General features: G+C 36.9%; 54 protein-coding genes and 1 tRNA gene (2 of these 55 only partly in view). 23 read left to right on the forward strand and 32 right to left on the reverse strand.

What is annotated here, in order from left to right; all coding sequences use genetic code 11:
- From APB85_RS05035 to APB85_RS05045, 3 genes are all read left to right on the forward strand, one after another.
- Positions 1–458 carry the final stretch of an OmpA family protein gene (locus APB85_RS05035; RefSeq protein ID WP_057480968.1) on the forward strand. Its footprint begins 961 nt before the window's first position, so only the last 458 of its 1,419 coding nucleotides appear in the window; its start codon lies beyond the left edge, outside the window; the stop codon is at positions 456–458.
- Positions 459–533: 75 nt separating this feature from the next.
- Positions 534–3,269: a PD-(D/E)XK nuclease family protein gene (locus APB85_RS05040; RefSeq protein WP_057480967.1), complete on the forward strand. Its 2,736-nt coding sequence runs from the start codon at positions 534–536 to the stop codon at positions 3,267–3,269.
- A gap of 8 nt (positions 3,270–3,277) precedes the next feature.
- Positions 3,278–4,180 carry an alpha/beta hydrolase family protein gene (locus APB85_RS05045; protein WP_057480966.1) on the forward strand — a complete coding sequence of 301 codons (903 nt, stop codon included), beginning with the start codon at positions 3,278–3,280 and terminating at the stop codon, positions 4,178–4,180.
- Positions 4,181–4,578: 398 nt separating this feature from the next.
- On the opposite strand, the gene APB85_RS05050 is transcribed toward APB85_RS05045, so the two are convergent.
- Positions 4,579–4,652 (reverse strand) — tRNA-Ala (locus APB85_RS05050).
- 73 nt (positions 4,653–4,725) lie between these two features.
- Here APB85_RS05050 and APB85_RS05055 point away from each other — a divergent pair.
- The 4 genes from APB85_RS05055 (at position 4,726) to APB85_RS05080 (ending at position 8,351) form a co-directional block, all read left to right on the forward strand.
- Positions 4,726–5,238 (forward strand): GNAT family N-acetyltransferase, encoded by a 513-nt coding sequence (locus APB85_RS05055; RefSeq protein ID WP_057480965.1) that lies wholly within the window; start codon positions 4,726–4,728, stop codon positions 5,236–5,238.
- Between the two features lie 88 nt (positions 5,239–5,326).
- Positions 5,327–6,655, forward strand: a complete 1,329-nt coding sequence (locus APB85_RS05060) for an MATE family efflux transporter (protein WP_057480964.1) — start codon at positions 5,327–5,329, stop codon at positions 6,653–6,655.
- A gap of 471 nt (positions 6,656–7,126) precedes the next feature.
- Entirely contained in the window at positions 7,127–7,894 is a 768-nt protein-coding gene (locus tag APB85_RS05070; RefSeq protein WP_057480962.1) for an enoyl-CoA hydratase/isomerase family protein, read from the forward strand.
- Between the two features lie 268 nt (positions 7,895–8,162).
- Positions 8,163–8,351: a hypothetical protein gene (locus APB85_RS05080; protein WP_057480960.1), complete on the forward strand. Its 189-nt coding sequence runs from the start codon at positions 8,163–8,165 to the stop codon at positions 8,349–8,351.
- A gap of 188 nt (positions 8,352–8,539) precedes the next feature.
- Here APB85_RS05080 and APB85_RS05085 read toward each other — a convergent pair whose 3' ends face one another.
- Positions 8,540–9,196, reverse strand: coding sequence for a 2OG-Fe(II) oxygenase (locus APB85_RS05085; protein ID WP_057480959.1), 657 nt, complete (start codon positions 9,194–9,196; stop codon positions 8,540–8,542).
- 101 nt (positions 9,197–9,297) lie between these two features.
- Between APB85_RS05085 and APB85_RS05090 the strand changes: the two genes are divergently transcribed.
- Positions 9,298–9,771 (forward strand): 6-pyruvoyl trahydropterin synthase family protein, encoded by a 474-nt coding sequence (locus APB85_RS05090; RefSeq protein ID WP_057480958.1) that lies wholly within the window; start codon positions 9,298–9,300, stop codon positions 9,769–9,771.
- Between the two features lie 142 nt (positions 9,772–9,913).
- Positions 9,914–10,672 (forward strand): UDP-2,3-diacylglucosamine diphosphatase, encoded by a 759-nt coding sequence (locus tag APB85_RS05095; RefSeq protein ID WP_057480957.1) that lies wholly within the window; start codon positions 9,914–9,916, stop codon positions 10,670–10,672.
- Here the strand turns inward: APB85_RS05095 and APB85_RS05100 are convergent.
- Together APB85_RS05100 and recJ are read right to left on the reverse strand one after the other, a co-directional pair.
- Positions 10,669–11,022: a hypothetical protein gene (locus tag APB85_RS05100; RefSeq protein ID WP_057480956.1), complete on the reverse strand. Its 354-nt coding sequence runs from the start codon at positions 11,020–11,022 to the stop codon at positions 10,669–10,671. The two genes, APB85_RS05095 and APB85_RS05100, sit on opposite strands and share 4 nt — an antisense overlap.
- 150 nt (positions 11,023–11,172) lie before the next feature.
- Entirely contained in the window at positions 11,173–12,867 is a 1,695-nt protein-coding gene (gene recJ, locus APB85_RS05105) for a single-stranded-DNA-specific exonuclease RecJ (RefSeq protein ID WP_057480955.1), read from the reverse strand.
- A gap of 134 nt (positions 12,868–13,001) precedes the next feature.
- On the opposite strand from recJ, the gene ade reads away from it, so the two are divergent.
- Positions 13,002–14,627 carry an adenine deaminase gene (gene ade, locus APB85_RS05110; RefSeq protein WP_057480954.1) on the forward strand — a complete coding sequence of 542 codons (1,626 nt, stop codon included), beginning with the start codon at positions 13,002–13,004 and terminating at the stop codon, positions 14,625–14,627.
- 17 nt (positions 14,628–14,644) lie between these two features.
- On the opposite strand, the gene APB85_RS05115 is transcribed toward ade, so the two are convergent.
- Genes APB85_RS05115 through APB85_RS05125 form a run of 3 tightly spaced genes read right to left on the reverse strand, consistent with a single transcriptional unit; the run spans position 14,645 to position 16,687 of the window.
- Complete coding sequence (locus tag APB85_RS05115; protein ID WP_057480953.1) at positions 14,645–15,211, reverse strand: uracil-DNA glycosylase family protein; 567 nt, start codon at positions 15,209–15,211, stop codon at positions 14,645–14,647.
- A complete protein-coding gene (rsmI, locus tag APB85_RS05120; RefSeq protein ID WP_057480952.1) occupies positions 15,211–15,882 on the reverse strand; it encodes a 16S rRNA (cytidine(1402)-2'-O)-methyltransferase in 672 nt (223 codons plus the stop codon). The genes APB85_RS05115 and rsmI overlap by 1 nt, the downstream gene beginning before the upstream one ends.
- Before the next feature lie 10 nt (positions 15,883–15,892).
- A complete protein-coding gene (locus APB85_RS05125; RefSeq protein WP_057480951.1) occupies positions 15,893–16,687 on the reverse strand; it encodes a hypothetical protein in 795 nt (264 codons plus the stop codon).
- Between the two features lie 195 nt (positions 16,688–16,882).
- Here APB85_RS05125 and APB85_RS05130 point away from each other — a divergent pair, with 195 nt between their 5' ends.
- From APB85_RS05130 to APB85_RS05150, 5 genes are all read left to right on the forward strand, one after another.
- Positions 16,883–17,530: a thymidine kinase gene (locus tag APB85_RS05130; protein ID WP_057480950.1), complete on the forward strand. Its 648-nt coding sequence runs from the start codon at positions 16,883–16,885 to the stop codon at positions 17,528–17,530.
- Entirely contained in the window at positions 17,523–18,629 is a 1,107-nt protein-coding gene (gene alr, locus APB85_RS05135; protein WP_057480949.1) for an alanine racemase, read from the forward strand. The genes APB85_RS05130 and alr overlap by 8 nt, the downstream gene beginning before the upstream one ends.
- A 58-nt stretch (positions 18,630–18,687) precedes the next feature.
- Entirely contained in the window at positions 18,688–19,122 is a 435-nt protein-coding gene (gene mscL, locus APB85_RS05140) for a large conductance mechanosensitive channel protein MscL (RefSeq protein ID WP_057480948.1), read from the forward strand.
- Positions 19,123–19,398: 276 nt separating this feature from the next.
- Positions 19,399–20,388, forward strand: a complete 990-nt coding sequence (locus tag APB85_RS05145; protein ID WP_057480947.1) for an aspartate-semialdehyde dehydrogenase — start codon at positions 19,399–19,401, stop codon at positions 20,386–20,388.
- 90 nt (positions 20,389–20,478) lie between these two features.
- A complete protein-coding gene (locus APB85_RS05150; RefSeq protein WP_057480946.1) occupies positions 20,479–22,635 on the forward strand; it encodes a prolyl oligopeptidase family serine peptidase in 2,157 nt (718 codons plus the stop codon).
- A gap of 174 nt (positions 22,636–22,809) precedes the next feature.
- Here the strand turns inward: APB85_RS05150 and APB85_RS05155 are convergent, their stop codons facing one another.
- The 4 genes from APB85_RS05155 to APB85_RS05170 form a co-directional block, all read right to left on the reverse strand.
- Positions 22,810–23,856 carry a glycosyltransferase family 9 protein gene (locus tag APB85_RS05155; protein WP_057481066.1) on the reverse strand — a complete coding sequence of 349 codons (1,047 nt, stop codon included), beginning with the start codon at positions 23,854–23,856 and terminating at the stop codon, positions 22,810–22,812.
- Positions 23,857–23,926: 70 nt separating this feature from the next.
- Positions 23,927–24,532: a DUF4254 domain-containing protein gene (locus APB85_RS05160; protein ID WP_057480945.1), complete on the reverse strand. Its 606-nt coding sequence runs from the start codon at positions 24,530–24,532 to the stop codon at positions 23,927–23,929.
- Between the two features lie 3 nt (positions 24,533–24,535).
- Positions 24,536–25,534, reverse strand: a complete 999-nt coding sequence (locus APB85_RS05165; protein WP_057480944.1) for a DNA adenine methylase — start codon at positions 25,532–25,534, stop codon at positions 24,536–24,538.
- Positions 25,535–25,653: 119 nt separating this feature from the next.
- Positions 25,654–26,577 (reverse strand): DUF6427 family protein, encoded by a 924-nt coding sequence (locus APB85_RS05170; protein ID WP_057480943.1) that lies wholly within the window; start codon positions 26,575–26,577, stop codon positions 25,654–25,656.
- Between the two features lie 108 nt (positions 26,578–26,685).
- Between APB85_RS05170 and APB85_RS05175 the strand changes: the two genes are divergently transcribed.
- Positions 26,686–26,919, forward strand: coding sequence for a DUF6341 family protein (locus APB85_RS05175; protein WP_057480942.1), 234 nt, complete (start codon positions 26,686–26,688; stop codon positions 26,917–26,919).
- On the opposite strand, the gene purD is transcribed toward APB85_RS05175, so the two are convergent.
- The gene (purD, locus tag APB85_RS05180) at positions 26,911–28,185 is read right to left on the reverse strand and encodes a phosphoribosylamine--glycine ligase (RefSeq protein ID WP_057480941.1); all 1,275 of its coding nucleotides are present in this window, start codon (positions 28,183–28,185) and stop codon (positions 26,911–26,913) included. The genes APB85_RS05175 and purD overlap by 9 nt on opposite strands.
- 86 nt (positions 28,186–28,271) lie before the next feature.
- On the opposite strand from purD, the gene APB85_RS05185 reads away from it, so the two are divergent.
- Complete coding sequence (locus APB85_RS05185) at positions 28,272–29,579, forward strand: phenylacetate--CoA ligase family protein (protein ID WP_057480940.1); 1,308 nt, start codon at positions 28,272–28,274, stop codon at positions 29,577–29,579.
- Between the two features lie 129 nt (positions 29,580–29,708).
- On the opposite strand, the gene APB85_RS05190 is transcribed toward APB85_RS05185, so the two are convergent.
- The 7 genes from APB85_RS05190 to APB85_RS05220 form a co-directional block, all read right to left on the reverse strand.
- Entirely contained in the window at positions 29,709–30,482 is a 774-nt protein-coding gene (locus APB85_RS05190) for a glycosyltransferase family 2 protein (protein WP_057480939.1), read from the reverse strand.
- 8 nt (positions 30,483–30,490) lie between these two features.
- A complete protein-coding gene (locus APB85_RS05195; protein ID WP_057480938.1) occupies positions 30,491–31,480 on the reverse strand; it encodes a UDP-glucuronic acid decarboxylase family protein in 990 nt (329 codons plus the stop codon).
- 39 nt (positions 31,481–31,519) lie between these two features.
- Entirely contained in the window at positions 31,520–32,368 is an 849-nt protein-coding gene (rfbD, locus tag APB85_RS05200) for a dTDP-4-dehydrorhamnose reductase (protein WP_057480937.1), read from the reverse strand.
- The gene (gene rfbC / locus APB85_RS05205) at positions 32,365–32,910 is read right to left on the reverse strand and encodes a dTDP-4-dehydrorhamnose 3,5-epimerase (RefSeq protein WP_057480936.1); all 546 of its coding nucleotides are present in this window, start codon (positions 32,908–32,910) and stop codon (positions 32,365–32,367) included. Before rfbC ends, rfbD begins: the two co-directional genes overlap by 4 nt.
- 3 nt (positions 32,911–32,913) lie before the next feature.
- Positions 32,914–34,596 carry a DUF6909 family protein gene (locus tag APB85_RS05210; protein ID WP_057480935.1) on the reverse strand — a complete coding sequence of 561 codons (1,683 nt, stop codon included), beginning with the start codon at positions 34,594–34,596 and terminating at the stop codon, positions 32,914–32,916.
- Between the two features lie 5 nt (positions 34,597–34,601).
- On the reverse strand, positions 34,602–36,101 hold the full coding sequence (locus tag APB85_RS05215) for a GH3 auxin-responsive promoter family protein (protein ID WP_057480934.1): 1,500 nt from the start codon (positions 36,099–36,101) through the stop codon (positions 34,602–34,604).
- A 70-nt stretch (positions 36,102–36,171) separates the two neighbouring features.
- Complete coding sequence (locus APB85_RS05220; protein ID WP_057480933.1) at positions 36,172–37,041, reverse strand: M23 family metallopeptidase; 870 nt, start codon at positions 37,039–37,041, stop codon at positions 36,172–36,174.
- 215 nt (positions 37,042–37,256) lie between these two features.
- On the opposite strand from APB85_RS05220, the gene tatA reads away from it, so the two are divergent.
- Positions 37,257–37,469 (forward strand): twin-arginine translocase TatA/TatE family subunit, encoded by a 213-nt coding sequence (gene tatA, locus APB85_RS05225; RefSeq protein WP_057480932.1) that lies wholly within the window; start codon positions 37,257–37,259, stop codon positions 37,467–37,469.
- 78 nt (positions 37,470–37,547) lie between these two features.
- Here the strand turns inward: tatA and APB85_RS05230 are convergent, their stop codons facing one another.
- Genes APB85_RS05230 through APB85_RS05240 form a run of 3 tightly spaced genes read right to left on the reverse strand, consistent with a single transcriptional unit; the run spans position 37,548 to position 41,369 of the window.
- Positions 37,548–38,528 (reverse strand): DUF4837 family protein, encoded by a 981-nt coding sequence (locus APB85_RS05230; RefSeq protein ID WP_057480931.1) that lies wholly within the window; start codon positions 38,526–38,528, stop codon positions 37,548–37,550.
- A gap of 24 nt (positions 38,529–38,552) precedes the next feature.
- A complete protein-coding gene (locus APB85_RS05235; RefSeq protein ID WP_057480930.1) occupies positions 38,553–40,136 on the reverse strand; it encodes a LysM peptidoglycan-binding domain-containing protein in 1,584 nt (527 codons plus the stop codon).
- A 48-nt stretch (positions 40,137–40,184) separates the two neighbouring features.
- Complete coding sequence (locus APB85_RS05240) at positions 40,185–41,369, reverse strand: phosphoglycerate kinase (protein WP_057481065.1); 1,185 nt, start codon at positions 41,367–41,369, stop codon at positions 40,185–40,187.
- 140 nt (positions 41,370–41,509) lie between these two features.
- Here APB85_RS05240 and APB85_RS05245 point away from each other — a divergent pair, with 140 nt between their 5' ends.
- Entirely contained in the window at positions 41,510–42,664 is a 1,155-nt protein-coding gene (locus APB85_RS05245; RefSeq protein ID WP_057480929.1) for a DNA polymerase III subunit, read from the forward strand.
- A 4-nt stretch (positions 42,665–42,668) separates the two neighbouring features.
- A complete protein-coding gene (locus APB85_RS05250; protein ID WP_057480928.1) occupies positions 42,669–43,064 on the forward strand; it encodes a hypothetical protein in 396 nt (131 codons plus the stop codon).
- Between the two features lie 148 nt (positions 43,065–43,212).
- On the opposite strand, the gene APB85_RS05255 is transcribed toward APB85_RS05250, so the two are convergent.
- The 6 genes from APB85_RS05255 to APB85_RS05280 all read right to left on the reverse strand — a co-directional run bounded on the left by APB85_RS05255 (position 43,213) and on the right by APB85_RS05280 (position 50,986).
- Positions 43,213–43,728: an OmpH family outer membrane protein gene (locus APB85_RS05255; protein ID WP_308430028.1), complete on the reverse strand. Its 516-nt coding sequence runs from the start codon at positions 43,726–43,728 to the stop codon at positions 43,213–43,215.
- Between the two features lie 227 nt (positions 43,729–43,955).
- Positions 43,956–44,789 carry a class I SAM-dependent methyltransferase gene (locus tag APB85_RS05260; protein ID WP_057480927.1) on the reverse strand — a complete coding sequence of 278 codons (834 nt, stop codon included), beginning with the start codon at positions 44,787–44,789 and terminating at the stop codon, positions 43,956–43,958.
- On the reverse strand, positions 44,789–45,265 hold the full coding sequence (locus APB85_RS05265) for a hypothetical protein (protein WP_057480926.1): 477 nt from the start codon (positions 45,263–45,265) through the stop codon (positions 44,789–44,791). Before APB85_RS05265 ends, APB85_RS05260 begins: the two co-directional genes overlap by 1 nt.
- Positions 45,266–45,421: 156 nt before the next feature.
- On the reverse strand, positions 45,422–47,293 hold the full coding sequence (mnmG, locus tag APB85_RS05270; protein WP_057480925.1) for a tRNA uridine-5-carboxymethylaminomethyl(34) synthesis enzyme MnmG: 1,872 nt from the start codon (positions 47,291–47,293) through the stop codon (positions 45,422–45,424).
- 20 nt (positions 47,294–47,313) lie between these two features.
- On the reverse strand, positions 47,314–47,733 hold the full coding sequence (ybeY, locus tag APB85_RS05275; protein WP_057481063.1) for an rRNA maturation RNase YbeY: 420 nt from the start codon (positions 47,731–47,733) through the stop codon (positions 47,314–47,316).
- Positions 47,726–50,986, reverse strand: a complete 3,261-nt coding sequence (locus tag APB85_RS05280; protein ID WP_057480924.1) for a DUF4175 family protein — start codon at positions 50,984–50,986, stop codon at positions 47,726–47,728. The genes ybeY and APB85_RS05280 overlap by 8 nt, the downstream gene beginning before the upstream one ends.
- A gap of 116 nt (positions 50,987–51,102) precedes the next feature.
- Here APB85_RS05280 and gltX point away from each other — a divergent pair, with 116 nt between their 5' ends.
- Entirely contained in the window at positions 51,103–52,620 is a 1,518-nt protein-coding gene (gene gltX, locus APB85_RS05285; protein ID WP_057480923.1) for a glutamate--tRNA ligase, read from the forward strand.
- A 323-nt stretch (positions 52,621–52,943) separates the two neighbouring features.
- The gene (locus APB85_RS05290) at positions 52,944–53,906 is read left to right on the forward strand and encodes an SPFH domain-containing protein (protein WP_057480922.1); all 963 of its coding nucleotides are present in this window, start codon (positions 52,944–52,946) and stop codon (positions 53,904–53,906) included.
- Between the two features lie 169 nt (positions 53,907–54,075).
- On the opposite strand, the gene APB85_RS05295 is transcribed toward APB85_RS05290, so the two are convergent.
- The 4 genes from APB85_RS05295 to APB85_RS05310 all read right to left on the reverse strand — a co-directional run bounded on the left by APB85_RS05295 (position 54,076) and on the right by APB85_RS05310 (position 56,863).
- Entirely contained in the window at positions 54,076–54,309 is a 234-nt protein-coding gene (locus tag APB85_RS05295) for a DUF6327 family protein (RefSeq protein ID WP_057480921.1), read from the reverse strand.
- 5 nt (positions 54,310–54,314) lie between these two features.
- Complete coding sequence (locus APB85_RS05300; RefSeq protein WP_057480920.1) at positions 54,315–54,665, reverse strand: phage holin family protein; 351 nt, start codon at positions 54,663–54,665, stop codon at positions 54,315–54,317.
- A 10-nt stretch (positions 54,666–54,675) separates the two neighbouring features.
- The gene (locus APB85_RS05305) at positions 54,676–55,047 is read right to left on the reverse strand and encodes a YtxH domain-containing protein (RefSeq protein ID WP_057480919.1); all 372 of its coding nucleotides are present in this window, start codon (positions 55,045–55,047) and stop codon (positions 54,676–54,678) included.
- Between the two features lie 139 nt (positions 55,048–55,186).
- On the reverse strand, positions 55,187–56,863 hold the full coding sequence (locus APB85_RS05310) for a glutamine--tRNA ligase/YqeY domain fusion protein (protein ID WP_057480918.1): 1,677 nt from the start codon (positions 56,861–56,863) through the stop codon (positions 55,187–55,189).
- A 196-nt stretch (positions 56,864–57,059) separates the two neighbouring features.
- On the opposite strand from APB85_RS05310, the gene APB85_RS05315 reads away from it, so the two are divergent.
- A protein-coding gene (locus APB85_RS05315; protein ID WP_057480917.1) for a ZIP family metal transporter crosses the window boundary here: on the forward strand, positions 57,060–57,671 show its 5' portion. Its footprint extends 105 nt past the window's final position; 612 of the gene's 717 nt are visible here — the first part of the coding sequence; its start codon is at positions 57,060–57,062; the stop codon falls past the right edge of the window.

Below are 57,671 nucleotides of genomic sequence, written 5' to 3' on the forward strand. Positions count from 1 at the left end.
ACAAGGATGATGATTGTCCTGAAGTAGCTGGAACTGCAGCCAACAATGGTTGTCCAGAGCCAGACGTAGAAGTTATCTCTGAATTGAATGAATATTCTCAAACTGTGTTGTTCGACTTGAACAAAGCTACAATTAGACAAGAATCTGAAGAGGCTTTAAAGTCTATCGCAGAGATTATGAACGAATATCCTAACACTATCTTCCATATTGAAGGTCACACAGATAGTACTGGTAGCGCTGAGTATAACGAGAAACTTTCTCGTGAGCGTGCTGCTTCTGTAGAAGCGTGGTTAGAAGAAAATGGTGTACCAAGCAGCAGATTAACTTCTGAAGGTTATGGTGAAGAAAGACCAATTGCTACTAACAACACTGCAGCTGGAAGACAAGATAACCGTAGAGTAGAAATTTCTTTAGATAAGAATAAAGAAGTAAAAGATTCTGATTCTTCTATGGAGTAATTTAATCTTGTAATTAGTTAGATAATTATTATATAAAAACGCCTCGGTTCCCGGGGCGTTTTTTATTTTTATGCTATGGTATCTTTTATTTCAGGAGTTCTTAAGGAACTTATTTCTTCCAAAGAAAATATTTCAGAAACAATCTTTATTCTTCCCAGCAAAAGGGCCGGAAGCTTTTTATTAAAAGAGCTCTCAGCACTGGGAACACATCATATTTTCGCGCCAAAAGTTTACAGTATCGAAGAATTTACTGAAGTTATTTCTGAGGCCAAAACTGTAGATAATACCATCACTTTATTTGAATTTTATAAGGTTTATAAAGCAATTACCCCTAAAGAGGCACAGGAAGATTTTGAAACTTTTACGGCCTGGGCGCAAAGCCTAATTCACGATTTTAATGAAATTGATCGATACTTAATAGACTACAAAAAGTTCTTTAACTACCTGGCCGATATTCAGGACTTAAAACACTGGTCCATTCAGGAGCCCAAAACAGAGCTCATTAATAATTATTTAGCCTTTTGGAAAAGTCTGCCGGCATATTACGAAGGTTTAAAAAAGGAGTTACTTACCAACAATACCGGTTACCAGGGTTTAATTTATCGCCTGGCCTCAGAAAATATTCAAGCTTATGCAAAAAATCATAGCGCTAAACACGTTTTCATTGGTTTTAACGCATTAAATGCCGCAGAACAACAAATTGTTCAGCATTTGCTTGAAAATGATATAGCCGAGATCTATTGGGATCTGGATGAGGTTTTTGTAAAAGATCGTCAACACGATGCGTCCCTCTTTATAAATCAGTATTTAAAAGATTGGCCGGTATATGAAAAAAAGAAAGCAAAACTTAGCGTAAACGATTATCATAAATCTAAAAACATTCATATTACCGGAATTCCCAAAAACGTTGGCCAGGCCAAATATTTAGGCGAATTACTGGCTAATTTAGATGAGGAAACCTTGCAAGAAACCGCAGTGGTACTGGGGGAAGAAGATCTTCTTTTACCCGTTTTAAATAGTTTGCCGCCCAATGTAAAAGATTTGAACATTACCATGGGATTTCCGCTCAAAAACGCGCCCATAGCTTCTCTTTTTGATAGGTTATTCCAAATTCATCAAAATACCGGTTCTGCGTATTATTACAAAGATGTGATTTCGGTAATAAATCACCCCGCTTTAAGCGAAATTCTAAAGCAGGAAACCGAAGTTTTTATTGAAAAAATTCAGTCAGAAAACACGGTAAACTTATCTTCCGAAGAAATTATAAGTTCATTTTCTAATGAAGCAAAACCTTTAATAGAAGCTTGCTTTAGAAATTGGGATAACTCGCCTAAAAAAGCCTTAGAGGCTTTTCAGGAAATTATAAACCAGATCAAAATTCATTTAAAAAGCAGTGAAAATAAGCTTGGGCTGGAGTTTTTATATCATTTTCATGTGTTATTTAATAAGCTCGAAAACCTCAATGATGCTTATCCGCATTTAAAAAGTATTAAATCGCTGTACCAGTTTTATAAAGAAATAATGAGCACCCAAAGCCTGGATTTCCAAGGAAGACCTTTTAAAGGTTTACAGCTTATGGGTATGCTGGAATCGCGTGCCTTGGATTTTAAAAATATCATTATTTGTTCGGTTAACGAAGGGGTTCTACCTTCGGGGAAATCGGGTAGTTCCTTTATTCCTTTCGACCTAAAACAAAACTACAAACTCCCCACCTACAAAGAAAAAGACGCAGTTTATACCTATCACTTTTACCGGCTTTTACAACGTGCTAAAAATGTGCACTTGCTTTACAACACAGAAACCGACGGACTAAATTCCGGAGAAAAAAGCAGGTTTCTTACTCAACTGGAAATTGAAAAACAACCGGCGCATCAGCTCACGCATGCTATGGTAAGTCCAAAAGTTCCGGCGATTAAAAATGAGCTCCGGGAAGTTAGAAAAACTCCTGAAATCATGGAGAAACTCAAGTCGCTTGCTGCTTACGGTTTTTCCCCTTCGGCATTGACTTCATACATAAGAAATCCGCTAGATTTTTACAGGCAGTACGTTCTTGGGGTGCGTGATAGCGAAGAAGTGGAAGAAACAGTAGCTTATAACACGCTGGGGACGGTAGTACACGATAGCCTCGAAAATTTCTACAAACCGCTGGAGAATAAGCTGCTCACTTCAGTAGATATTAAAGCTTTTAAAGCAAAGATCGAAGAAGAGATCACGCTTCAGTTTAAAAAATCTTATATGAACGGGCCCGTAAACCAGGGCAAAAACCTGTTGATTTATGAAGTTGCCAAGCGTTATCTCCGTAACTTTTTAAACCTGGAACTAGACCGACTCAAAACCGAAGAAGTTAAAATCTTGAAAATTGAGGAAAATTTAAAATCTGAAATTAAGATAGAGAAGCTTGATTTTCCGATATTTATGCGTGGAAAAGTAGACCGGGTAGAAAATACTAACGGTATCACCAGAATTATTGACTATAAAACGGGAAAGGTAACCCAGGATAAAATTGAAATTGTAGATTGGGCAGATCTCGCTTCAGATTACGATAAATACAGTAAAAGTTTCCAGGTATTAGCGTATACGAAAATGATGCAAGATCAAAATTCACTGGATTTTCCAGTGGAAGCAGGAATAATTTCATTCAAAAATTTAAAAAGCGGGTTCCTGAAATTCGGAAAAAAAGATAAACCAAAAACAAAAAATAAAGAAACAGCTATAAATAGGGAAATTCTTGAAGCATTCGAAGTAGAGTTAAAAAAATTAATTATCGAAATTTGCGAACCTGAAATTCCTTTTAAAGAAAAAGAAATATAAAAAAACCTATGGAAATTACTAAAAGAACCAATCTCCAGATTGATGGAAAGCATAATAAGCCAATTTTAATTGATTTAATATTTAAGGACGATAAAAAGCCAAAACCAATCATAATCTTTTGCCACGGCTATAAAGGTTTTAAAGACTGGGGCGCCTGGGATAAAATGGGTGAATTTTATGCAGAAAAAGGTTATTTCTTTGTGAAATTTAATTTTTCTCACAACGGGACCTCTCCAGAAAATCCAACAGAATTTTTAAATATTGAAGCCTTTGGCGACAATAACTATATAAAAGAGCTAGACGATCTACAAACAGTGATAGACTGGGTGCTAACACCAGATTTTGACCAGGCTCAACAAATAGATGCGAAAAGTATAAACCTAATTGGACATTCCCGTGGTGGTGGTATTGCAATTATAAAAGCGGCTGAAGAAGAAAGGATCGATAAACTTATCACCCTTGCCGCGGTTAGTGACTTTGCTTCGCGTTTTCCAAAAGAAAAAGAACTGGAAGCCTGGGAGAAAAAAGGTGTACGATACATAAAAAATACGCGTACCGGTCAGCAATTACCTCATCATTACCAGTTCTATAAAAATTTTAGAGAAAACAGGGAGCGTTTAAATATTCAAAAATCAACCAAAAAACTAGACATCCCTCATTTTATTGCTCACGGAAGTAACGACACTACGGTTTCTATTGCTGATGCCGGGAATTTATTTGAATGGAGTGCGATCTCGAAATTACTTTTAGTTGAAAATGCAGATCACGTTTTTGGTATTTCGCACCCCTGGAATAAAGATGAATTAACTAAAGAATTTCAGCACGTTTTAAATAGAACCTCAGAGTTTCTTGCAGCCAGCGTTCAGGATCTAAAAGACGAATATATAGATAACGACGAAGCTGAATCTTAAGTTTTTTAAAAATATATTTTCACCAAAAGCGGTCTTGAATTAATTTTTAAGACCGTTTTTTTATTTTAAATAAATCGTCATTCTGAATTTAGTTCAGAATCTAATATTTTGATAATCTAAATACGTTAGAATCCCGAAGCAAAATCTCGAGATAAAGTCTGAAACAAGTTCAGCTTAACGAAAACTTTTTAGCCAGCTCCTAATATTTTGAAAATAAAAAAGTCCGGAAACAAAAAAACCACCGCGAAAGACGGTGGTTTTGTGGAGAATATGGCCCCGAAGCTTCGGGAGAACCGATGCCTTCCCGATCTAGCATCGGGACGCATTGGCCAGCTTTCAATATTTTGAAAATGAAAAAGTTCGGAAATAAAAAACCACCGCGAAAAACGGTGGTTTTGTGGAGAATATCGGAGTCGAACCGATGACCTTTTGGCTGCCAGCCAAACGCTCTAGCCAGCTGAGCTAATCCCCCAATTGGAAGGCAAATGTAATAATTTTCTGTAAATTCCAACAGATAACTTTTATTTATTATTGTTGATTAAAAAATGATTAGAAAAGCTAAGCTTAACGATCTCAGGAAGATCAAGAAACTAACCGAAGCCTGTGCTAAAGCGCTTCAGCAGCAAAATATTTTTCAATGGAATGAACATTATCCTTCCCTGGAAAAACTTCAAAACGATATTGAGAAGCAAGAATTATATATTTTTGAGGAAGAGAATATTATTACCGCCATTATAGTCCTTACTCCTAATATGGATGAAGTTTACCGAAATATAGACTGGCTAAGCAAAACCGACAATAATCTGTATGTTCACAGGCTGGCCACGCACCCTGAATTCTGGGGAAAAGGCTATGCCAGGAAAATGATGGATTTTGCTGAAGAATTTGCTAGAAACAAGCATTTTACTTCCGTAAGGTTAGATACTTTCAGTAAAAACACACGCAATCAGAAGTTCTATGAAGCCCGTAGTTATACAAAACTTGGCGATGTCTATTTTCCGCATAAAAATGAATATCCTTTTCATTGCTACGAAAAACTTTTAGCAACTTGCTTATAGGAAAATTGAGAAAAACCCTTAAGAAATTAGTATTGCGATAAGGCTTTACAATAAAGCATTCTATATTTGCTGCTGAAAATAACCGCTGTTGGAATCTTCTGTTAGTTTTAAAAATATAAACCGAATTGCCATTCCCGCAATTATTGCCGGAATTGCCGAGCCGTTGATCTCCCTTACTGATATCGCGGTAATTGGAAATGTAGAAAAAAACTCGGTTGAAGCACTTGCCGCGGCAGGAATCGTAGGATCTTTTCTTTCAGCGATTATTTGGATCGTAGCGCAAACCAAAACCGCTATTTCGGCAATTGTTTCCCAGCATTTGGGCGCAAACCGAATTCACGCGGTAAAAACCCTTATTCCGCAGGCTATATATTTCAATTTTGCTTTTAGCCTTGTGATCTATGCTACTACCGCCTTTTTCGCCGAATCAATCTTTAGCGCATATAACGCCGAAGGTTTGATCTTGCAATATTCAGAAGACTATTATCAAATCCGTGCATTGGGTTATCCGTTAACTTTGGTGACTTTTGCAATATTTGGCGTTTTCCGCGGACTTCAAAATACGCTTTGGGCAATGAAATGCAGCCTTGCCGGTGCTGCGGTGAATGTAGGATTAGATTTTCTGCTGGTATATGGAATTGACGGGCTTATTCCGGCAATGCATCTTAAAGGTGCTGCTTATGCCAGTCTTGCTGCACAAGGGACAATGCTGGTAATGGCCCTTTGGTTTTTCTTTAAAAAAACGCCTTTTCACTTAAAACTAAGTTTGAATATAAATCCGCGTTTAAAAGGGCTTTTACTTATGGCCGCCAACCTTTTTGTAAGAACGGCTGCCTTAAATTTCGCCATTTACCTGGCCAATGCCTACGCTACAGATTATGGAAAAAACTATATCGCGGCTCAAAGTATTTTGATGAACATCTGGCTTTTCTTTAGCTTCTTTATAGATGGATATGCGAATGCAGGGAACGCCATTGGCGGGAAACTACTGGGCGCCAGAGATTACAAAAATTTATGGGAACTCAGTAAAAAAATAAGCAAATACGCGGTATTGATCGCTTTTATCCTAATGGCAATTTGCGGACTGTTCTACAACCAAATTGGGTTGGTTTTTAATAAGGATGTTGCTGTTCTGGCTATATTCTCATCGGTTTTTTGGATCGTGCTATTAATGCAACCGGTAAATGCCATTGCCTTTATGTTCGACGGAATCTTTAAAGGTTTGGGAGAGGCAAAGTATCTGCGTAATTTATTGCTGGTGGCCACGTTTCTGGGCTTCACTCCTGCCCTTTTAATTTCAGATTATTTCGGGTTGAAACTTTACGGAATCTGGATCGCGTTTTTTGTCTGGATGCTTATTCGAAGTGCAGGTTTGGTCATTAAATTCAGAAGAAAATATTTACAGAAAGAAGTTTGAGTTTTCAGTTGGCAATCTTTAGTGAGCAGTTTGCAGTCTCAGTGGGATTCAATACAAAAATTTTAAAAAACCGTGGTGTTGACGTTTCAAAGCAGCGCTTTGGAATCTTTTTCCGCATTATAAGTTTTGTTTTTGCGTTAAAAAATCTTGAAACCCTGGAAAGATTTTAGCAAAACAAAACTGGTTTTCAGCTTTGCTGAAAAATACCTTGGAAAAAGCGCCTTTTCTTTTGTTTCGTTTTCTTTTGTATCCGACGAGCAAAGCGAGAGGAATACATAACAAAGAAAATGAAAAATAAGCTGTTCGAAGGTTTTAATTAAATCACTGGTATTCATATTGTAAATAAATTGCATCAATGGTAGAAGAAGATTTATGTTCTAAAATTGAATTTTAAATTATTGAACCAAAAAAATTTATTTCAGCGTTAATCTTTCTAAATTTGGGTACTCAGCTAACTGAAAAATCAAATTTATGTCTACCACACGTGAAAACGGAAGTTTATATACCAATATTGAAAACGGAATCGCCCACTTAGAATTTGGCCATCCTGCCAGTAATTCTTTTCCTTCAGAGTTATTAGATCGGCTTGAGAAAGAGTTTCAGAAATTATCTGAAGACGACAGTGTAAAAGTAATTTTATTGAAATCTGAAGGAGAAAAAGCCTTTTGTGCCGGAGCATCTTTTGACGAACTGGTAGCGATAGAAACCTTGCAGGCCGGAAAATTATTCTTTTCAGGCTTTGCAAAAGTTCTAAATGCAATGCGCAACTGTAAAAAGCTCATCGTTGGCCGCATCCAGGGAAAAACTGTTGGTGGCGGTGTGGGGCTGGTCGCTGCTTGCGATTATGCCATGGCTACTGATGCTGCTGCGGTTAAACTTTCAGAAATCAGTATAGGTATTGGCCCGTTTGTAATTGCCCCCGCCGTAGAGCGCAAAATTGGCGTTGGAGCACTTGGAGAGTTGAGTCTTGCTGCCCACGAATGGAAAAACGCTTACTGGGCAAAGGATAAAGGCTTATATGCCCGTGTATTTGAAAGTTTAAAAGAACTTGATAAAGAGGTAACGATTTTTACCGAAAAACTGGCTTCTTATAATCCCGAGGCACTTTATGAAATGAAAAAAATGCTGTGGAAAAATACAGATCACTGGGATGAATTACTGGCTGAAAGAGCTGCAATTTCGGGAGAATTAGTACTTTCAGATTTTACTAAAAATGCTTTAGCTAAATATAAAAAATAAAAATATGCGCTTACTTTACTTGAACACCAACGGCGGCCAAGTTCAAGATCTGGGGGTTTCTATCGGTTCGGCTTTGGCCGATAATTTCTTGGTACTACTTTTTGGTTTCCTTTTAATTTTAGGACCGTTAATGTTTTTTCATCGCAGAAGGATCAGAAATAAAAAACTTCATGCTCAAAATGGCTAAAAACCACAGCGCAGGAAATTAGCATCATTATAACATATTCCTTAGGGAGAAAAGTGTAATTTCCACCCTAGAAATAAGCCTATGAGTTTACCACAGGAACATTTACCAAAAGACCGCGACGCAACCAGCGAACAGGAATGGGGTTTTACCATCTGGGAATTTATCGCCGACAACTGGCTTTACCTGATGGGTATTTTACTTATTCTTGCCATTTTTCTTTATGCTCGCTATAACTGGAGAAGAAGGCAGCAAAAAAGCCGCATGAACTAATGGGAGAAGATACCTGGGAATTTCTAAGTTTTCTAAGCGGAATGGGATTCTGGCTTATTTTAGCGCTGGTTTTAATTGTTGTGGTACTTTATAAAAAATTCAACAAATAACCCGCGCAGGCTAATTTCTGCCCAGCCAGAAAAAGCCTTTCTTTGTTTCGAGAAAAATTTAGGAGAAGTTAATCTCGGTTACCTTGTTTTTAACCAACCCGTAATACTTAACCTTGCAGTTTTCACCGGCTTTACTTCGTGTTCCAATACCTGACTTTCAAAAATTACAACACGTCCCGGCATTGGATAAATGGCTTTTGAAACCTCAACTCCATTTTCTTCGGAATAAATTACCAATTCCCCTCCATTTTCCGGCTTCCAATCTTCCTCGTTTAAGTAACAAACCATAGAAAGTTTTCTTCTGCCGTCATTCTGAAAAGTGTCCAGGTGTCGCTGGTAAAAAGTACCTTCTGGATATAGCGCGTAATGGAATTCTTTAGTTAAAATTCCCAGAAAGCAGGTTTTGTTCAAATACCCTACTAAAGAATTGATTTTGTTGAAAAACAGGTTTTCGGCCTTTCCTGCTTCAGCTTCGTTAAGCCATAAAATAAAGTCTCCTCTAATAGATTTCGCAACAATTTCATTGGTTTTATTCCCAATGGCTGCCTTTTTGAATTGTGCTTCTTCAAATTTTGATTTTAAAGAATTGCGTAGCATTGCCACTTCTTCAGCATTAAAAAATTCGTCTACAATACAATATTGATTTTCAACTAAATCATTAATAATATTTTCGTAAAAGGGATTTTCTATAAAATCCAGTTGTTCAAAAAGTTCGGGAGTAGTTTCTGTTATCATTTTTCATTAAAAAAACGGGCAAATATACAACAGAAACATAATTGCAAAACCAAAAAAATATAACGCTAAAAAACCCTTAACTTTGCCAAAAATAACGCGAGATGAGCAAGATTAGAATTACCAAACAGTTCTCTTTTGAAACCGGCCACGCTCTTTATGGCTACGACGGAAAATGCCGAAACGTCCACGGCCACAGCTATAAACTTAGTGTTTGTGTAATTGGGGAACCTATTACCGATAAGGATAATGTGAAGTTTGGGATGGTAATAGATTTTGGAGATTTAAAAAAGATCGTAAAATCTGAAATTGTAGACAAGTTTGACCACGCCACGGTTTTTAATAAAAACACGCCACATGTAGAGCTTGCTGAAGAACTAAAAAATCGAGGTCACCACGTTATCCTTGTCGAATACCAACCCACCAGCGAAAATATGGTGGTAGATTTTGCTGAAAAGATTCAAAAACATTTACCCGATCATATAAAACTACACTCGCTAAAACTCCAGGAAACCGAATCCAGTTTTGCGGAATGGTTTGCAAGCGATCAGGCCCCCCAGCCCCCAAAGGGGGAGTAACCAAAGAAACTCCTTCCCTTTTGAGGGAAGGTGGATTAATCTTCGAGAGAAGATTAAGACGGAAGGGTTAAAATCTCAGGTTTTCCAAACCTATAAACTCTTTTCCTAAAATATTTATATTTACAGCTTAGATTTATCATAAATGACTATCCCCGAAGGCAAAAAAGTTTATTTCTCCAGTGATAATCACCTTGGTGCACCTACTCAAGAAGAAAGCAGGCCAAGGGAAATTAGGTTTGTAAAATGGCTGGATGAAATTAAAGACGATGCCGCTGCTATTTTTCTCCTCGGTGATCTTTTTGACTTCTGGTTTGAGTATAAACACGCCGTTCCTAAAGGTTTTGTAAGGGTTCTAGGGAAACTTGCAGAAATTAAAGACAGCGGAATCCCGATTTATTTTTTTGTTGGTAATCACGATTTGTGGATGGAAAATTATTTTGAAGACGAACTTAATATCCCCGTATTTCGTAAGCCTAAAGAATTTGAATTCAATAATAAAACCTTCCTTGTTGCCCATGGGGACGGCCTAGGACCTGGGGACCACGGTTATAAACGAATGAAAAAGGTATTTACCAATCCGTTTTCTAAATGGCTTTATCGCTGGTTACATCCAGATTTAGGTATTCCGCTAGCGCAGTATTTTTCAGTAAAAAATAAAGCGATCTCGGGAGACCAGGAACAAAAATTTTTAGGAGAAGAAAAGGAATGGCTTATTCAATATTGCCGCCGAAAATTAGAAGAAAAGCATTACGATTATTTCCTTTTTGGCCACCGGCATTTACCCCTGGAAATCGACCTAAACGGAAAATCGACCTATATCAACACTGGCGACTGGATAGACTTTTACACCTACGCAGTTTTTGATGGTGAGAAGACGGTTTTAAAGAAATTAGAATTTTAATTCCTCCCACATCCATTTAAATAATTTTCCAGGTTTAATTTAAATAAAGTTCCCTCTATTAAATCTGAAATTTGCTCTAGTTCTACTGCACTTACCGCGAAATCCATTTTTTCAAGTGGAGATCTTAATAGAATGTTCCTGCAGGATTTTTCACTACTACAATTACCACAATTATAATATTTAGCTGCCTGTATATTGCCGGAGAAACGCTTAATTTCTTCAGGTAACAGATAAAAGCCCATATCCTTAAAAACCATTTGTATCCTGGCAGGATCAGCATTTGGTAAATTATTTTTCCATCGAAAAGCAATACCTAGCTTATTGTGATAAATTATTGCGACTTCATCCATTTTAAAAATAATTTGCTCAATAATCGAGATTGAAACTTCGAAGCTTGCCTTGAAATTTAAAAATCATTTTCATTTTATGACTCGTTCCTTTGCTTCGATATAAGTTACCCAAATATAAAATTATTTAAAACGAATCTAAATAGAAGTAATTTATTCGCTGATATCTTTTAATTTTAACTGAATAGAAACATTCCCGTTCCACTCATTTTCATCTAAAGAATACACTGCTTTAAAAGTTTTCTTTTCTGAAATTGTTTCGAATTTTTCTCCCAGTCCGAAGCCAATCATATCGAACATACCAGATTTTCCTTGCTGTACAACTTTGCATTTAAGATGGGCTTCATCTGCCCCTACACATTTTCCATAACCGGTATCGGTAAGATTTTGGGTCATAAAAACCGGACTCATATTTCCCGGGCCAAAAGGAGCAAATTGTTTTAGAATTCTAAAGAATTTCGGAGTAATTTCATCCAGATCAATTTCGGCATCTACAGCAATTTCAGGAGTTAGCAGCCGCCTATCTATAGTTTCAGAAACCACCGACTCAAATTTCGCTTTAAAATTTTCATATTCCGAAGCTTCTAAAGTCAAGCCTGCCGCATATTTATGTCCGCCAAACTGCTCAATATGTTCTTTACAGGCCTCCAAAGCATTGTAAACATCAAAACCTTTTACCGAGCGAGCCGAAGCCGCCAGCTTATCACCGCTTTTTGTAAAAACCAGCGTAGGGCGATAATAAGTTTCGGTTAAACGGGAAGCCACGATGCCTATCACACCCTTATGCCAGTCTTCGTGATAAACCACGGTACTATAGCGTTCCTGCTCCTTCAATTCTTCAATTTGATCTAATGCTTCAACCGTAATCGCTTTATCGGTAGTTTTTCTTTCGGCATTAAAATCCTCAATTTCACCAGCAAACTGCATAGCGGTAGCTTCGTCTTCTTCGGTAAGTAAATTTACCGCGTGCAAGCCGTGCTTCATTCTTCCGGCTGCATTTATACGCGGGGCAATAATAAAAACCACATCAGTTATCGTGAGTTTATCTTTTTTAACCTGTGCCAGAATTGCTTTAAAACCCATTCTAGGGGCAACATTGATCACGTTTAAACCGTGATAGGCCAAAATTCGATTTTCACCGGTAATGGGTACGATATCGGCTCCAATGGCAGTCGCAACCAAATCCAGATAAGGCAATAAAACTTCGGGTGTCCCTCCTCTTTTAGTGTTTATAGCCTGGATCAATTTAAAACCAACGCCGCAACCACAAAGTTCTTTATATGGATATTCACAATCCTCTCGCTTGGGATCCAGCACCGCAACAGCTTTAGGAATGTTTTCTCCCGGCCGGTGGTGATCACAGATAATAAAATCGATTCCCTTTTCGGCGGCATAAGCTACCTTATCAATTGCTTTAATTCCGCAATCCAGGGCAATAATCAATGAAATCTCGTTATCTGCCGCAAAATCAATTCCCTGGTAAGAAATGCCGTAACCTTCAGCATACCTATCGGGAATATAGGTCGCGATATTTGGGGTAAGGGTTTTTAAGTAAGAAGACATCAAAGCCACACTGGTGGTCCCGTCTACATCATAATCGCCATAAACCATAATATTTTCTTCGGAAGCGATTGCCTGCTGAATTCGGTTTACAGCCACATCCATATCTTTCATCAGGTAAGGATCGTGCAGCTCTTCTAAGCTTGGCCTGAAAAACTTTTTTGCAGCTTCAAAAGTCATTATTCCACGCTGCGCCAAGAGTGTTGCCACAGGCGTTTCCACCCCTAATTCTTCGGCAAGTTTACTAACAACTAAAGAATCGGGTTTTGGTTTTAAAGTCCAGCGCATCGTAAGTTTTTTTCAAAAATACATATAGTATTTCAATACCAATAAGGGGGGAATTCACTAAAACAGAATAATAGAAATTTTTCAGCAATTAATAATAATCCCTAATTTCACGCTTTAGGATTTACAGAAAAAATATGATCAAAATTATACAGGGCCAGCTCGTAGATATTAAAAACAAGAAGATTTTTCCTGCGGAAATCAGCATCGAGAATGGAAAGATTACAAAGATTGAAGAAAAACAGCACAAGGTAAAAAGCTTTTTACTTCCCGGCTTTATAGATGCGCATATACATATAGAAAGTTCTATGTTGGTTCCAACAGAATTTGCAAGACTGGCTGCAATTCACGGTACGGTAGCCACGGTTTCTGATCCTCACGAGATTGCCAATGTGTTAGGGAAAGAAGGCGTTAAATTTATGATTGAAAACGGACAGAAAAGTCCGTTGAAATTTAATTTCGGTGCACCTTCCTGTGTGCCGGCTACCAATTTTGAAACTTCGGGAGCCGTTATTAATGCTGAAGATATTAAAGACTTACTGGCACTTCCTGAAATAAAATATCTCGCCGAGATGATGAATTATCCCGCCGTGATCTTCAAAGATGAAGAAGTGATGAAGAAAATTGCCTGGGCTAAACATTTTAACAAACCTACCGATGGACACGCGCCCGGATTGCGCGGAGAAGACGCTAAAAAATATGCTGAAGCCGGTATTTCTACAGACCACGAATGTTATACTGCTGAAGAAGCAGAAGAAAAGCTCGGTTTGGGTATGAAAATACTTATTCGCGAAGGTAGCGCCGCCAAGAATTTTGAAGCGCTCATAGATCTGCTACCTGAACACTATAAAAGTATGATGTTTTGCTCTGATGATAAACATCCAGACGACTTGGTTTTAGGGCATATTAACCAGCTTTGTGCCAGGGCGGTTGCAAAAGGTATAGATGTTTTTAAGGTGCTGGAAGTTGCATGTTTAAATCCTATAGCACATTATAATTTAGAGATTGGACAGTTAAAAGTAGGCGACTCCGCTGATTTTATTTCGGTAAAAGACCTGACTAACTTTGAAGTTTTACAAACTTATATCGATGGAGAATTAGTTGCTGAAAATGGTAAATCTCATATCAAATCTTCACCATTTGAAAAGCCCAATAATTTTCATACTTCATCCAAAAATCCGGAAGATTTTAAAATAAAAGCAGCTGGAGAAACCATTAAAGTCATCGAAGCGCTGGATGGTGAACTTATTACTAATGAAATTCAGCAGAAAGCTTTAGAAAAGAACGGGGAACTAATTTCAGATATTGAAAATGATATTTTAAAAATCACGGTGGTTAATCGCTATGAGGATAAAGCTCCTGCAGTAGCATTTATAAAGAATTTCGGCTTGAAAAAAGGAGCGATTGCCAGCTCGGTAGCGCACGATTCACATAATATTATCGCTGTTGGAACATCAGACGAAGAGATTTGTAACGCGGTAAACCTCATCATTAAACATAAAGGAGGAATTTGTAGCGTAAACGAGAATGATCAAAAAGTGCTACCACTGCCAATTGCGGGAATTATTAGCGATAAAGATGGTTGGGAAACCGGTAGATTATACGAAGAAATAGATAAAATGGCCAAAGATTTAGGCAGCAGCTTAAAAGCTCCTTTTATGACGCTTTCTTTTATGGCACTCTTAGTGATTCCCGATCTAAAACTTTCAGATAAAGGTTTATTCAGCGGAAAAAAGTTTGATTTTGTGAAGTTAGCAGAGTAATTAACACCGTTAGCCAATCAATCTATAATTTTATGAATCCTGGTTTGTAATTTGGGTACCACCTCTTGCTCAAACCAGGGATTTTTACTTCTCCAAAAACGGTTCACCGGCGAGGGATGTGGTAAACACCAATAATCAGGTAGAAAATCCTGGTATGCACTTACTTTGTCGGTAAGATTTAATTTGCCGGGCAGGTAATAATTTGCTGCGTAGGCTCCAATTAGAATTTTAAGCTGAACATTCTTTAATTCTGAAAGAATAGTATCGTGCCACATTGGTGCACATTCTTTGCGAGGTGGCGCATCGCCGGTTTTAGCTTTCCCCGGATAGCAAAATCCCATAGGAAGAATCGCAAAATTATTATTATCGTAAAAAGTTGTTTCGTTTACCCCAAGCCATTCCCTGAGCTTTTTTCCGCTTTGATCATTCCAGGCAATGCCAGATTCATGAACTATTCTTCCCGGCGCCTGACTTATTAAAACAATTTTAGATTTTTTAGTGGCTTCTACAATAGGTCTTGCACCAAGCGGCAGATGCTTTTCACAAAATTTGCAGGCCCTGGCTTCTTTTAGCAATTCCTGCATTAAGATTTTCCTTTTACCACAATCACAATTTCTCCTTTAGGCGGCTTTTTGGTGTAATGCTGAAGAACCTCAGCTGCTGTACCGCGAATTGTTTCTTCGTGAAGTTTAGTAATTTCCCGCGAAACCGAAACCGGCCTGTCTTCGCCAAAATACTCTGAAAAATGTTTTAAGGTTTTCAGCAATTTATGAGGCGATTCGTAAAAAATCATAGTTCGGGTTTCTTCCGCAAGTAGATTCAAGCGCGTTTGCCGGCCTTTTTTTACCGGTAAAAAACCTTCAAAAATAAATTTATCGTTAGGAAAGCCACTATTTACCAGCGCCGGAACAAAAGCCGTAGCGCCCGGAAGACAATCTACTTCTATGCCTGCTTCAACACAAGCGCGTGTTAATAAAAACCCGGGATCTGAAATTGCGGGAGTTCCCGCATCACTTATTAGTGCTATATTTTCGCCGCTTTTAATCCGTTCAACTATGTGATCTACCGTTTTATGCTCGTTGTGCATATGATGACTTTGCATATGCGTACCAATATCAAAATGCTTTAAAAGTTTCCCGCTATTTCGAGTGTCTTCGGCAAGAATTGTATCTACTTCTTTTAGCACTTTCACCGCCCTAAAAGTCATATCGTCCAAATTTCCTATTGGTGTAGGTACCAGGAATAATTTTCCCATTAAAGCGAATTTAATTACTGAATTTGTTCTCTATTTTGGCCATAAATCGCTCTTCGTAATCCTCTTTTCCCTCCCAGTGATTATAATCTGGCTTCACCACCAACTGGATGAATTTTTGGGCTTCATCTAAAGAACTAAAAGTATTTAACTGGGAAAGTACCCGATTATAATCTGAAGAATTTCCGTCAAATAGATTTTTTATAAATGAAAGTCGTTCGTTAAGCCCAATATTTATTCCTTTTTTCAACCTGTCGTTTACAGACTTTGGTCTTTGGTCCTTTTGCCGATTATTCAAGGGTTCGAAATCGGGAAGATTATCATAATCTACCCCAATATTTCTAAAATCGTTTTTGGGAGCTTCGGTTTTTGGTTTTGGTGGCTCTTCTTCCATTTGAAGAGATTGCTGTTGTGCCGGCTGTGCCTGTGGTTTAGGATTTGCCTGTTCAATAAGCTCATCTACACGCTCGGCTTCCGCAGGCATTTGCGCAACGATATCTTTTATTTTTTCGGTATTGGGTTCGGTAATTGCATCGGCATCTTCCCGGTATTCGGTTCCATCTGGAGCATAATCGTCACGTTCGTGCTGTACCGGTGTTTTAGCCTGAACTTTCTTCTCAATCTTAGGCGTTGGTGTGGCTTCAGGAGCCTCAAATGCCTCAAGATTTTTTTCAGTGAAATTCAATATAGAAAGTTGCTCATATAAGGTTGCCGCTTTTAATTTAAGCGCTTTGGTATCTAAATTTTCTTTTTCAGAAATTATTTCTTCGGCAAGTTTTACTAACTCTTTTTTAAGTCTGTTTTTCATTTTTCAGCAATATTTATGAACCCACTTTTTATTTAAAGTCTATCTCAAGTTTCAATATAACACTTACAAAAAAAGTGCCTTAATATGGTTTAATAACTTTAGTGGTTACCAACCGCTAATGGCTTGTATTTTTAATAAATTTGTTCCACCTTTATCAAAAAGGGCAAGTTCCCATTTCGATTTGAAAATTACAAAATGTTTCTCGAAAATACAGTAAATCACGAAGAGCAATTTGGCTGGATTGAAGTTATTTGCGGCAGTATGTTCTCTGGCAAGACCGAAGAACTAATTCGCCGTTTAAAAAGAGCCCAATTCGCCAAACAAACCGTAGAAATCTTTAAACCCGCCATAGACACGCGCTATGACGAGGAAATGGTGGTGTCTCATGATTCCAATGAAATTAGGTCTACTCCCGTTCCTTCGGCTTCCAATATCAGGATTCTTGCCGATGGTTGTGATGTGGTAGGAATAGACGAAGCCCAGTTTTTTGATGACGAAATTGTAACGGTTTGCAACGATCTCGCCAATAGAGGAATTCGGGTAATTGTGGCCGGATTGGATATGGATTTTAAAGGAAATCCTTTTGGCCCTATGCCCTATCTTATGGCTACTGCAGAGTATGTGACCAAAGTACACGCAGTTTGCACCCGCACCGGAAACCTGGCACAATTTAGCTATAGAAAAGCTGTTAATGATGATCTGGTTTTTCTAGGTGAAAATGAAGAATACGAACCTTTAAGCCGTGGTGCCTATTACAAAGCTATGCTTAGGGAAAGGGTTAAGAAATTAGATGTGAAAGATGCCGAAGAATTGCAACCTAACCTAAAGAAAAAGAATGCCTAAAGCCGAAGAAACCGTTCTGGAAATAGACCTTAACACCTTAGCTCATAATTTTAAAACCATAAAATCGCAGTTAAAACCCGGTGTTAAATTTATGTCGGTAATTAAAGCTTATGCCTATGGAAATGATTCTGTAGCAATGGCGAATAAATTAGAAGAACTGGGCACCGATTATTTTGCGGTTGCTTATACCGAAGAAGGCATTAGACTGCGGGAAGCAGGAATTAGCAAACCTATTTTAATACTGCACCCACAACCCGTAAATTATCCTGAAATAATTGAACATTGCCTGGAGCCAAATTTATACAGTGCAAGAACACTTCAGCTTTTTATAGAGCTCGCTGAAAAGCAAAAACAGAAAAATTATCCGGTGCATCTAAAATTTAATACGGGAATGAACCGTCTTGGATTTACTGAAGCCAATTATCATCATATTCCAGAGAAATTAAAGAAAACTAAATCGGTAAGAATAGCTTCGGCCTTTTCCCATTTAGCAGCCAGCGAAGATTGGAAAGAGCGAGAATTTACCCTTTCTCAAATTTATAAATTTAAAGATCTGGCGGGTAAACTTTTGGAAGATATTGACTACGAACCGCTTTTGCATCTTTGTAATACCTCAGCGGTTTTTAATTATCCTTCTGCCGCTTTTTCTATGGTAAGAAGCGGTTTGGGACTGTACGGTTTCGCCAATGACGATAACCTCAACAAGAAACTTAAACCTGTGGGCACTTTAAAGTCGGTAATTTCTCAAATTCAAAACTTGGAAGAAGGAGATACGGTGGGCTATGGCCGTGCTTTTAAAGCCGAAAAAACGACAAGAATAGCTACCCTTCCTGTTGGCCACGCCGATGGTATAAAACGCATATATGGCCACGGAAAAGCCGGGGTTTTTGTTAATGGAGAATATGCTCCTATTGTTGGTAATGTTTGTATGGATATTATTATGATAAACGTGACCCACATTGACTGTAAAGAAGGTGATGAAGTAATAATCTTTGGCGGTCCCCAACCTGTTCCCGAACTTGCTGCAAAAGGAGGAACCGTTTCTTATGAGCTTATTACCGGTATTTCACAAAGAGTAAAACGGATAATTATTAAATGATTTTTTCTAACCAATTATTGTGTAATTTGGTTAGTTACTAACCTAATTAGAATTTATCATGAGTTTTATCCAGGATTTTAAAAAATTTATGCTCAAGGGTGATATTATAGCCCTTGCTACTGCGGTGGTGATAGGTGCCGCTTTTAACAAAATCATCGCTTCTGTAGTGGCGGATGTGATTATGCCTATTATTGGTTTAATAACAGGTGGAACAGATTTTTCACAAAAATTTATTGCTCTAGACGGAGTTTCTTACGAAACATTAGAAGCTGCAAAAGAAGCTGAAGCCGCTGTAATTACTTATGGAAATTTAATAGATACCATTATCCATTTTGTAATCGTTGCATTTTTTATATTTTTGGTATTGAGGGCTTACGAAAAGACCAAAAAGGAAAAAGAAGCTCCAAAATTGGTGGAGCCAAAAGGCCCAACCCAGGAAGATTTGCTAACCCAAATTAGGGATGAGCTAAAAAAACAGAATAGTTCGACTTAAAAATGTCTAAAAATACGAGCACCGCTATACTGCTCATTTTAAATAAATCGTAATTTAATTAAACCCCACAGGAAACTGTGGGGTCTTTTTTTAACGAAAAACACGAATTAGTTTAAAAACAATAATTCTTTTCAATTTTAAGGGCTGGGACTATGTAAGTTAAGTTGGGGATAATAAATTTGCGGCTGATTAAATTAACAGGTGTCGAAAGCTGTTAATACAATTTGAAAAAAGCGTAATAGATTTCCGTCTTCACGGAATGACAAAAATTAAGTTATGAGAATAGCAGTAGTAGGCGCTACCGGAATGGTAGGCGAGATCATGTTAAAAGTTTTAGCCGAAAGGAATTTTCCGGTTACAGAATTATACCTGGTTGCTTCAGAAAGGTCAGTTGGGAAAAAGATCAATTTTAAAGGAAAAGAATATGAAGTAATTGGTTTGCAAACGGCGGTAGACCTTAAACCAGATATTGCGCTATTTTCTGCCGGTGGAGAAACTTCTTTAGAATGGGCTCCAAAATTTGCCGAAAATGGAACAACGGTGGTAGATAATTCTTCGGCCTGGAGAATGGATAAAACCAAAAAATTGGTAATTCCGGAGATTAATGCTTCAGAATTAACTAAAGAAGACAAGATCATCGCCAACCCAAACTGTTCTACCATCCAGTTGTTGATGGCTTTAAAACCGTTGCACGATGCTTTCAAAATTAAGCGTGTTATCGTTTCTACTTACCAGTCTATTACCGGTACCGGCGTAAAAGCGGTGGAGCAATTGGAAAATGAATACAAAGGTGAAAAAGGCGAAATGGCCTATCCTTACCCTATTCATAAAAATGCACTTCCGCATTGTGATGTGTTCCAGGAAAACGGGTACACCAAAGAAGAAATGAAACTTACCAAAGAGACCAAAAAGATTTTAGGAGATGAGTCGGTATTGGTGAGTGCTACCGCGATTAGAATTCCGGTGGTTGGCGGACATTCAGAATCTGTGAATATCGAATTCGAAAATGAATTTGATGAAGCTGAAGTAAGAAAAATTTTAAGTGAATTTCCAGGGGTAACGGTACAGGATAATCCCGTTACCAACACTTACCCGATGCCTATTTATGCTGAAGGAAAAGATGATGTTTTTGTTGGCAGGATTCGAAGAGATTATTCACAACCTAAAAGCTTAAATATGTGGGTGGTGGCCGATAATCTTAGGAAAGGGGCAGCTACCAATACCATACAAATTGCCGAATACCTGATTAAAAATAAATTAGTGTAAACGGTAGCAAACAAAAAATTAACTAATGCCTGTAAAATTGTAACTTACAGGCATTTTTTAGTACTAACTGTTTGTATCAAAACATAATTTATGAAAAAAACATTACCCGGAATTTTTGCTCTTGCCGTCCTGGCTTCCTGCAATGATTCTAAATCAGAAAAAGAAATCAGTTTGAATTATCCTGAAACCAAAAAAGTAGATACGGTAACCGATTATTTTGGAACCGAAGTAAAAGATCCTTACCGCTGGCTGGAAGACGATCGTAGCGAAGAAACCGAAGAATGGGTAAAAGCCCAGAATGAGGTAACTTTCGATTATCTAAACAGTATTCCTTATAAAAAAGAGCTTGAAGAAAGACTTTCAGAAATATGGAATTACGAAAAAATAAGTGCTCCTTTTGAAGAAGGCGATTACACCTATTTCTATAAAAACGATGGTTTACAAAATCAATACGTGGTTTATAGAAAAAAAGACAAAGATGGGGAAACAGAAGTTTTCCTGGATCCTAATAAATTCAGTGAAGACGGTACTACTTCTCTTGCCGGCTTAAGTTTTTCTAAAGATGGCAGCAAAGCCGCTTACGCTATTTCTGAAGGTGGTAGCGATTGGAGAAAAATAATCATTATAGATGCCGAAAATAAAGAACGTGTAGAAGATACTATTCAGAATGTAAAATTTAGCGGAATTTCCTGGAAAGGAAACGAAGGCTTTTACTATTCAAGCTACGAAAAGCCAGAAGGCAGCGAGCTTTCGGCAAAAACAGATCAGCATAGATTATTTTACCACAAACTGGGAACTCCACAAAGTGATGACAAAATAATTTTTGGAGATACTGAAGAACAAAAACATCGTTACGTAGGCGGTGGCGTTTCAGAAGATGATCGGTTTTTATTTATTTCTGCAAGAAACTCAACTTCCGGCGGGAAACTTTTTATGATGGATCTCTCCAAGAATAACCCTGAATTGGTTACTATTTTAGACCACGAAAACACCGATAGCTACGTAATTACCAATGAAGACAGCAAATTGTTTATCGTTACCAATATGGATGCGCCAAATCGTAAGGTTGTGACCGTAGATGCCGCAAATCCTTCTCCTGAAAACTGGGAAGACTTTATTCCTGAAACCGAAAACGTATTGAGCCCTTCTACCGGCGGCGGCTATTTCTTTGCCGAATATATGGTAGATGCAGTTTCTGAAGTAAAGCAATACGACTATGACGGAAAATTAGTTCGTGAAGTTGAACTTCCGGGAATTGGTTCTGCAGGCGGATTTGGTGCAAAAAAGGAAAAAGAAGAATTGTATTATTCTTTCACAAACTATGTGACTCCAGGTACCATCTATAAATACAATATTGAAGAAGGGACTTCTGAGGTTTATAACAAACCAAATATAAAATTCAATCCAGACGATTACGAAAGCAAGCAGGTTTTTTACACCTCAAAAGACGGGACAAAGGTTCCTATGATCATTACCCACAAAAAAGGTCTTGAGCTTAACGGTAAGAACCCAACGATGCTTTATGGTTATGGAGGATTCAATGTTAGTTTAACGCCTTCTTTTAGCACCGCAAATGCGATTTGGATGGAACAAGGCGGAGTTTACGCCGTGCCAAACCTTAGAGGTGGTGGTGAATATGGAAAAGAATGGCATGATGCGGGTATAAAACTTAAAAAACAAAACGTTTTTGACGATTTTATCGCTGCTGCGGAATACTTAATTGAAGAGAATTATACCTCTAGCGATTACCTGGCCATTCGTGGTGGTTCTAACGGCGGACTTTTAGTTGGCGCAACAATGACCCAGCGTCCAGATCTTATGAAAGTGGCTTTACCGGCCGTTGGCGTAATGGATATGCTGCGTTACCACACTTTCACTGCCGGTGCAGGTTGGGCGTACGATTATGGAACTTCCCAGGATAGCAAAGAGATGTTTGAATATCTTTACAACTATTCTCCTGTTCATAACATTGAAAAAGGAACCGAATATCCTGCTACTTTGGTGACCACAGGAGATCACGACGATCGTGTGGTACCTGCGCATTCGTTTAAATTCGCTGCTGAATTGCAGGAAAAACATGCTGGGAAAGAACCTGTTTTAATCAGGATTGAAACCAAAGCCGGTCACGGTGCAGGGAAACCTACGAAAATGATTATTGAAGAATATGCCGATATTTTTGGGTTTACCCTTTATAATATGGGCTTTGATGTACTTCCAAATAAAACTAAAGAAGAAGTAAAAGGATAAGATACTTTAATCCTAAGTTTAAACCTCACAGGTTTCTAAAACCTGTGAGGTTTTTTTATATAAATTGGAATAACTAAAAAAAGGTTTTTGAACCATACTTAGATCCTGAAATAAATTCAGGATGACGTGATAGGAACTTTTTTATTCCCAGCTTTAAGTAAGATTTGGTTAATTCTAAAACAAAACCTCATCAATTTTTTTTAAAACACTTTCAGGAGAAATACTGCGAATGGCATTCTTATAAGCTTCAGGATATTTATTTCCGTAAACAGAAGTTGGTATTTTTGGATATTGAGTAAGATCAGGGAGTAAACTGTTACTTTCTGGTTGATTAAAAGGCGCAAACCCCGCATAAGGATGCGTAACACCCCAAATGGTAATCACCGGTGTTCCAAACATCGCAGCCATATGGCCATTTCCGCTATCCATAGAAAGCATAGCGTCAAGATTAGCAATAAGCGCAAGTTCTTCGGCTAAAGTCAGTTTTCCGGCAATGCTAATCGTGTTTTTAAATTTTTTAGACCAATGTTCTAATTGTTTAGTTTCCTCTTCCCCACCGCCAAACAATAAAACCTTGATTTTTGGATTTTCGCTTAATCCCTCTAAAACTTCTTCCATTAGATCTGCTGGGTAAGCTTTAGAATTATGCTGTGCAAAAGGCGCAATCCCAAGCCATTTTTTAGGTTCGGTGCCTACCAGTTCTCTTATCTTTTCTGAAAGCTTTTCTTTCTTCGGAAATTGATGCTTGCTAAGATCAAGAGGATAACCTAAAGCTTCAAACACATCGGCATAGCGTTGTATCGTAGGTTTTAATTGCTTAAAGATCTTGTTATTTTCACGGGTGAGCGCTTTCTTTTCATTCCGGCCCTTATCGATTTGCTTTACCGGAATCCCAAACATATAGAACACCGATTTCAGCACATTACTGCGTAACACATTGTGAAGATCTGCTACTATATCAATTCCTGCATCTCTAAGTTCCTTTGCCAATCTGCCAAGCCCAATTACCCCACTATGCACCCCTTTAATATCGGTTTTGTAAACCGAAACCCCAGGAATTCCTTTAAACATTGGTTCAAAAAAACCCCGGGTTAAAACCGTAATTTTTAAGTTTGGATAGCTGGCAGTTAATACCCGCAATACGGGAACGGTCATCGCTACATCACCCATAGCCGATAACCTAATCACGAGAATATGAGAAGCGTCCTCTGCCCGCGGCATCTCCCCCGATGGGGAAGAAATATTTTGCATAACGGGAGATTGCTTCTTCATGTTGAATAGTCTTAAAGCTTTACTTTTTTCTAAGTACTGGATTCAATTCATCGTCATTGTACATTTTCATCTGTCTGTACACTTTCATATATTTTTTTCCGGCAGCAATATCTTCTAACAATTGGTTTATCGCTGTAGAAAGGTCTACACGCTGTTCCAGCAACACATCAAGCTTAGCTTTACACCTCATCTGGTGCTCTTGCGAGGCGTCTTCCCGGTTGGCTTCTTCGTGCATATGATAGATCTTCAAAGCTAAAATAGAAAGCCTGTCTATCGCCCAGGCCGGACTTTCAGAATTAATTGTAGCATCAGCCTTTGGCTCTACATTTTTAAATTTTTCAAGAAAATAGCTGTCAATATATTCTACCGTGTCAGTGCGATCCTGGTTAGAAGCATCTATCTGTCGTTTTAGCGTCAATGCATCAACCGGATCGATATGCTTATCCCTAATTATATCCTCGTAATGCCATTGTACAGTGTCGATCCAGCATTTTCTGTACAACAAATGCTCAATTAGTTCATTTTCGCTGTCGTAAGGATTTTCAAACGGCTGCTCTACCGTATCTTTTTCGTGATATTTTTCTATTACTTCCTGGAAAATCTTATTTGCTTTATCTGAAAACATAAATTATTTTTTTTCTAAAATGTGGAGATATTCTGTAGTGTTATTGGCCGTATGGTTTCGGTTTTCGGTTCTATCTGCTTTAAATCGCTTATAATTTCTAGTGACCAAATCGTAATTTCCAAAACGGCTCATTACTTTTTTTATTTCTTCGGAAGGCATTAGACCTTCGTTATTATAGCTGAAAAATATATACCTGAAACGGGCATTTTCTACCAGATCCCGAAAAGATTTTTCAACCTCTTTCCTTCTGCAATAATTAGAACGATAATAATCCCGAAGCCCGGTTTTACCTCTGGGTGCAAAGGTATCATATTTTGCGATGGTATTTAAAATATGGTAGTTCGCGCCATATTGACGCGCATTGTAAGGCGGATCTAAATACAGAATATCCCCTTCTATTTCCTTAATTAATTGATTTGCATCTTTTTGAAACACCTTATGTGGATGCGCTGTCAATTCAAATTTAGCCGGTTGCAACTTTAATTCTTTTTGAGCCGTAGGTTTTACTTTCTTTAAAAAAGCAGCATAAACCGAAGCGGTGTTCGCTACTTTATCGGCACTCTCCAATAAAGAAGCCAGGAGGAAAAAATACTGGTTTTCCCCTATTTTTTTATTCAATTTCCAATTATCTATTTGCTGCCTAATTGCGTCAATTCTCTTTCCGTTTGCTTCAGAAAAATAGAGCCTGCCAGCCTCACCATTTTCGCTGTATTCCTCGAAAACAAAGCCTGTTTTACCTTGAAGGTTATTTAATTCCACCAATAACGCTTCAGATTCCAGATGCTGGTGATTTTCGATATAATTTTTCAGTAAAATATAGCTATAAAACTCAATATCGTTAGCAATCACCGATTTTACTGAAGTTTTAAATTTTCTCCCCACACTACCGGTTCCCGCAAAGAGATCGCAAAATACCATTTGTGAAAGATCTTCAGAAACCACTTCTGATACGGTAGATTTAATAAAATCTCCAAGCCTATGTTTAGAACCTATATAATTCATTTTATCGCTCAAATCACATCAGCTAATGTGGTTTTACTTTGCTGAAATTGGAATTTTTTTAGTTGTGAAGTTTCAAAAGTAGCAACATATTTTGCAATCACCCCCGGGGTTAAACACTTTTAAAAAATCAATGGAATGCTCAATGGCATTAAGATAAGCAATGCCAGTAAAACTTCCCGGAAAAGCTTATCGCTTTTTTGGTCAAAATAAATAGACGCAATAATACTAAGCGGTACAAAAAAGAAAATAAGCTCGCTACCATCTTTGGTTGGAGCAAAAACAGCGACAGCGACAGCGGTTAATAAACTGAGCAAAACCAGGTTTAAGGAAGGTTTCATAGACACACTTGCTTTGTTCACCACGGCAAAAAACTTAACCAATGTCCAAAATGTGAGCGCCAAAATTATACTTAAGGGAATAAGAATTTTAGGATTTTGATAATTTGAATAATCAAAATAATTCCACTGAAACCACTCTGAAAATGTATAAAACTGATCGTAGGTAATAATGTGAAAATTTTGAGTTAGCGCCGCAACCGCTAAAACGGCAATAGGTGGAATTAACCAGTTTTTAAGTTTTGGCAAATAATATAAAATCCCGGCATAAACGACCACTAAAAACAAAATAGACCAGAAATAAAAAAGCGAAGCGATGCAGATCCAAAAGGTAGCGTCAAAGATTTTCTTTTGAGTAACTTTTTTAGTTTGCAAACTAATAACCCTTCTTAATGCAAAAAGCACACATAAATTCGCGAAAATCGCCTGGTGGTTTCTTAAAAGAGCAAAAAATGAAGCCGAAAAAATAACAAAAAATAAGATCTTATAAGCGCTACGCTGGGTAAGTTCATTCTTTTTAGCAATAAAATTTAGCACAAAAGCACTAAGGATAAGACTTAGTAAAACTACCAGCTTTTCTAAAAAATTAAAGATCTCAAATTCCAAAAACCACGCTTTAAAATTGGCGATTATAAAAAATATGATCAAAAAAATAGTGATCGCTACGCCGTTTACCGGTTTTGATTTGCCAAAAAAGCTTGTTAGCATTGTGGTTTTTTATATTTTTGTATTCTTAAATACAGCAAAGTTAGTTATTGAACGTCTTTAGAGACACTTTAATATAGCTTTGAAAACTTGAACTTAAATTCAAAAATAATGTTAAGAGATATATTTGAAGGTATTGCCTACTTATTTGAAGAAATACTTTTCTATCCTTTAGATTTATTAAGAGATCTGGAATTAGAATCCTGGTGGGCTGCAAATGCCTTAAATTTCATTTTTATCCTTGTTGGGCTAGCTGCATTTGCTTATTGGATGAAGCAACTTAAGCACTACAACGATATTAAAGATGATGATCGTGATCCAACAGCTCACTCTTTTTTAGGATAAATCAAACCCAAGATCTTTTCTATAATACATCTTATCAAAATGTAGTTTCTCTGCATTTTGGTAAGATTTTTTTAGTGCCTCTTTGTAATCTTTCCCGAAAGAAGTCACCGCAATCACCCGGCCACCACTGGTCACAATTTTACCGCCTTCATTTTTAGTCCCGGCGTGAAATACAATTGACCCTTCTACTTTATCAAAACCGGTAATTTCTTTAGATTTCTCATAAGCTTCAGGATAACCTTCAGATACCAACATAACCGTTGCGGAGGTACGCTCATCAAGCTCCAAGCTAGCTTCGTTTAATTTTCCTTCAGAAACTTTTTCAAAAATGTCTACAAGATCAGATTTTATACGCGGCAGCACCACCTCTGTTTCCGGATCTCCCATTCTTACATTATATTCTATCACGTAAGGCTCATTATCCACTTTTATTAGCCCAATAAAGATGAAGCCTTTATAATCTATATTTTCTTCCTGAAGTCCTTTTACCGTAGTTTTTACAATTCGTTCTTCAATTTTCCCCATCAATTCATCATCTACAAAAGGAACTGGAGAGATCGCACCCATTCCGCCGGTATTTAAGCCGGTGTCGCCTTCACCAATTCTTTTATAATCCTTGGCGGTTGGCAAGATTTTGTAGTTTTTCCCATCTGTAAGTACAAAAACGCTTAACTCGATGCCGTCTAAGAATTCTTCGATCACCACTTTCGCGCTTGCTGCACCAAATTTCTTTTCGGCTAGCATATTTTGAAGTTCCTGTTTTGCTTCCTCCAGATCATTTAAGATCAAAACCCCTTTTCCGGCTGCAAGTCCATCGGCTTTTAAAACATAAGGAGGCTTTAAGGTTTCCAGGAATTTTTTCCCCGCTTCCAGGCTTTTTTCGGTAAAACTCTCATAAGCTGCGGTAGGAATTTTATGAATTGCCATAAACTCTTTGGCGCGTTCTTTACTTCCTTCTAAAAGTGCTCCTCTTTTTGACGGGCCAATAACTTTAACTTGCTTTAAAGCCTCATCTTCGGCAAAGAAATCGGTAATGCCTTCAACTAAAGGGTCTTCAGGACCTACCACTAGCATTTCGATTTTCTCTTTCAGCACAAAATCTTTAATAGCCTTAAAATCGGTCACTTTAAGATCAATATTTTCAGCTATTTCAGCGGTTCCAGCATTGCCAGGGGCTACAAAAAGTTGAGAACATTTTGGGCTCTGTGCCAGTTTATAAGCAAATGTATGTTCGCGTCCGCCGGCGCCAAGAATTAAAATTTTCATCCTGAAGTGATTTTAGTTATGGCATCAAAAATAATTGTTTGTAAATTGAAGCACCAATAATTTGTGATAAAAAAGCCTATTTGCCCTTGGACTGGTTTAAACTTTCGCTGCAGCTTAATAAATTCCCTATAAACCGGGCGCAAAAGGCATTGGAGGAAATTCAGGAAATCCCGGAAAAACAATACGAAACTTACCTTCTGGAAAAACGAAAGGAAATTGTTGAATATCATCTAAAGAACAATCGGTTTTATAAGGATTTCTTCGGAAAATCTAATTTCACCACCTGGAGCGAAGTGCCTGTAATGACTAAACCCGATTTACAGCAGAAACTGGAAAACCGACTTAGTAAAGGCTTTACAAAATCTACCGCTTATATTGGGAAAACCTCCGGTAGTAGTGGCACACCGTTTATTTTCGCTAAAGATAAATTTGCACACGCCTTAAGTTGGGCTGGATTCCATGAGAGATACCAATGGTTCGGCATTGACCTCAACAAATCCTTACAGGCCAGGTTTTATGGTATCCCCTTAGATTTATATGGAAATATCCAGGAAAGAATTAAAGACCGAATTAGTTTACGCCGCAGGTTTCCCATTTTTGATCTTAGTGAAGAAAAGATGGAAAAATTTCTGAAGCGTTTTCAAAGATCAGACTTCAGCTATATTAATGGTTACACCAGTGCTGTATTGCTTTTTGCAAAATTTCTGGCCAGTAAAAATCTTATTCTGAAAGAAGTTTGCCCCAATCTAAAACTTTGTATAGTTACTTCAGAACGCTTATTTAAAAAGGACAAAGAACTAATGCAAACCGTGTTTGGTGTGCCTGTAGTCAACGAATATGGTGCCAGTGAAGTGGGACTTATTGCTTTTGAAAACCCTAAAAATGAATGGATAATTAATTCTGAAGATCTCTTTTTAGAGATTCTGGATAAAAATAATCAAGCCGTTCCTTATGGAACCGAAGGACGTATCGTGATTACTTCACTTTACAATAAAGCCCATCCTATGATTCGCTACGATATTGGCGATAGCGGCATACTTTCTAGTAAAAGCACTGCAAAAACACCAATTTTAGAAAAATTGATTGGTCGCACCAATGATATCGCTAAACTCCCTGAAGGAAAAGTTGTACCCGGACTTACGTTCTATTATGTTACCAAAAGCATAATAGAAGACACAGGCAGCATTAAAGAATTTATTGTTAATCAAAATGCACCCGATTCTTTTAAAATTGAATATGTAAGCAAGGAGAATTTTTCTAAAAATCAGGAACAAAAAATTTTACAGGCCATTGAGACCTATGTGGGGAAAAACCTGAAAGTAACTTTTGAAAGAAAAGATACCCTTAAAAGAAGTAAAAGCGGAAAGTTGAAACAATTCACTTCAGATTTGTAATTTTTTCATAGCCACGAATTCACGAATATTTTCTGAAAATTGCTTACTTAAGAAAGTGATGGATAAACCGAAACTTAGAACCCGATCAAAATCGGGGCAGGCTCTGAAATAAATCCAGGCTTACGAAAATCATTTAATCTTCTTTACTTGCTTCTTTTTTACTAAAAAATGTTCCTTTAAAAATACAAGCATATAACCGGTACTTTTGATGAAGTTGAATCCTAAAATTTTATAGTAAATGTTGAAGTTGAATTTCAACATTTCAAGCTTATTCCTGGAGATAGATCCCTTTCTTACCCGATATTTCGCTAAACATTGTTGAATCCCTAACGCCGGTCCACCCTTTTTTACAGCTTCCAGCCATAGCGCCCAATCCTGTCTTTTCCTAATTTCGGGAGCATAGATCTTACCTAGTTTTTTAACGCTGTAAATTCCGGTAAGGTTGCCCAGGTAATTTGATTTGAGCAGTTTTTGATAAGTTAAAGTTGTTAGAGCTTCAATGATTTCATTTCTGGAATTTCCATTTTCGTCTATTTGTAGATAACTGGAAAAGCAAACCGAAGCATCCTGCTCCTGCATTATTTGAAGCTGGATTTGTAGCTTTTTAGGTTTCCATTGGTCATCTGCATCCAAAAAAGCTATAAAATCGCCCTGCGCAGCTTTAATTCCTTTATTTCGACTTATTCCTGTGCCGAAATTGTTTTGATTTTGAAGTATATTAATTCGAAAATCTTGCTTTGCTAGTTTTTCAGCTTTAGAAAAAGTAGTATCTGTAGAAGCATCATCAATAATAAACAATTCCCAATTGGAATATGTTTGAGCAATCACTGATTCCACGGCGGTTTCAATAAAATCTTCCGCATTAAAAGCGGGCATAATTACTGAAACCAAAGGATTATCCATAATTTGATTTAACGTCTTATATGCCCTGAAAAATCTTTGTGCTCACTTTTTTCCAGTTCTTCCGCACTCAGGCTTTTAAAATAATTGTAAGTGATTTTCATTCCTTCACTTCGAGAAACTTTTGGTTTCCAGCCTAAAACCTCTTTTGCTCTACTAATATCGGGTTGTCTTTTAAGCGGATCGTCTGCAGGAAGTTCTTTGTACACGATTACCTGATCGGTACCGGTAAGTTTCAGAATTTCTTCAGCAAAATCTTTAATGGTAATTTCATCTGGATTTCCAATATTCACAGGATCGGAATAATCGCTTAGCAACAACCTATAAATTCCTTCAATTTGATCGTCTACATAACAAAAAGAGCGCGTTTGTAAACCATCACCAAAAATAGTGAGATCTTCCCCACGAAGTGCCTGACCTATAAACGCAGGAATTACACGGCCATCGTTTAAACGCATCCTGGGACCATAAGTATTAAAAATCCTCGCAATCCTGGTTTCCAAACCGTGAAAGCGGTGGTATGCCATAGTAATAGATTCCTGAAAACGCTTAGCTTCATCGTAAACTCCACGCGGACCTATGGTGTTTACATTTCCGTAATATTCTTCATTTTGAGGATGAACTTGTGGGTCTCCATAAACTTCAGAAGTGGAAGCAATAAGAATTCTGGCGTTTTTCTCTTTCGCCAAACCAAGACAATGCAAAGTCCCAACTGATCCAACTTTTAAAGTTTGGATTGGAATTTTTAAATAATCTATAGGACTGGCGGGAGAAGCAAAATGTAAAATGTAATCCAGTTTCCCGGGAACGTGAATAAACTTAGTAATATCGTGATGAAAAAATTCAAAATTATCCAGCTTAAAAAGATGCTCAATATTCTTAAGATCGCCGGTTATAAGGTTGTCCATCCCAATAATATCATAACCTTCTTTAATAAACCTATCGCATAAATGCGAGCCTAAAAACCCGGCAGCACCGGTAATGAGTATTCTTTTTGCCATATTTTAAATTTGGTTGAAATTAATGAAATTCTTTCAGAATTAAGCATTTATCAATTTTTCGAGACTCACTTTCCAGTTAAGAATCGGTTTTGAAAATTGCTGTTCAATTTTGCTTTTATCCAGGACGCTATATTCAGGTCTTGCGGCAATGGTCTTAAAATTATTGCTCTTATTTAAAACTATGTCTTCTGAATTTCCCGTACATTCTAAAATCGTCTTTGCAAAATCGTACCAGGTAGCTTCGCCTAGATTGCTGAAATGATATAAACCAAAATCTTTATTTTCTGAAGCGATTATTTCTAAAACAAATTCAGCGAGGTCATTAGCATTTGTTGGCGTACCGGTTTGAGAAGTGGTAATATTGAGCTCCGCATTCTCTTCTATTTTTCTAAGTATCGTCTTATAAAAATTATGCCCGAATTCTGAATACAGCCAGGAAGTCCTAAAAATTAAATGTTCTTTTAAAACCTCAGCGATTAAATGTTCTCCCTTTAATTTTGAAGCGCCATAAATGTTAATAGGATTTGTCTTATCGGTTTCTATATAAGGTTTTTCAGCTTTGCCATCAAATACATAATCGGTAGAAAAATGAACTAAAGTTGCCCGATTTTCATTACAAACCTCAGCCAGGTTTTTCGCTCCTGTTGCGTTAATTTTAAAGGCTTTTTCTTCTTCAGATTCGGCTTTTTCAACATTGGTATAAGCTGCGCAATTAATTACCCAATCAAATTTTATTTCAGAAAATAGTTTTTCAAGTTTCGGTTTATCTGTAATATCTGCTTCCGAAGAAGATTTAAAAACAAAATTGCATTCAGTATAATTTTTCGAAATCTTTTTAAAACAAGCTCCCAATTGGCCAGAAGCACCGGTAACGAGAACATTTTTCATTTAAAAATCTCTTTTAAACGTGGTTGTTTTAAATCTTTATCTGAAATAATCATTTCTTCCTCCGGGAATTCCCAATCTATCGACAGGTCAGGATCGTTATAAATAATGCCTGCTTCAGAACCGGGATAATAATATTCATCGCATTTATAAGCAAAAACCGATGTTTCAGAAAGTGTTACGAAACCATGGCCAAAGCCTTTGGGAATATACAGTTGATATAAATTCTCGTGATCAAGAATAACTTTAAAACTCTTTTTAAACGTTGGCGATTCCGGCCTCAAATCTACCACCACATCTAATACTCTTCCATAAATAGCACGTACCAGTTTGGTTTGGCCAAATTCCCCGGTTTGGTAATGCAAGCCACGCAAAACCCCTTTATTGGAAATAGATTGATTATCCTGAACAAACTCTTTTTCTATGCCAGTTAATTCTATAAACTTCTTTTTGTGATAACTCTCCAAAAATAGACCGCGTTTATCTCGAAAAATATCGGGTTTTATGATGAAACAGTCTTTTAAAGGTGTTTCTTCAACTTTCATAAATTAAGATTTAAAGATTTGTTCCAGGATCTTTTCTGTAATTAAATAAGTAGGTTTTACACCCGTGGTTCCCAATCCTCCAGAAGCTAATGTACTACCGGTTTCTAATGGATTATCTGAAGCGTAATAAGCATATCTCACCTTCACGTCACTATTAATACTGCCTCTTAATTTTGAAGCCGCCTGAATAGCTTTTTGGTAATGTGCACCTTCCATCTCCAGTCCACTCACATTCCAGGTAGAATCGTGAAAGAATTTAAGAATATCGCGATTTTGAAGTGAAGTTCCTAAAACGGTGATCATCGCACCATCTACTACAGCAATATCGCTCTCTTCAAGATCGGCACGACTAAGTTCATTTTTAAAAGGATAGTTATCTGCAGTTCCTTCAAATAAATGGGCAGAAGGGATCATAATATCGCCTTTTCCACCTTCAAGAATCCCGGCTTTCCCCATAATAGAGATAGATTCTACATTCATTTTAATCTCGTTGCCTTCAAAATTGTAAGGTTTCAGCAGCTCATCCATAGTTTCATAAGCCTGCTCTCCAAAAGCATAATCCATCACGATAATAACAGGTGCCTCTTCTTCGGTTTTAATATCCCATGAGCCGTATTTTCCGTTTAATTTGGCGGTATCAAAAATTTGCACGTCAATATTGGTTCCACTTTTATCTTCTAAAAAGGTCATCCCATTATCTAAAGCAGATTTCATTACTTTGCTTCTCAACTCGCCATTGGTACTATTACTTAGCAATTCGTAAATTTCCAGTGGCTTTTTCTTTTTGAGTTCGGTTTTTAAGGCTGAAGGCGTATAAAGCGTGTTCATTACACTATGCATATTCGCACTAATAATGTGCAACGGCCGGTGCATTAAATTCTCTTTTATAAGATGTTGCTTAATATTATCGGCCCAAATCTCGCCATGAATATGGTGCCCCAAACGCTCACGTAATACTGGACTAAAAGTTATAATTCTTTTATCGTTATTTACCGTCTCTGCAATTGCCAGCTTCCCTAACCAGTAAATTATATTTAAAAACCGTTCAGGGTTTCCCGGTAAGGAGAACTTTGGATAGATATCCTGAACCTCATAGAAAGTTCGGCCTAAAATATTTGCAGTGTGAGTTAAAGCGATTTCGCGTTGTGCCTGGTCTAAAGGTTCTTCCTGTAAAACAGCTTTTTCCAGTTTTTGCCAGTCTCTGGTAACGCTACCTTCTTCATCTATAATTACGCGACGCATTATTTTATGAGATTCTACGAACAGAAAAGTAAGGTGTGTAAGAATATCATAGATCTCAGAACGGCCACGGGTTATTTCAATATTCATTTGCTCATCGTCTATCCTATAGCAGTTACGCCGACGTTTAGGCGGAACAATGGGCTTAAAATGCGAATTACCATAACCTTCATCACTGGTAAGGTTTATAAACCTGCATTCTTCAATTCCTTTTGGCAAACGGTCTATCACGTAAAGCAATCCGCTTAATTCGGCTTTATCATCAGCAATAGAACCATAAATTTCGGGACGAAGAATAAGTAAAGATTCCCTTAGCGTTTCCCCGGAAACTCCCATAGGTTTATAAAAACCACGATTAAAAAGGTGACGCATGGTAATATACATACGTTCTATGGCGTGGGTACTTTCCTGGGCGCGGGTGCGGCCTAGTAATTTTAGATTTATCATTTTTTTTATGCTTTTATTATTTTCTCCAGAACTTCAGCAATTTTACGATCGTTGGCCAGGCGTGGCAGTTTATTTTGCCCGCCCAATTTGCCAATAGATTTCATATACTGCTGAAAACCGTTTTCCGGAACTCTTGATATTTTTAATGGCTGAAGTATCTTCCCTTCAATAAGATCAAAATAGTAAGAATTTTGCTTTTGAAGACTTTCATCCAGAGTTTTACTGAATTTCGCCAGATCTTCAGGCTCTTTTTCAAATTCTATAAACCACTCATGATAGGGTAATTCTTCATTTTTAGGGGTAATTTGAGGCGCTACCGTAAACTCGCTAATTCTCGCCTTGGTTGCTGCAGTAGCTTCCTGCATTGCTTCTTCTACTTCTTTAGCGATCACGTGTTCCCCAAAAGCCGAAATAAAATGCTTAATCCTTCCTGAAACCATTACTCGGTAAGGATTTGTACTTGTAAATTGTACCGTATCTCCAATATTGTAAGCCCAAAGGCCCGCATTTGAAGAGACCAGCATTACGTAATTCACACCCATTTCTACTTCGCCAACTGTAAGTCTTTTAGGATTTTCGTCGAAAAATTCATCTGCTTTTATAAACTCGTAGAACATTCCTGAATCAAGTTGCAGTAACATTCCTTTTTCGGTTTGTTTATCCTGAAAAGCGAAAAATCCTTCTGATGCAGGATATAATTCTATACTATCTACTTTTCTGCCAATAAGGTTTTCAAATTTAGAGCGGTAAGGTTCGTAATTTACACCACCGTAAATAAACAAGTCAAAATTCGGGAATAGCTCCCCTACTTTCTTTCCGGTTTTTTGCTGAAGTTTTTCAAAATACATTTGAACCCAGGAAGGAATACCGCTAATAACGCTCATATTTTCGTTTCGGGTTTCTTCTACGATGGCATCAACTTTAGTCTCCCAATCGTCAATACAATTGGTTTCCCAACTTGGCATCCTATTTTTCTGAAGATAGGAAGGCACGTAATGCGCCACGATCCCAGATAAACGACCTAGTTTTACACCGTTTTTCTCTTCCATCTCGGGACTTCCCTGGAGGAAAATCATTTTTCCGTCTACAAATTTAGCATTTCCGGTTTCAGCGATATAACATAAAATCGCATTCCTCGCCGCATTTATATGCGAAGGCATAGAATCTTTGGTAAGCGGAATATACTTGGCGCCACTGGTTGTACCCGAGGTTTTAGCGTAATATAAAGGTTTTCCCGGCCATAATACATCTTCTTCTCCGGCTACCATTTTATCTACATAAAAACGTAATTCTTCATAATCCCGAACCGGTACTTTTTTAGAGAAATCGGCATAAGATTTAATATTTTTAAAATCGTGATCCTTTCCGAATTTTGTGTCTTTGGCTTTGTCAATTAGTTCCTGAAATACCTTCTTTTGTGTGGCTTCAGGTTTTGAAGCCCATTTATCTATTTTTTTGCGGATATTTTTAGCAAAAATCTTTGCTCCAAACGACTTTAAAGACATAAGTTTTTTTGAAATTAAATGGTATGCTATTACTTAAGCAACAGCTTAGCGCTGCAAAGGTCGTGATTTATTAATCAAAATCAATATAATCTGTAGGGTCTACGGGCACGGCTTCATTCCAAAGCTCAAAATGTAAATGAGGGCCGGTAGTATATTCTCCGGTAGAACCGGCAGTTGCAATAACTTCTCCCCTTCTCACATTTTCGCCCTGTTCTTTAGATAGGGAAGCGTTGTGCTTGTAAACAGATAACAACCCATATTCATGCTTAATAATAATTACGTAACCGGTTTCTGTAGTCCATTCTGAAAAAATAACACGACCATCGGCTACAGATTTAACCGGAGTGTTCTTAGCAACCACAATATCTACAGCATAGTGTTTGTCTTTAGCATCATAGCCTTCAGAAATTGAACCTTTAACCGGTGGAAATAAAGAAAAATCTATATTATCTGTAGCAGAGGGCAACACGTTGTATTTATCTTCCTGGGCAACTTCTTCCCGCAAAAGAGAATCGGCGCGAGAGGGTTCAATGGCTTCAATTTCCTGCTCCATAATAGGATTTTCTAAAAGGGAATCTCTATGCAAACTGGAAGTATCGGCTTTACCTGTAAGTACATTTTTTATAGAACTTAAATATTGATTATTAAGTTTTAAAACCTGCTGTAGGGAATCTGACTGGTAAGCTAATTGAGAAGCCTGTTGTTTTAATTGCGCAGAAGAATAACCGGGAATATATTCTTTAAGCGGAGTAAAAGCGATAATATATGTAGTGGCTGCAATAAGAATTATAGCACTTAAAGTAATAGTGACAAAAACATTGAGCCGCGTTAATTTAAAAGAGAGTTTTTCCTCAAAAGTATCTTCATTTAAAACCACCATACGGTATTTATGAAGTAACTTCCTGGTTATTTTTTTCCTGTCCTTTTTATTTTTAGCCATAATTCATTTACAAATATAATTTAAAATTTGTGTCACTTAATGAAGTTCATAAACATACTCCCAATTTTGAGCCATCCTGCTGATATGAAGAATGAATTTAGCGGTAAGCTCCTTTATATTTTATATAACCTAAGTCAAGTATAACTTAAATTTAAGCTATATTAACGTTGAAATTGCTTTATTCTTGTTAAGTTTGTAATATTAAATCATATATTATGAACGCATTTATTTTACCATTAGCCATTGGTGCCCCACAAATAATATTAATTGTTGTGGTAATTTTGCTTCTATTTGGAGGCCGAAAAATTCCTGAATTGATGAGAGGATTAGGTAGTGGAATTAAAGAATTTAAAGACGCTTCTAAAGACGAAGACGGCGAAAAGAAAGTTCCATCTGATGATAAGAATTTTTCTAACGAGAAAAAATAGACAAATACCTACCTTATAAAAAAAGCCCGAACTTTTTAAGTTTGGGCTTTTTTATTTGTTAAACGTAAAAGGTAAATATTATTCAATATCGGCCGATTGCAGGATAGCATCCAATTCAAACATATTGTCCCGTTTTCCTCTAGATGGAGAGAAAACAAAGCCTTCAATAACTAAAAAGCGATCATTTGCTTCATCTTTAATAGCATAGTTTAAAAATGGCCCAGCCATAAATGCGCCCTTTACCTCCCAGGTTCCACGGGTTTCATAAGCGAATTTTCCATCAATTTCAGTTTCAAAAAGATAAGGAGCGTAAGCTTCTTCCGTGATCATATGAGTTCCTTCCGTAGGGCCGGGAATATGTGCTTTTCCAATTGAATCACGCATTTTTATGATATTACCAATGGTATTGGTATCGGCCTCAATTTGATTAATTGGAACTTCATAAATAAGGATTTCCATATTTCCTTTTGGAATCTCTTTTCTTATCCAAACAAAATCTTCTTCTTCCAGGGCATATCTGTAAGCAGAAGGAAAATCAAGTGATAAACCGAACTTTTCTTCCAACTTACCATCCTTTTTAAGCGACTTTCGCATTCGGCGTTGCTTCTCTTTCATTTCAGTCTCCTTAAAGGCTGAAACCAGCTTTTGGGAACTTTCATTAATCACATGAACAAGTTCTTCTTCGCTTTCACCAGAGATAATTACCCCGGTTTGCGGGCGGGCATAAAGATCTTTTACAATCCTGGCCCCGGCATCATCACCTTCCTGTACAGAGATAAACGAACGGTTTCTTCGCACAAAACCACTAAATGTTTCAGGGGGAATTTGGCTTAAAGAGAACATTGGCTCCTCCTGCGGAAGACCTTCTACCGTAGCGGCAAAATTATTCCTTATCGCTTCCCCAACCTGGCCTTCCCAAAGCTCATTTTCAATGATTAAGGTAATTTGATTAATATTTCCTGAAGAATCTGAAAGGATACGTTCTTCTGCTTTATCTCCATTTTCATTACAAGAGACTAGAAAAACTAAACTGAATAGAAGAAATAATGTTTTTTTCATTGTTTTTAGTTTGGTTTGAAATGATTAGCCCTTAGAAAGTTTAAGTTTCATACCGGGTTTTAGGCTGTTAGCGCCCATATCATTCCAAGACCTCAAATTCTGTACCGTAACTCCCGGAAATTTCCTGGAAATGCTCCAAAGTGAATCTCCTTTCTTTACCGTATAGGTTTTTGCACTATTTTTCTGGCTATTTTCAGCAGCAACATTTTGAGAGCTTACACCGGGTTTTCGTGGGTAGATAGTAAGATACTGGCCAATTCTAATATTATTGCCTCTCAGGTTATTCCAGCGCCTAATACTGCTCACTCCTACCCCGTATTTTTCAGCAATTTTTCCTAAATAATCGCCACTTTTTACGCGATACCTAACTTTATCTTCTGCTTTTACAAATTCAGGGAAAGCTTTTGCTTTCTTTTTAATATCCTCTTCGGCAAAATTATAGATCGCAGCCTCGTTGCTCACAAAAGCGCCACTAACGGTTGTAGGAAGCCTTATCATATAATTTTCATCCTCTATAAAAGGAATCACATCTAATTTATAACTCGGGTTCAAAAACTGAAGCGTCTCTTCTTCTACCCCGGTAACTTCAGAAATCTGCTCGAAAGTAATCAACTTCTTTACTTTGATCGTATCTGTTTCAAAAAATGCAATTTCTGGAGCTTGTGGCTGGAAATTATGCTCATCGGCATATTCAAAAAGATAGAGTGTTGCCAAGAATGCCGGTACATAACCAGCAGTTTCCCTTGGTAAAAATCGTCTTAATTCCCAGTAATTATTGGAACCGCCACTACGGCGAATAGCTTTAGAAACATTTCCCGGACCAGAGTTATAAGAAGCCAATACTAAGTCCCAATCTTCAAAAGAACGATATAGGTTTGCAAGGTATTTTGCGGCGGCTTCAGTAGACATTTGCGGATCCATACGCTCATCTACATAACTGCTTACATCAAGACCATGGGCCTTACCTGTTCTGTACATAAACTGCCAAAGTCCGGTAGCACCCACCCAGGATTTTGCTCTTGGGTTTAAAGCCGATTCTACAATGGCCAGGTATTTAATTTCTAATGGAATATCATACCTATCCAATTGCTGTTCAAACATGGGGAAATAATATTCGCTTAAAGCCATAAGGCGCTCCATAGCTTTCTTATTTCGTTTTAAGTAGGAATTTATCACACTTTCCAGTACCGGATGGTATTGGACGTTAAAAGGTGTACGGGCATTTAATTTAGCAAGCCTGGCCTTTAAAGTATCGGTAGGAAGTTCTTTATTAACCTCGTCTTCATAATCCTGTTCCCTGATGCTTTTATACATCGTATCAAAAAGATCTGAATTGGTAAGCTGTGCTCTCCAAACAGAATCAATTTCGGCTGCACGAGGTAGATCTTCCAGCGATACCGAAGAAGAGTCCCTAATCACAGCCGAAATTGGTAATTTATCCCTGAATTCAGGGTCTGGATGAGCAAGAATAATTTCACTGCTATCTACCTTTTGGAAGATTTGTACTCTAAAATTAGCTTTCTCTACCTGCTTTCCCTTTGTTTCTTCCTGTGCATGCAAGCTAATTCCAAAAAAGAATACAAGAGATAAAATTATATGCTTAACCATAATATTCAAGATTTTTAAAAGAACGTAAAATCGAAATTTTTAGTACGTCTATCTCCCTATTGCCTGGATACCTGGCAGGGATTTTCCTTCTAACATTTCTAGCATAGCTCCACCACCGGTAGAAACATAGCTTACTTTATCTTCAAAACCGAATTTTTTTACTGCCGCAACAGAGTCTCCTCCGCCAACTAGAGAGAATGCTCCGTTTTTAGTTGCTTCAGCAATTGAGTTTCCTAAAGCTACAGTTCCTTTTGAAAATTTATCCATTTCAAAAACTCCAAGCGGACCATTCCAAAGGATAATTCTTGATTTTTTTATTACAGCATCAAAGTTCTCGATACTTTCAGGACCGGCATCAAGTCCCATCCAACCATCTGGAATTTCATTTATCTTGCTAACATCTGTGGTAGCCTGTTCAGAAAAACTATCGGCAATAATAGAATCTACCGGAAGATGAACCTGTACGTTCTTAGCTTCAGCCTTTTTAAGAATTTCTAAGGCTAATTCCTGCTTATCTTCTTCAACGAGAGAATTTCCTATTTTTCCACCTTTGGCAAGAATAAAGGTATAGGCCATTCCGCCTCCAATAATCAAATGATCTACTTTATCAAGAATATTCTCAATTACGGTAATTTTAGAAGAAACTTTAGCTCCTCCTAAAACTGCGGTTACCGGTTTTTCTTTACTATGAAGTACTTTATCCAGGTTCTTGATCTCTTTTTCTAATAGATGCCCAAAACATTTGTCGTCAAAATACTTAGCTACTATTGTAGTAGACGCGTGGGCACGGTGAGCGGTACCAAAAGCATCGTTCACATATATATCACCTAATTTAGAAAGCTTTTTTGCAAAATCTTCATCACCGGCTTTTTCTTCCTTATGAAATCTAAGATTTTCAAGTAATAAAATTTCTCCGGGTTGCAAATTATCGGCTGCAGCATTAACTTCCTCTCCAACACAATCGTCCACAAATTTTGGCTCTACTGCAATAACTTCTGCAACTTTTGTGACAATATGTTTTAAAGAATATTTTTCTTCTCTGCCCTCTGGTCTGCCAAGATGCGACATTAAAACAACGCTCCCACCATCTTCCAAAATTTTAAGAATAGTTGGTTTTGCCGCCTCAATTCTATTAGCATCAGTTACTTCCTGATCTTTGTTTAATGGAACATTAAAATCTACTCTTATTAAGGCCTGCTTATCTTTAAAATTAAAATCGTTTAAAGTCTTCATTTTCATTTCTTTTTTTAAAACCTAAAATTCTGGTTTGGTTGATTAACATTAAGCACAACCGACTTTCATTCAGCTTGTGCTATTTACAAATATAAATTTTTCCGAAGACATTAAAGTGTATATAAATTTTATATTTGCTTATGCTTTTTGAAGAAATAATAGGTTTACAGCATTTAAAGAAACATCTTACGACCACTTCAGATAATGGCCGTGTTCCGCACGCGCAGTTATTTGTTGGAAAAAGTGGTAGTGGTACTTTACCTCTGGCCATTGCTTACGCACAATACATACTTCGCAAAAATAAGGAAGGAGAAAACAATTCTGGAAACAGCAATTGTAATGAGCGATTTAAAAAATTGGCGCATCCCGATCTCCATTTTGCATTTCCCGTTGCTGCCAATCAAAAAATAAAAAAACATCCTGTTTCTTCTCACTTTATAGAAGAATGGCGGGAATTTATAAAAACCAATCCCTACGGAAGTTTATTCGAATGGTACCAAAAACTTGGAATTGAAAATAAACAGGGTCAAATTGGTGTAGACGAAGCCCAGGAAGTAGTTAAATCGCTTTCCTTAAAAGCATATGAAGGCGGATTTAAAATTATGATCATTTGGATGGCCGAAAAGATGAATACCGCGGCTGCCAATAAATTGTTGAAATTAATAGAAGAACCACCAAACAATACGCTGTTTCTTCTAGTGACCGAAGATGAAGAACAGATTATACAAACCATACGGTCTCGTTGTCAAAAACTACATTTCCCTCCTTTACCGGAAGATGAAATTGCCGCATTTTTAGAAAAAAATGAAAATTGTACTAAATCTGAGGCTTTAAAAATTGCCCACCAGGCCAATGGTAGTTATACCCAGGCTTTACATTTATTACAAAAAGATAGCGGAGATCAGCAATTTGAAACCTGGTTTATCAATTGGGTGCGTAGTGCATTTAAAGCTAAAGGAAATCGATCTACGGTTCTTGAACTTATTGCCTGGAGCGAAGAAATTGCAGGAATGGGCAGGGAATCTCAAAAGAGCTTTTTATTGTATTGCATAGACTTTTTCCGCCAGGCCTTAATGCTCAATTATAAAGCTGAAAAACTGGTCTATCTTGAACCGGCAACACCTGGATTTAAACTGGAGAAATTTGCGCCCTTTGTTCACGGTAATAATATTAAAGATATTATTGAAGCTCTTGAAGAAGCCATTTATCACATTGAAAGAAACGGAAATGCAAAGATTATACTAACCGATCTTTCTATAAGACTAACCCGATATTTACATAAAAAAGCCGCTTAAAATTATGGAGAACCTTTACGCGAATATTACCGAGATTCTTATTCTTTTATTTATTCTAATTACATTTTTACAATCTGGAATAGATAAAGCTTCAGACTGGAAAGGAAATACCGGTTGGTTAAAAGAGCATTTTTCAGGAACATTTCTTGCCGGGCAGGTGCCGCTTATGGTCGGAATAATTATGATAATTGAGATCATTACAGGCTTTGCCACTATTCTTGGAATTATATGGCTAATCGCTTATAATGATCCTACAATAGCGCTTTACGCTTGCATCCTGGCTGCTATCACTCTTTTAATGTTATTATTCGGACAAAGAATTGCTAAAGATTACGCCGGTGCCTTTACATTAACCGGCTATTTTATCGTAGTGATCTTTGGAGTTTACTTAATGTCTTAAAATAGAAAGAGGTCTGAGAAGTTTTCTAAACTCGTCATCCTGAACTTGTTTCAGGATCTAGGTTAAAATTAACTTAGAAGCTGAAACAAGTTCAGCTTGACGAAAAGAATTACTTCTCAGACCTCTTTTAAAAACTCATAACTTTAGTCTAGTTCTTGTTATAAGTCTCATTCAAATTATCAAGAATTTCCTGTGTTAGATCTTTCCCATCTTTCGCATACATAATATTGGCAGACTCGTTAGAACCAAAAATGTAGGTGTAGCCATTCTCCTCTCCGTAATCTGCTACATAATCCTTAACTTTATCTACAATAGAATCTATAACAGCATCGCTCTGCTCTCTTAGGCGACTACCTTGCATTTGCTGTTGCTGTTGGATTCTTTGCTGCTTTTGCATTAACTCCTGCTCTTTTTCCTGGCGTTGCGCCTGAGACATAGAATTCATTTCCTGTTGGTAAGCCTGAACTTCCTGCTGAAATCCTCTGGCAATAGAATCTAATTGTCTCTTTACCGAATCTGATTTAGAAGTAAAGTCAGCTTCAACATCTTTCATTTCTTTGTACTCCTGGATAAGTTTTGTGGTATCTACATAAGCCGTTTTTTCCTGGTCACAGGAAGTAAGCAAAACAGCAACTACCAAAATCATTAAAAGTTTTTTCATCATTAATTGAATTTGTTTGCCGCAAATGTATGAAAGTTAAATTTTCGATTTAAATCAAAACTGACTTATGAAGTATATATAAGAAATTCTTATATATAAAATTATAATGATAAGTTTAATAGATTAAAAATGACTTAAATAGCTTAGAAATAAGCTTATTTCTCAAAATAACCCTAATTGTATATTATAATAAACTCAAAACAGTCTTAAACGCGCTTAAAACACGTTTTTTAGCATTTCTTGAAGAAATAGACGAGAGAAGAATACTCTGAAGTGCCTTGTGCTCTTAAATTTGATTCCAGGCCATTTTTAAAAGCTTTTATCATATTTGATTTTCCAGTTTTGTTTTTTTCTGAAAGTAAACTCACATAGAAGGAATCAAAAACAAGAGGTTTGGTATTAAGTTTTTCAAAATTATGCTTTTTGAATAACCCGGTAATTCCAGTTTGAGAAAAATGCCAAAGATGTCTGGGCACATCGTAAGCCGCCCAATATTCTTTATAATATTCCGCATCAAAACTTTTAAAATTCGGAACCGCGATAACCGCTACCCCATTTGATTTTAATAAACGGTATAATTCTTTTACCTGAAAATCGAAATCTGGAACGTGCTCCAAAACATGCCACATAGAAATTACATCAAAAGAACTATCCTCAAAGTAAGATAATTCTTGCTGAAGCTCAATCCCTTTTTCAGCAGCTAATTTTCTTGCCTGTGCATTTGGTTCAATGCCTTCAACATTCCATTTCTTTCTTTTGGCAGTTTGTAAAAAATCTCCGGTGCCGGCACCGATATCTAATAAGTTATTTCCTTTAGCAACTTTATTGATCCACTTTAACTTCTGCAGCAGCATAAAATTTTTAACCGCCTGGTAAATTTTATCGGTTAGAGTTTTACTGGAATCTGTATGAGAAATATAATTTTCACTTTCGTAGTAAGCCGAAAGATTTTCCGGTTTTGGAATGGTTTCTAAAATTTCAAAATCACTTCTCTTTTGTAATTGAAATTCCTCTCCAGAAACTAAATGATCTTTACAGGTTAAATGAAAACTTTTATCGCTCATTAAAAGAATTTTTGATCGGGATTATTCACGGTAAAGTCTCTAAACTCCTCACGCATTTCAGTTAATTGTTCGAGTAACGGTTTTTGAAAAATAGAACTTTCTTCTAAGTGATCTACTCCGGTTTTGTCGGTTACTGTAATACCAACAAAAAACTTTATATCGCTCTCTCTACTTTCAACGCCTTCTCCAAAAAAGAGTCCGGTGAGATCCATATACTCTTCCCTATCTGAATAATCAAAAACGGTGACAATAAATTCGTGGTCTGATCCCTCTAAAAAACTTGTTTTAAAATTCATTAAATCATCTTCAATATCTAAGGCAAAATAATTCCTAAACCAATCTCTTGTTTTTTGCACCTTAATAGGACTACTAAATTTAAAAGAAGTGTAATCAAATTTATCTTCGGGAGAATTTAATTCTGAAGTCTTAATTTCCTTTACAGAATGCGTAGTAATTATGCAGGATTGACAAATCAAAAATGTAAAGAGTAATAAGAAGCTCTTATTCCCTAAACTCGCTTTTAAAAAATGAAAAATGTGATTGATCTTTAATATTTTTTCAAGTTAATCCTGTATGATTTATCTACACAAAGTACTTCAAAAATTAAATTGTTCCACGTGGAACTTTTAAAATTATCTTCCCATATAAACCAACAAAACAGAAATATCATTAGGACTCACCCCGCTTATTCTTGATGCCTGTGAAATTGATGTAGGTTGAATTTTATTTAGTTTTTCCCGTGCCTCAAAAGACATAGATTTGATCTTAGAATAATCAAAACTATTCGGAATTTTTACATCTTCCAACCTGTTTAATTTATCGGCATTATTTTTTTCCTTCTCGATATATCCGGAATACTTTACCTGAATTTCGGTCTGTTCTAAAATCTCGGTATTCAAATTATTCTCCTGAATATATTCTTCTACTCCAGGGAAATTTCGAACATCATCCATTGTAATATTCGGGCGGGAAAATATTTTAAAGATCTTATCGCTTTGTTTCATCGGAGAAGAATTATTCGCTTCCAAAATAGGATTTGCATCCTCGTGAGAAACACTTTTATTCTTCAGGAAATTGACAAAATCGGAAGACTTTTCTTTTTTCTCTTCCATTTTTCGCATACGCTCTTCAGAAGCCAAACCTAATTTATAAGAGCGTTCTGTCAATCTAAAATCGGCATTATCCTGCCGTAATAAAGTTCTATATTCAGCACGAGAAGTAAACATTCTATAAGGCTCTTCTGTACCCTTAGTAATAAGATCGTCTATAAGAACCCCTATATAAGCTTCGTTTCTCTTAATGATAAATTCTTCCTTCTCCTGAACCTTTAAAGCAGCATTTATTCCTGCCATTAATCCCTGGCAAGCGGCTTCTTCATAACCCGTAGTTCCATTAATTTGACCGGCGAAATATAGTCCGTCAACCAACTTGGTTTCTAAAGTATGTTTCAACTGCGTAGGTGGAAAATAATCATATTCTATCGCATAACCAGGTCTAAAAAATTTCACATTTTCAAATCCAGCTACAGATCGTAAGGCTTTAAATTGAACATCCTCTGGAAGCGAAGTAGAAAAGCCATTTACATAAACTTCTACCGTATTCCATCCTTCTGGTTCAACAAAAAGTTGATGCCTATCCTTATCAGCAAACCTGTTTATTTTATCTTCTATACTTGGGCAATATCTAGGTCCAATACTTTGAATACGTCCATTAAACATTGGGGATCTTTCGAAGCCATCTTTAAGAATTTCGTGCACCTCTGGCGAGGTGTAAGTCATATAACAAGAACGCTGTTTTTTTAAAGGCTGGGTTTCATCTAAAAAAGAAAATTTAGAAGGAACATCATCCCCGGGTTGCTCCATCATTTTAGAATAATCTAAAGATCTGCCATCTACTCTTGGCGGTGTTCCAGTTTTCATTCTACCAGATTCAAAACCTACATCAACAAGATCTTTCGTGATTCCGGTTGCGGCTCTCTCTCCTGCTCTACCGCCTCCAAAATTCTTATCCCCAATATGAATTAATCCATTTAAAAAAGTACCATTGGTTAGCACCACAGATTTAGCGCGAATTTCCAAACCTAAAGAAGTTCTTACACCTTTAAGTTCGTTGCCTTCTAAAATCAAACCGGCTACCATTTCCTGGTAGAAATCCAGATTTGGGGTTTGCTCTAATCTGAGTCGCCAATGCTCAGCAAACATCATACGGTCGCTTTGCACCCTAGGACTCCACATTGCAGGTCCTTTAGATTTGTTAAGCATTTTAAATTGAATGGCACTGGTGTCACTAACCAATCCGCTGTAACCACCCATTGCATCAATCTCACGCAAAATTTGTCCTTTTGCAATCCCGCCCATAGCAGGATTACAACTCATTTGCGCAATATTCTGCAGGTTCATCGTCACCAACAAGGTTTTAGAACCCATATTTGCGGCGGCGGCGGCGGCTTCGCTTCCAGCGTGACCAGCACCTACTACAATAACATCATATTCACTTTCGAACATAAAAATTCTTCTTTCTAAATTTATTGTTCCACGTGGAACAATCCAATCTTTTCGTCTTCCTTCTGTCGCATTAAAGCGTCTTCACTTTCAGTCTTATCTCCATATCCACATAAATGCAAAATCCCGTGGATCATAACCCTTTTAAGTTCATCAGAAAAATCAACATTATACTCTTTCGCATTTTCGGTTACACGATCTATACTAATAAAAATATCCCCGTTCAATTCGTCTCCTTCAGAATTATCAAAAGAGATAATATCGGTGTAAGTATCGTGATCCAAAAATTTGAGATTGATCTTATACAAATAATGATCGTCGCAAAAAATATAATTAATCTCTCCAAGTTGTTTTTCTTCTGAAGAGATTACTTTTCTAATCCAGGTATCAAAAGATTTTTCTTCCTGCAACTCGAAATCATTTTCCGAATAAAAATTAATTATCTGTTCGCTCAAAATAGGTTTTTACTTTCTGTTTATAAATTTCGCGCAAAGGTAAGCTTTGTCTATTTAAAATTTCGATAGAATTGAAATATTCTTTAGCCTTAATACTTTGATCTTTAGAGCGGTTATCAAACTGCTGAAGATTGGTTTCAGACTCTCGCTTATTATTTTCTCCCTGCTGCAAACGCGCCTCTTCATATTCCATCAATTCGTGTTCCAATTGCTGCAATTTCTGAAGGTTTTCAGGATCAAAACCTTTATCCAAAAGTTGTTCCTCTGCATCCTTCATTTGTTCTTCAATTTGTTTTCCCTGTTGCGATCCTTCTTTTTCATTTAATTCCTGTAAGCTTTGCCGCAGTTCCTGCTGAGCCTTATAGATCTCAAACAAGCCTTCCATCTCCTCTTCTCCCATTCCTTCCCCGGGTTTCTTTCCTTCATTCTGTTCTCCTTTTTGTTGTTTTCCCTGCTTCTGGAATTCTTTATTAATCTCCTGCTGCTTTTTAATAATATCCTGAAGTTGAAATTCTGAATTTTCTCCCTGCCCTTTTCCTAATTGTGGATTTGCCTGTTGTTGCATCATCGACAGAATTTCACTTAGCATATAAGCTAAATCATTTGCACCGGTTACCACATATTGCTGGCTTGCGGTTCCCTGGGGTAATTCATTCTCCGCAAGCCGCTCAAGAGATTTATCTATGTCAAATTCAATATCGGTTAAGCTCTTAGTAATATTTTCGGTGATCATAGGGTTGCTTAGTGCAAGAGAATATAAACTGTCATCAATATGCCTAAAGTTTTCCCTAAGATCACTTTGTCTTCTAAGCCTGGCCGCGTATCCAGGATTATTGATATCTATTTTACCGAAGTCTTCCAATAACTCCTCCTGTTGAAATGAAAATGTGACCAAATTATCGAGTATTTGTCGAAGCGTTTCAATATCGGCCTTTAATTCTTCTCCACTTTGCTGCATGGAACGCTGCTGCATTTTTTGACTCATTTCTTTCATTTGCTGGGCAGCATTCTTCTGTTTTTCTTTTGCCTTTTCCCTGTCTCCTTTATCTAAATTCTCTTCTGCATCATTCAATTCTTTTTCTATGCTTTCTTCATCAATTTCTTCGCGCGGCAAATCGGTTGGCTTTTGTAAATCCTTATTATCATCTTCTAATTGATCCATTTCCTGCTTAAATTCTTCAAATTCTTCCCCAATTTCCTTTTGCTCCTCTAAAGATTCAGCATCAGAATTTTCTGACAGTTGATCTTGTTTTTCAGAAAGCTTATCCAAATCTCTCGCCAATTTTTGAAGTTTTTCTTCTACATAATAGCGTTTGGTTAATTCTAATAGCTGCTCTAAATTTCTTTCTTCACTTTGATTTCTTTTAGAAAGCTCTTCCAGTTTTTCTCCCAACTCTTCCCGGCTGATCTTATCACCCATTTCTTGCAACTCTTTCAATAGCGCTTCATTCTCCTGAAGGCGTTTTTCATTTCTATCCAAACGCTTTTTGAGTTTATCTTTTTCCAAAGAATCTGAATTCAATTCGTCCTTCTCCTTCTCAAAACTCTTCTTTAGTTTTTCAGAATAACTACGCATCATTTCAGATTGCTGCTTTTGGCGTTGAATAAAGTTTTGAAGTTTTTTACGCTGATTATAATCCAGGTTTTCATTTTCCTTTTGCAGGCGGTTAAGTTCATTTAATTCTTCTTCGGAAGATTTAATATCCTTTAAACTTTTACTTAGATTATTAATGGATTCACCCTGTTGTTTTAGCTTTTCTTCCTCAATTTTATCTGCTGTTTTTCTGCGGAAACTGAAGGTTGAACTTTTGGTACTTTTTGATCCATTAACTCCATCATTATCCCAAAGCTGAAAATAGAAATTATAGGTTTCTCCGGGTTTTAGATCCAAATTTCCGGGAAATGTGTAATGAAAATCATCAAAAGCGGCTTTAGAGATGGAAATCTCTTCTTTCTTAAGGCTATCTTCTTTATTTTCAATATAATAAACCATATTCAACCTGTTCAAACCATAATCATCTGAAAGTTTACCATAGAAATATTGTGTACTATTATCTGTACTATCCAGTTTCTGTTGAATTTCAATTACCGGATATTCATCCTTGATCACGTTTATAGAATAATCTAAAGCCTCAAAATTTTTGATCGTCTCATTTGAAGTGCTAACACTATAATCCAAACGGGAATAAACCGACTGGGTATATTGGAAAGCAGAGTTTTCAGCAGGAAGTTTTATTAAAGAATCTTTTGTTGAAAAATTGAGAATTTCGGTATTTCTCGTATTAAAATTCCAGGTGATTTTTGTGCCTTCAGGTACGTTTACATTTCCAGAGCCGCTCAAACTATCGTTAAGCTTTCCTATGTAATTGGGATAGTCAAACTTCATTTTAAAATCTAAAAGCTTGGGTACTTTTAGGGTTTCAAGAGTATATTCTTTAGAATTAATGCCGTTGGCACTCAATCTAAAATTTAAATTATTCTGAAGCCTTTTAAAAGTATATTCAAAACTTCCAGGGGCAACTTGTTTTAAAAAATAGGTTTGGCCGTTATAAGAAATTTCAGGCTTTTCGGGAGTAATATTTCCTTCTGCTTTTACCAGGATTTTATATTCAGAATTCTCCCTAGCTTTCAAAGAATCGTTTAAAATTATAAACCTGAATGGCGCAGGCGCTTCAAATTCGATATTATATTTTGCGAGTCTATCTAATGAAGAAGAAATTAGCTTAATATTTCCGGTTACTAAAAGTCCTAAAATCAATACTACCGGAAATAAGGCGTATTTTAAGTATTTCCTGTTCTCCTTATAATCTACAGCACGGGTAAATGGAACTTTATTTAGTTCGGCCGACTTTTGTTCAATCCCCGCTAATAATAATTCAGATTGTTGCGAATCTTTTTTAAGCTGAAGAATATTCAGCAATTTATCGTTTACTTCAGGAAAATGTGATCCGATAATTCTTGAAGCTTCTTCATCATTTATTCCGCTGGAAAATTTAAAGAGTTTCGTTAACGGGATTATAATAAAGTATCCCAAAAGCATCACCTCTACTCCAACAAAAATCCAGAATAAAAATGTTCTTGCTGATGGTTCTAACCACAGAAAATGTTCTACCGCCAAAACGCCTAGGAAATAAAGCAAGCCAATAGCCAGAAATAAGATAATTCCTTTCAGCAATTTATTCAGGTAAAACTTCCTGATAAAGGCAGCCAGCTTTCTTTTTATTTGATTGTAATTTTCCATAATTGAAGCTTAAAAATACAACAATTTTGACGGAGTGATTTACATAGTATTGATTCGGCTCTCATTAGGTTTCGTTTAATAAGGTTGTATCTTTGCAGTTAAAAACAAAACTAGATATGTCTGCTAAAGTTCGCGTGCGTTTTGCGCCAAGTCCAACCGGCCCTTTGCATATTGGCGGGGTAAGAACAGCTTTATATAATTATTTATTTGCCAAAAAACACAAGGGAGATTTTGTGTTACGTATAGAAGATACCGATCAAAACCGATACGTTGATGGTGCGGAAGATTATATTGTTGAATCGCTTAATTGGTGCGGAATTCCTTATGATGAAGGTCCGGGAAAAGAAGGTGATTACGGCCCTTACCGCCAGAGTGAACGCAAAGATATTTATAGAAAATACGCCGAAGAACTCCTGAAAAAGGGTCAGGCTTATTACGCTTTTGATACCGCTGAAGAGTTAGACGCACATAGAAAAGACCATGAGGAAAAAGGCAAAACCTTTATCTACAACTGGCATAATAGAATGAAATTGCAGAATTCTCTTGCGCTTTCTGAAGACGAGGTTAGAGATAAATTAGATGCCGATGAGCATTATGTGATCAGATTTAAATCACCTGAAGACGAAAATCTTCACATAAAAGATGAAATTCGTGGTGAAATGGAAATTGACACCAGCACTTTAGACGATAAGGTTTTGTTTAAAAGTGATGGTATGCCAACTTACCACCTGGCCAATATCGTTGATGATCATTTAATGGAAATCTCTCACGTTATTCGTGGTGAAGAATGGTTGCCTTCGCTGGCGCTTCATTTTATGTTATACAGAGCTTTTGGATGGGATGCTCCTAAATTTGCGCATTTACCGCTTATTTTGAAGCCGCAGGGAAAAGGAAAATTAAGCAAGAGAGATGGAGATAAATTAGGTTTTCCGGTGTTTCCGCTAGAATGGAAAGATCCTAAATCAGGAGAAATTTCTGCGGGTTATAGAGAAGATGGATATTTCCCTGAAGCCGTTACCAATATGCTGGCTTTTTTAGGTTGGAATCCAGGTACTGAGCAGGAATTCTTTAAATTAAACGAACTGGTTGAAGCATTTGAAATAGACAGGGTTCATAAGGGCGGAGCTAAATTTGATCCCGAAAAAACCAAGTGGTTTCAGCAACATTATATGCACGAGGCAGATGACAAAGTAGTCGCTAAAAAGCTTGAAAAAATAATTGAAGAGAAGGAGATTAAGGTTTCTTCAGAATACGTTTTAAAAGTAGTTACCTTGATGAAAGAACGCGCTGTTTTTGTAAACGATATTTGGGACCAGGGTTATTTCTTCTTCCTCGCTCCTACTTCATACGATCCTAAAAATGCTAAAAAAGCATGGAAGGATGATACAGGCGATTTGATACAGGAATTAATTCAGGTTTTAGAAAAAAAGGAAGATTTTAAGGCTGAAAACGTTCAGGCCGAAGTAAAAGCCTGGATCCAACAAAAAGAAGTTGGTTTTGGCAAGGTAATGCAGCCTTTTAGATTAGCTCTAGTAGGCGCTATGCAAGGTCCAGATCTTTACGAAATCGCTGAAATGATTGGAAAAGAAGAAACCATTTCCCGTTTGGAAAAAGCGATAAAAACGCTGGGGTAAAATATTTGAAGCATACTTTTAAAGTAGGCTGTTTGAAAGCTCTTTAAGACGTCATCCTGAATTTATTTCAGGATCTAACATTTGAATAATTAGTTCATATTAGAAGCTGAAACCAGTTCAGCTTGACGAAAATTTAAAATCTTTCAAACAGCCTATCTTTGTTTTATTCCAATACGGCTAAGCAAACTACTTCAAACCAAGCTCACGAAGCATTATAGTTGGAAAATATATTTTGATTTCGAGATAAGCCTCCGTGTATTTGATCTCGATTATCGAGCAAAGTTTCACTATCTTGGTGAACAATCAATTCATAAATTTCAAATATGCTTAGCTACGTCTTCATCCCAATCATTATTGTTTTATTTCTGGTGATTCTTTTCAGCGGAATTTTCACTGTTCGTCAACAAAAAGCGGCGATTTTAGAACGATTTGGAAAATTTAAAAGCATTAAAAATTCCGGACTTCACTTAAAGATTCCCATAATAGATCAAATTGCCGGTAGAATCAATTTAAAAGTACAACAGCTGGATGTTCTGGTAGAAACCAAAACCAAGGATAACGTGTTCGTTAAGCTGAAAATATCGGTGCAATTCCAGGTAATTAGAACTAATATCTACGATGCTTTCTATAAACTTGAAAGTCCGGCAGACCAGATCACTTCTTATGTTTTTGATGTTGTAAGGGCTGAAGTTCCAAAAATGATTCTCGATGATGTTTTTGAACGAAAAGACGATATAGCTATTGCCGTTAATCGTGAACTCAACGAATCTATGCAAGATTATGGCTATGACATCATTAAAACGCTTGTAACAGACATTGATCCAGATGAGCAGGTAAAACATGCTATGAACAGAATAAACTCAGCAGAACGTGAGAAAGTGGCCGCAGAATACGAAGGAGAAGCCGAAAGAATACGAATTGTTGCTAAAGCTCGCGCTGAAGCCGAAAGTAAGCGTTTACAGGGACAGGGAATTGCCGATCAAAGAAGGGAAATTGCCCGCGGACTTGAAGAAAGTGTTGATGTACTTAATAATGTGGGGATAAACTCCCAGGAAGCTTCGGCTTTAATTGTGGTAACGCAACATTATGACACTTTACAAGCCATTGGCGAGGAAACCAACAGTAATCTAATTTTATTACCGAATTCGCCCCAGGCCGGCAGCGATATGCTAAATAATATGGTGGCTTCCTTTACGGCTTCTAACCAGATTGGAGAAGCTATGCGTAAGAAAAACGAAGAAATTGAACAGGAGAAAAAGAATCAGGATGATTCGAGAAGGAAATAATAAAACCTATTCTTGTGTAAATAAAAAAAGGTTTGAAGGTTTGTTTTTGAATCATACGTCATTCTGAATTTATTTCAGAATCTAACACTTTAGAACCTGAAACAAGTTCAGGTTGACGGGGATAAAAAACAAACTTTCAAACCCTAATAATATGTCTATAAGAAGTCCTTTAGCCTTTAACTTTAGCAGTTACCTTTCTTAAACCAGTAAGTTTTGTTACCGCTTTAAGAATAAAGGCTTTCTGTAAAATTGATCCTACCATACTCCCTGCAAGAGATAAAGGAGATAAAGCGCTTTTTGTGCGCTCTATATTCAATTTTATCTCCTCCTGGTCTATTTTGGTTTGAAGTTTCAGGATTTTTAGATCCCTATCTATTTCTTTAAATGAACTATATTCCTTCATAGCGATTAGTCGTTAAAAAATTTTCTTGAAACTTTTACCAAAAGTAATTTTTCAATCGGTTTTTTTCCGAAAATTAGAACAAGGAGGAATAGTAAAAAATAGAATCCACCAACAATAAAGTAACCAGAAGACGGTGTACCTATAGCCTCGCTAATTACAATAGCCAGGGCTACAGAGATCAATATTAAAGCAAAAATGAAAAATATACCCAACAATAAACCCTGAACGAGACCAATGGCCCCCTTCATAGCAGATTTAAAGAATTGAAGCTTATAATATTCGGTATTGCTGTGAGCAAATGCCTTTAAATTATAATTTAACTCATCAATACTCCTGGATAATTTTTCAAATGCCATAAAAATGTTTCTATACTACTGCTTTGTTAGGTTTACCTTTATCTCCGCTATCGCCTTCTTTTTGTAGTTTGGCGTTCTGCTTTCTAAGCTCTTCCAATTTCGTTTCCATTGCAGTAAGAATATCATCTGCCTTATGGCTGGCTGAAGAAAGTGTTTCTTCTAGACGTGTTTCAAAATCTACACGAGCTTGCTTAGCTTTTTCAGTTAAATTAGAAGAAGTTTCAGTGTATTTTTTATTCAATTTATCCTGAGCCTTTTTGGACTCATCTTTTAATTTCTTACGGGTTTTTTCACCGCTATCTGGAGCATATAATAAACCTACTCCTGCTCCAATTGCAGCTCCGGTAATTAATGCTAATAGTGTACTTCCTGTATTTGCCATAATAGTTTTTATTAGTTAAGTTATTACTAAATCCAAATATACAAGATGGATTAAGCGTATGCTGTTAATAACCGGTTAATATGTTAAAATGCTTTACTAAAATATTCTTAAAAAGCCACTTAACCAAATGAAGAACAGCTTATTTCTTCTTTGCCCAGGAATCCCTTAATGTTACTGTGCGATTAAAGATTGGTTGTCCCTCTTTAGATTCTTTATCTACACAAAAATATCCTATGCGTTGAAACTGAAATTTATCCTGAATTCCGGCAGATTTTAAACTTGGTTCAACATATCCTTTTATCACCTGAAGTGATTCAGGATTTATAAATTCCATAAAATCTTTTTCTTTATCGCCATCCGGATTTTCAACACTAAATAAGCGATCATACAGCCTTATTTCAGTCTCTAAAGCGTGTTTTGCAGAAACCCAGTGCAAGGTTCCTTTTACTTTTCGCATAGATTCTTCGGTGCCGCTTCCACTCTTACTTTTAGGATCGTAAGTACAATGGATCTCGGTTATATTTCCTTCGGAATCCTTTACTACTTCTTCGCCCTTTATAATATAAGCGTTCTTTAGTCGTACTTCTTTCCCAAGCGTTAACCTGAAAAATTTTCTATTCGCGCTTTCCTTGAAATCTTCCTTTTCTATATACAGTTCTCTTGAAAATGGAATTTCCCTGTTTCCGGCCGATTCGTCTTCCGGGTTATTTTCTGCTTCTAACCACTCTTCTTTTCCTTCTTCATAATTAGTAATCACCAATTTCACAGGATCTAAAACACCCATAACTCTTGGAGCTGTTTTATTAAGATCTTCACGGGCGCAAAATTCTAAATGTGCAACATCTATCATATTTTCCCGTTTTCCAACACCAATAGAATCGGCGAACTTTCTTATAGCATTAGGAGTATAACCTCTTCGCCTAAGGCCCGAAATTGTTGGCATTCTTGGATCGTCCCAGGAATTAACTACGCCCTTTTCTACCAATTGCATCAGTTTACGCTTACTAACTACCGTATGGCTAACATTTCTACGGGCAAACTCTCTTTGTTTAGGCTTTAATTCACCTTCTTTACTTACTTTTTCAATGAACCAATTGTATAGTTCACGGTGTGGTAAAAACTCCAGGGTACAAAAAGAATGAGAAATACTTTCAATAAAATCGCTTTCTCCGTGAGCCCAATCGTACATTGGGTAGATCTTCCAGTTATCTTTGGTACGGTGGTGGCTCTTGTGCAAACAGCGGTACATTACAGGATCTCGCATAAGCATATTAGGAGATTCCATATCTATTTTTGCTCGCAAAACGTGTCCTCGTTCTGGAGTTTCCCCGTTTTTCATTTTCTCAAATAGGTCCAGGTTTTCTTCAATAGAACGTTTTCTATATGGGCTTTCCTTTCCGGGTTCGGTAGGAGTTCCCTTTTGCATCGCTATCTCTTCTGAAGTTTGGCTATCTACATAGGCATCTCCATTCTTAATCATTTCTACAGCCCAGTCATACAACTGCTGAAAATAATCTGAAGCATAACATTCCTTTTCCCATTTAAATCCAAGCCACAAAACGTCCTCTTTAATGGCATCTACAAATTCCTGTTCTTCTTTTATAGGATTTGTATCGTCAAATCTAAGATTTACAGGTGCATTGTATTTTTCTCCCAAACCAAAATTGAGACAAATAGAAGACGCGTGCCCAATATGCAGGTAACCATTAGGTTCTGGTGGGAACCTGAATTTTAATTCTTCCCTTTTGTGGGTATTTTGAAGATCTTCTTCTATAATTTGCTCAATAAAATTGAGTGGTCTTTTTTCTTCAGCCATAATTTAATATATCAAGAACCTCCAAGAATAGAAGGTTAAAATCAGACAATTATTTATAAATTCGAGTATTTTAGATTATTCCCCAATTTACAGGAATAAAGCGCAAAGTTACCAAAAATTAGATCGCATAGCCCAAGCTTTCGAAAACAAGAAATAATATATTTATCTTTTATTATATATCAGCAAAAAATCTATTATGCCAGAAGTTTTACTTATTATACTTTACTCTGCTTTTTCAGGAATTACCGTATTTTTTGGTGGATTAGTATCTTATTTCTTCGGAAAAGAATTTAGCGGAAATAAGCATAAAAAGGAAATTAATCATTTTGTAATTGCCTTTGGTGGTGGTATTATCCTTGCCGCACTTGCCCTAGTTTTAATTCCAAAGGGCATAGAAGAATTAGAGCTTTTCCCGCTAATATTGTGTTTCGCAGCAGGAACATTAATTTTCTTCTTTTTAGATAAGAAAATAGAAAAATCGGGCAGTAAATATTCACAGCTCATAGCAATGTTACTGGATTTTATTCCTGAAGCCCTTGCGCTTGGAGCTATTTTTGCCACAGATAGAAAAACCGGAATTCTACTGGCTGTTTTCATCGGACTCCAAAATCTACCGGAATCTTTTAATTCTTACCAAGATCTTACCGCAAATACATTTAAACCCAAAAAAGCACTTAGTATCCTGTTTTTATTAAGTTTTATGGGTATAATTGGTGCTACTACCGGCTTCTATTTGCTTAGTGATTTGCCAAAAGTAACCGCAGGAATTATGACTTTTGCCAGTGGTGGAATTTTATACCTTATTTTC

The sequence above is a fragment of the Salegentibacter mishustinae genome, assembly GCF_002900095.1.
GTDB lineage: Bacteria > Bacteroidota > Bacteroidia > Flavobacteriales > Flavobacteriaceae > Salegentibacter > Salegentibacter mishustinae.

What these genes read in the sequence shown, in the direction of transcription:
- APB85_RS05085 (WP_057480959.1), bottom strand. Translation starts at nt 9,196, where the DNA reads ATGATAACAGAAACTACTCCCGAACTTTTTGAACAACTGGATTTTATA.
- APB85_RS05070 (WP_057480962.1), top strand. Translation starts at nt 7,127, where the DNA reads ATGTCTACCACACGTGAAAACGGAAGTTTATATACCAATATTGAAAAC.
- APB85_RS05195 (WP_057480938.1), bottom strand. Translation starts at nt 31,480, where the DNA reads ATGGCAAAAAGAATACTCATTACCGGTGCTGCCGGGTTTTTAGGCTCG.
- ade (WP_057480954.1), top strand. Translation starts at nt 13,002, where the DNA reads ATGATCAAAATTATACAGGGCCAGCTCGTAGATATTAAAAACAAGAAG.
- APB85_RS05255 (WP_308430028.1), bottom strand. Translation starts at nt 43,728, where the DNA reads ATGATGAAAAAACTTTTAATGATTTTGGTAGTTGCTGTTTTGCTTACT.
- APB85_RS05220 (WP_057480933.1), bottom strand. Translation starts at nt 37,041, where the DNA reads ATGGCTAAAAATAAAAAGGACAGGAAAAAAATAACCAGGAAGTTACTT.
- APB85_RS05230 (WP_057480931.1), bottom strand. Translation starts at nt 38,528, where the DNA reads ATGAAAAAAACATTATTTCTTCTATTCAGTTTAGTTTTTCTAGTCTCT.
- APB85_RS05095 (WP_057480957.1), top strand. Translation starts at nt 9,914, where the DNA reads ATGACTATCCCCGAAGGCAAAAAAGTTTATTTCTCCAGTGATAATCAC.
- APB85_RS05040 (WP_057480967.1), top strand. Translation starts at nt 534, where the DNA reads ATGGTATCTTTTATTTCAGGAGTTCTTAAGGAACTTATTTCTTCCAAA.
- APB85_RS05160 (WP_057480945.1), bottom strand. Translation starts at nt 24,532, where the DNA reads ATGTTTTCAGATAAAGCAAATAAGATTTTCCAGGAAGTAATAGAAAAA.
- APB85_RS05295 (WP_057480921.1), bottom strand. Translation starts at nt 54,309, where the DNA reads ATGAAGGAATATAGTTCATTTAAAGAAATAGATAGGGATCTAAAAATC.
- APB85_RS05240 (WP_057481065.1), bottom strand. Translation starts at nt 41,369, where the DNA reads ATGAAGACTTTAAACGATTTTAATTTTAAAGATAAGCAGGCCTTAATA.
- APB85_RS05150 (WP_057480946.1), top strand. Translation starts at nt 20,479, where the DNA reads ATGAAAAAAACATTACCCGGAATTTTTGCTCTTGCCGTCCTGGCTTCC.
- rfbD (WP_057480937.1), bottom strand. Translation starts at nt 32,368, where the DNA reads ATGAAAAATGTTCTCGTTACCGGTGCTTCTGGCCAATTGGGAGCTTGT.
- mscL (WP_057480948.1), top strand. Translation starts at nt 18,688, where the DNA reads ATGAGTTTTATCCAGGATTTTAAAAAATTTATGCTCAAGGGTGATATT.
- APB85_RS05125 (WP_057480951.1), bottom strand. Translation starts at nt 16,687, where the DNA reads ATGAAAAACAGACTTAAAAAAGAGTTAGTAAAACTTGCCGAAGAAATA.
- APB85_RS05235 (WP_057480930.1), bottom strand. Translation starts at nt 40,136, where the DNA reads ATGGTTAAGCATATAATTTTATCTCTTGTATTCTTTTTTGGAATTAGC.
- mnmG (WP_057480925.1), bottom strand. Translation starts at nt 47,293, where the DNA reads ATGTTCGAAAGTGAATATGATGTTATTGTAGTAGGTGCTGGTCACGCT.
- APB85_RS05170 (WP_057480943.1), bottom strand. Translation starts at nt 26,577, where the DNA reads ATGCTAACAAGCTTTTTTGGCAAATCAAAACCGGTAAACGGCGTAGCG.
- tatA (WP_057480932.1), top strand. Translation starts at nt 37,257, where the DNA reads ATGAACGCATTTATTTTACCATTAGCCATTGGTGCCCCACAAATAATA.
- gltX (WP_057480923.1), top strand. Translation starts at nt 51,103, where the DNA reads ATGTCTGCTAAAGTTCGCGTGCGTTTTGCGCCAAGTCCAACCGGCCCT.
- APB85_RS05250 (WP_057480928.1), top strand. Translation starts at nt 42,669, where the DNA reads ATGGAGAACCTTTACGCGAATATTACCGAGATTCTTATTCTTTTATTT.
- rsmI (WP_057480952.1), bottom strand. Translation starts at nt 15,882, where the DNA reads ATGGGAAAATTATTCCTGGTACCTACACCAATAGGAAATTTGGACGAT.
- APB85_RS05165 (WP_057480944.1), bottom strand. Translation starts at nt 25,534, where the DNA reads ATGAATTATATAGGTTCTAAACATAGGCTTGGAGATTTTATTAAATCT.
- APB85_RS05175 (WP_057480942.1), top strand. Translation starts at nt 26,686, where the DNA reads ATGTTAAGAGATATATTTGAAGGTATTGCCTACTTATTTGAAGAAATA.
- APB85_RS05210 (WP_057480935.1), bottom strand. Translation starts at nt 34,596, where the DNA reads ATGATAAATCTAAAATTACTAGGCCGCACCCGCGCCCAGGAAAGTACC.
- APB85_RS05130 (WP_057480950.1), top strand. Translation starts at nt 16,883, where the DNA reads ATGTTTCTCGAAAATACAGTAAATCACGAAGAGCAATTTGGCTGGATT.
- APB85_RS05290 (WP_057480922.1), top strand. Translation starts at nt 52,944, where the DNA reads ATGCTTAGCTACGTCTTCATCCCAATCATTATTGTTTTATTTCTGGTG.
- APB85_RS05215 (WP_057480934.1), bottom strand. Translation starts at nt 36,101, where the DNA reads ATGTCTTTAAAGTCGTTTGGAGCAAAGATTTTTGCTAAAAATATCCGC.
- APB85_RS05155 (WP_057481066.1), bottom strand. Translation starts at nt 23,856, where the DNA reads ATGCCGCGGGCAGAGGACGCTTCTCATATTCTCGTGATTAGGTTATCG.
- APB85_RS05305 (WP_057480919.1), bottom strand. Translation starts at nt 55,047, where the DNA reads ATGGCAAATACAGGAAGTACACTATTAGCATTAATTACCGGAGCTGCA.
- APB85_RS05145 (WP_057480947.1), top strand. Translation starts at nt 19,399, where the DNA reads ATGAGAATAGCAGTAGTAGGCGCTACCGGAATGGTAGGCGAGATCATG.
- APB85_RS05080 (WP_057480960.1), top strand. Translation starts at nt 8,163, where the DNA reads ATGAGTTTACCACAGGAACATTTACCAAAAGACCGCGACGCAACCAGC.
- APB85_RS05190 (WP_057480939.1), bottom strand. Translation starts at nt 30,482, where the DNA reads ATGGATAATCCTTTGGTTTCAGTAATTATGCCCGCTTTTAATGCGGAA.
- APB85_RS05100 (WP_057480956.1), bottom strand. Translation starts at nt 11,022, where the DNA reads ATGGATGAAGTCGCAATAATTTATCACAATAAGCTAGGTATTGCTTTT.
- alr (WP_057480949.1), top strand. Translation starts at nt 17,523, where the DNA reads ATGCCTAAAGCCGAAGAAACCGTTCTGGAAATAGACCTTAACACCTTA.
- purD (WP_057480941.1), bottom strand. Translation starts at nt 28,185, where the DNA reads ATGAAAATTTTAATTCTTGGCGCCGGCGGACGCGAACATACATTTGCT.
- APB85_RS05115 (WP_057480953.1), bottom strand. Translation starts at nt 15,211, where the DNA reads ATGCAGGAATTGCTAAAAGAAGCCAGGGCCTGCAAATTTTGTGAAAAG.
- rfbC (WP_057480936.1), bottom strand. Translation starts at nt 32,910, where the DNA reads ATGAAAGTTGAAGAAACACCTTTAAAAGACTGTTTCATCATAAAACCC.
- APB85_RS05045 (WP_057480966.1), top strand. Translation starts at nt 3,278, where the DNA reads ATGGAAATTACTAAAAGAACCAATCTCCAGATTGATGGAAAGCATAAT.
- APB85_RS05090 (WP_057480958.1), top strand. Translation starts at nt 9,298, where the DNA reads ATGAGCAAGATTAGAATTACCAAACAGTTCTCTTTTGAAACCGGCCAC.
- APB85_RS05300 (WP_057480920.1), bottom strand. Translation starts at nt 54,665, where the DNA reads ATGGCATTTGAAAAATTATCCAGGAGTATTGATGAGTTAAATTATAAT.
- APB85_RS05310 (WP_057480918.1), bottom strand. Translation starts at nt 56,863, where the DNA reads ATGGCTGAAGAAAAAAGACCACTCAATTTTATTGAGCAAATTATAGAA.
- recJ (WP_057480955.1), bottom strand. Translation starts at nt 12,867, where the DNA reads ATGCGCTGGACTTTAAAACCAAAACCCGATTCTTTAGTTGTTAGTAAA.
- APB85_RS05280 (WP_057480924.1), bottom strand. Translation starts at nt 50,986, where the DNA reads ATGGAAAATTACAATCAAATAAAAAGAAAGCTGGCTGCCTTTATCAGG.
- APB85_RS05055 (WP_057480965.1), top strand. Translation starts at nt 4,726, where the DNA reads ATGATTAGAAAAGCTAAGCTTAACGATCTCAGGAAGATCAAGAAACTA.
- APB85_RS05245 (WP_057480929.1), top strand. Translation starts at nt 41,510, where the DNA reads ATGCTTTTTGAAGAAATAATAGGTTTACAGCATTTAAAGAAACATCTT.
- APB85_RS05260 (WP_057480927.1), bottom strand. Translation starts at nt 44,789, where the DNA reads ATGAGCGATAAAAGTTTTCATTTAACCTGTAAAGATCATTTAGTTTCT.